We start from the raw sequence: 54,834 nt of genomic DNA on the forward strand, positions 1-54,834 counted from the left end.
AACGAGTATTCCCTTAGAGCCGTGGAAGACGACCACGTTGATAGGCCGGGTGTGGAAGCGCAGCAATGTGTGAAGCTTACCGGTACTAATAGCTCGATCGGCTTGATCGTTCTCATTCTCAATGCCCATCGCGATTGCGACAATCTTGATTGCGCAACGATGGCGGCACGAAAGACAACAGCTTCTCGAAACAACATGCTTTTCGCCGACCTGGTGGTTATGGCGGAGCGGCTGCACCCGATCCCATTCCGAACTCGGCCGTGAAACGCTCCAGCGCTGATGGTACTTCGTCTCAAGACGCGGGAGAGTAGGTCGCTGCCAGGTCTGCGAAACGCATGAAAAATCTTCTCCTAACGAACAGTCCGCCACATGGCGGCCAGGGCCGCGAAAGCGGCCTTTTCTGTTTGCAGGACAGTATCGCGCAGGCACAAGCCTGCCTTTGGTGGCGCGGGGTGGAGCAGCCCGGTAGCTCGTCAGGCTCATAACCTGAAGGTCGCAAGTTCAAATCTTGCCCCCGCAACCAAAACCTTTCCAGGAATGAACCTGCTGATGGCCCGCCTCCCGCGGGCTTCCTGCGTTCACCAGCAGACGAAGCCGCCATCGACGAGGAGGTCGAGGCCGGTGACGTAGGACGACGCACGGCTGGCCAAGAAGACGGCCGGGCCGACCATCTCTTCCGATTCCGCCAAGCGGCCCATCGGCGTGCTTTCGGCGAAAACCTTGTTGCGTTCGCCCTGGTTCATCGGTGTCAGCGTATAGCCGGGGCTGATGATATTGACCCGTAAGCCGTGGCCTACCCATTCCATGGCGAGGCTCTTGGATAGGTGAATGACCGCGGCCTTCGACGAATTATAGTGTGCCTGGGTGAGGCCGCGGTTGACGATCGAGCCGGAAATCGAGGCGATGTTGATGATCGAGCCTTTGTTGCGGGCGAACATGACGCGCGCCTGCGCCTGGCACGACAGGAAGACGCCCTTGACGTTGACGTCGTAGATCCGGTCCCATTTCTCGATTGGCATCGTGTCGGCCGGATCGGAACCGCCAATGCCGGCATTGTTGACGGCGACGGAGAGCGGGCCGAGTTCGCCCTCGATGCGGGCTATCGCGGCCGTAAGATTTTCTTCCGAGGTGACCGATCCGGTCAGCACGAGTGCCTTGCGACCGAGTGCGGTGATCCTTGCCGCCGTCTCCTCAAGCCCGCCTTTCGAAGCATGGCCGAAGCAGGCTACATCTGCGCCGGCTTCCGCCAGTCCAATCGCGATTGCCTGGCCGATACCGCTACCGGCACCGGTCACGACTGCCACCTCGCCAGACAGATCGAACAGATCCATGTCTCCTCCCGGCATTCCTGAATAGAGAGTCCAGCCCCCCGAGCGATGTCCACAGCAGAGACTAGTTCGAGCCTCCTTTCAAGCCCGAGGCGTCTGACATGATCGCAGTTGCAGTCCGACGTGCGATCTGCCGGATACCGGAAACGTGGCGGACGAAACTGTAAGCCTCGGCTGGCTTGGGTCGCTGGGCATGAACCGGCCGGTCGAGCCTACGGCGATGTCTTCGCCAAATTATTGTTGAATGAAATAGTCAAGAATGTTAATCCCCATTCGCGATCGATGCGCGCCGTCGGTCGTTTCGCGGGCTTCGTGCCGAAGCCGCGGCGCAGGATGTTCTCCGGCTCGGCCTATGGTCGGCGCATGATGGGATGGCCTCGATGTCCCGCTTGCCGCGCGGAATGCCGGAAGACGAGAGCGGGAGTCGAGTTTGGGATTCGTGAAGAGTTTTTCCTCTGGAAGCCGGAATGGCGTGCGCTTCTGGCACCTTGCGTCGGTCTTTCTGGTTCTTTCTCTCGCCGGCGGTCCGGCCGCGGCGCAGGAATCCGGGCAGGGTGTTTCGCCTGCCGTGACCGAGACCGCTCCGGCACAGGCGGCACCCGCTGCCGGGCCGGCGACCTCTCCTCAATCTCCATCACCCGACGCGCGGGCGCCTGGAGTGCCGGCGCAGGATGCGGCGCCCGGTGCCGCAGGCGGAATTGCGCTCGACCAGCTTGCGCCGCCAACGGATGGCGCCGACCGCTCGACCCTTCCGCACAATCTGTCGCCGTGGGGAATGTTCATGGCCGCCGACTGGGTGGTCAAGGGCGTGATGATCGGGCTTGCCTTCGCCTCGCTGGTCACCTGGACCGTGTGGCTGGCCAAGACGCTGGAAATCACCGGTGCAAGGACCCGGCTGCGCGGCGTGCTGCGCATATTGGGTTCGGCGCGGGGCCTCGATGAAGCAGTCGGCCAGGTCGGCCGGCGCGCCGGGCCGGGCGCGGAACTGGTCAGGGCCGCGGCGGACGAGGTCGGGCTTTCCGCCGAAGCGCTCGACCATGCGTCAGCCGACGGGCTGAAGGAGCGTGTCGCATCGCGGCTCGGCCGTATTCAGGCGCAGGCTGGGCGGCGGCTCGGCAAAGGCACCGGCGTGCTGGCGACGATCGGCTCTACGGCTCCCTTCGTTGGCCTCTTCGGTACCGTCTGGGGCATCATGAACTCCTTCATCGGCATTTCCGAGGCGCAGACGACCAATCTTGCCGTCGTCGCGCCGGGCATCGCGGAAGCCCTGCTGGCGACGGCGATCGGCCTCGTCGCGGCCATTCCAGCGGTGGTCATCTACAACGTCTTCGCCCGCTCGATCGTCGGCTATCGGCAGGCGCTGGCCGACGCGGCGGCCGCCGTCGAGCGGCTGGTCAGCCGCGACCTCGATTTCCGCACAATGTCACGCAAGCGCCAGCCGCTGCATGTGGCGCGGACGGCGGATGTTTCCCGCGAGGCGGCGGAGTAGGCGCCATGGCCGGCGGCGTCCGCGAATCCTTTGACGGCGACGAGCTCGAGGAGAACCACGAGATCAACGTTACGCCGTTCATCGATGTAATGTTGGTGCTGCTGATCATTTTCATGGTGGCCGCACCCCTGGCGACGGTGGACGTCAATGTCGACCTGCCGGCGTCGACCGCGACCGTTTCGCCGCGTCCCGACAAGCCGCTCTACGTCACGCTGAAGGATGACCTTTCTCTTTCCATCGGCAACGACACGGTTGGCCGGGAAGCGGTTGCCGCCGCGCTCGACAGCGCCACGGCGGGCGACAAGCAGCAGCGCGTCTTTCTGCGTGCCGACCGCGCCGTCGACTATGGCGAGCTGATGGACGTGATGAACATCCTGCGTGGGGCAGGCTATCTGAAGATTGCACTGGTCGGCTTGGAGACTTTTCCCGCGGACGCCGGCGCGGCCACATCTGTGCCCGCCGGGCGTGCCGAATGAGCGTGCAGGCCGAGCCCGGCCTTGTCTTGCGCCGCTTCGATCGCCGCGAGATCCTGCTGTGGTCGGCGGCGGCTCTCGTGGCGCTCGTGGCGCATGTCGGAACCGGCTGGCAGGCCTACCGATGGGGCAGCGTGGAGCCGCCGCCCGCCGAGGCGGCTCCCGCCGCGATCATGATCGATCTTGCGCCGGCGACGGTCCAGCCGGAAGCGGTGCCGTCCGATACGCCGGACACGGTCGACAGTTTCGATGCGCAGGCGGCCGACGAACCGGTCGAGGTGGCGGAAACCGTACCGGTCGCCGATTCGCGGGTCGATCAGGTCGAGGAATTCGACGAGGTCGATCCGCTGCAGGAGACGGTGGTCAAGGAAACCGCGCCGGAAACTGCGCGGCCGGTCGATCCGAACCAGAGCGAGCAAGCGGCGGTGGCGGAGGCCGTTGCGGAATCGGTGGAGGAAACATCCGAGGTCGTGCCGGAAATGGTCGAGCCGACGGCTGACCCGACGACCGCCGAGGCCGAGGAAGTCATTCCGGATATCTTGGAGGCTCCCTTGCCCGAGGTTGCGGTTGCGGTGCCGGAGCCGCGCCCGGTGGAAGCAGAGGCCGAGCCGGCTCCGGCCAGGCACGAGCCGGTCGAGGAGCCGAAGCCGGCAACGAAGGCAAAGCCGGCTGAAAAAGCCAAACCTGTCGAAAAGACCAAGGAGGCGACAAAGGCGCCGCCGAAGAAACAGCCCTCGCCGAAGGCGAGCACGGCCGCGAAAAAATCCGCCCAAAATGCACCGACGGCGGCAGCCTCGGCGGGTGCGAGCGGTGGCAGCGGCTCGAAAGTTTCGCCTGCCCAGTGGGGGTCAAAAGTTCGCGCACATATTTCCCGGCGCCAGCGAAACGGAGGCGGACGGGGCAAAGTCAACGTGGCATTTGCTGTTGGCCCCAGCGGCGATATCCTTTCCGTATCCGTGACCGGATCGTCGGGCAATCCGAAGCTGGATGCCGAGGCTGTCAACCTTGTGAGGCGCTCGTCGCCGGTTCCCGCCCCGCCTCCCGATCTGTCGAAGGCCCAAAGAACGGTCCGCCTTCCGATCAACTATCGCTGAGCGTGGCCAAGGCTGCGCTGGATCGGCGTAGAGCCATTAAGGTATCTACGCCACGTCCTTGCCGCGTGTCATGGCCGGGCCACCCGCCGCCAGCACTTCCTCGTCAATGAAGGTGAGCGCGCGCATGGCGCAGCCCAGCGCGATCAGCGGGACTTCGTCGCTGTAGGCGGCAAACGAGATAGCCTTCGAGTGTTGGCCGCCGGCGGTCATGCCGATGGCCGATCGCAGCGCCGGCTCGATCAAGTCGAAGGCGCCCGCGCCTATGCCGACCATCGCCACTGGCGCCGGGTCGATCAGCGCGAACAGGCTGCCGAGGCCGTAGCCCAGCGCTTCGCCGGCCCGGCGATAGGCCTCGCGCTCGGGCCCGTCATGGTCGCGGGCGGCAGCCGCCAGCTTCGCCATGTCGTCGGCGCCGATGTCGGATATCGGCGCCTCGTCCTCGCTGGCGCCGCTGGCGCTGCGCCAGATCGCGTAGTTTCCCGCATAGGCTTCGACGCAGCCGCGCCGTCCGCAGCGGCAGAGCGCGCCGTCGGGCCTGTGCACCATGTGGCCGAACTCGCCGCCGGATGACTGCGTGCCGGTGAAGAGTTCGCCCTTCAGCACCAGCCCCATGCCGATGCCGTGCGACAGAAGGATGGCGATGAAGTCGCTGCGGTAGCGCTCGGGGTCGCGCCAGCGCAGGGCTACGGCGATCATGTTGCAGTCGTTCTCGACGGTCACAGGAACACCCAAAGTGCGCTCCAGGCGTCCGCCGAAATCAATTCCTTCGTGTTTGGTGATCGGCGACCACAGCAAGGTGTGATTGTCGGCGTCGGTGGTGCCTTGGATGGCGAGCACGATCCGGCTGATGGGCCGGCCGGAGACGGCGCGCTTGCCAAGCTGGCGTTTGACCATGGCAATACACTCGCCGACCAGTTCGTCCTCGGACAGATGGAAGGTCGAGAGCTTCTTCTGTTCCTCGGCGATGGTGTGGCCGGCGAAGTCGACCACCGACACGGACAGGAAGTTGAACAGCAGGACGATGGCGACCACCGTCGCTGCTTCCGGATGAAGGCCGATCGCTACCTGCGGGCGGCCCCGCTTCAGCGCATTTGCCTCGCCGCCCTTGGTCTCGGCGAGGATGCCCTCGACGATCAGGTCCGACGAGATCGCCGAGATGGTGGAATGGCTGAGCCCGGTTGTCGCGGCAATCTCGGTACGCGACGCCTGGCCGGCGCGGCGCACCGCCGAAATGACCATGGCGCGATTGCGTTTGCGCAAGTCGTCGTGACGGATGCCGACGGACATTTGTAAGCCTTCCTCCCTGCGCCGGCTCATGTAAGCGGCCGGCTTCAGGAGATAGTGGCAGAAGCCGCCGGGCATGTCACCATTATTTCGGAGCTCGAAAAAATGGTGATCGCGATAGGAATCCGCATTGACAGAAAAGCGCTGCTGGGACATATTTTTTCGGGGCTCGAAAAAAAGGGCCTCGCCAAGTTGAGTGCGCCGTACGGGCGCTAGGGAGGAAATCATGAAGAAATTCGCAGCCGCCATGCTGGCGGGTGTCGCGCTGTCCTTTTCGCTCGCGACCGTCGCCAGCGCCAAGGACAAGGTCATCGGCGTCTCCTGGTCGAATTTCCAGGAAGAGCGCTGGAAGACCGACGAGGCCGCAATGAAGGCCGCCATCGAGGCCGCCGGCGACAAATATATCTCCGCCGACGCGCAGTCGAACCCCGGCAAGCAGCTTACCGACGTCGAAAGCCTGATCAGCCAGGGCGCCAACGCGCTCATCATTCTGGCGCAGGACGCCTCGGCGATCGGCCCGGCTGTGCAGAAGGCGGTTGATGAGGGCATTCCGGTGGTGGGTTACGACCGCCTGATCGAGAACAAGGACGTCTTTTACCTCACCTTCGACAACAAGGAAGTCGGCCGCCTGCAGGCCAAGGGCGTGTTCGCCGTCAAGCCCGAGGGCAACTATGTCTTCATCAAGGGCTCGGGCGCCGATCCGAACGCCGACTTCCTGTTCTCCGGCCAGATGGAAGTGCTGAAGGAAGCGGTCGACGCCGGCAAGATCAAGAATGTCGGCGAGGCCTATACCGACGGCTGGCTGCCGGCCAATGCCCAGAAGAACATGGAGCAGTTCCTGACCGCCAACGACAACAAGGTCGACGCTGTCGTGGCTTCCAATGACGGTACCGCCGGCGGCGCCATCGCAGCTCTCACGGCGCAGGGCCTTGCCGGCTCGGTGCCGGTGTCCGGCCAGGACGGTGACCAGGCGGCGCTCAACCGCATCGCCCTCGGCACGCAGACTGTGTCGGTGTGGAAGGACGCGCGCGAACTCGGCAAGGCCGCCGCCGAGATCGCCTCGCAACTCGCCGACGGCAAGAAGAATGCCGACATTGCCGGCGCGGTTGACTTCACCACGCCGGGTGGCAACACCGTAAAGTCGGTGTTCCTGACCCCGGTTGCCATCACCAAGGACAATCTGAACGTCGTCATCGACGCCGGCTGGATCTCCAAGGATGCCGCCTGCGCCGGCGTCGCGGCCGGGTCGGTCGCTGCCTGCAACTGAGCGGCTTAGGCAAACGAACCCATGGCGCCGCGGTTTGCGAAAACCGCGGCGCTTTTCCAGAGCAATGTCCGATCAGATTGAAGCCCGACCTGCGATGAAGCCCTCGTCGTTGGCCCAAACCATCGCCGGCAGAACGGTTCAATCTGATCGGACATTGCTCTAAGGTAGAAAAACGCCGGCAAGCTGCGACAGATGGCAGACCGGAAGGGAGGAGATCATCATGACCGATGCCACACACGGCGCGGCGCCTGATCGTGCTCGCGCGTCCGAACTCTCGGGGATCGGACGCTTCCTCAAGGCAACCGAGATCGACACGCGTATGCTCGGCATGGTCGGCGCGCTGCTGATCATCTGGATCGGGCTTCAGCTCATCTCGAGCGTGCGGATCGGCGTCAACCCGTTCGAATTCGACAGCCGCACCTTCCTCGCCGCCCGCAACCTCTGGAATCTCTCCGTCCAGACATCGTCAGTGGCGATCATGGCGACAGGAATGGTGCTGGTCATCGTCATGCGCAACATCGACCTGTCGGTGGGATCGGTGGAAGGCGTGGTCGGCATGATCATGGGATTTGTCCAGGTGCATTTCCTCGTCCGCGTCGTCGGGCTGGAGCTCGGCAATCCCTGGATCTGGGTGCTGGCGCTGGCCATCGGGCTGGCGATCGGCCTTTTGATCGGCGCGTTCCAGGGTTTCATCATCGCCTATATGGATGTTCCCGCCTTCATCGTGACGCTGGGTGGCCTGCTGGTCTGGCGCGGCGCGGCGTGGTGGGTGACCAGCGGCCAGACGATCGCGCCGCTCGACGCCACCTTCCAGTTGATGGGCGGCGGCCCGCAGGGCTCGATCGGCGCGCGCTGGAGTTGGGTGCTCGCCATCGTGGCCTGCGGCGCCGTCGTGCTGATGCTCCTGCATGCGCGCCGGCAGCGCAAGCGGTTCCGCTTTCCGCTGAGGCCTGTGTGGGCCGAGGTGCTGAGGGGGGTCGTCACCTGCGGCATCATCCTCGGCGCTGTATGGATCGCCAATTCTTATCCCTGGCCGGCTGGTATCGTGAAACGCTACGCGGAGGAGAACGGCATCACCGTGCCGGAGGGCGGGCTGTTCATCGCCCATGGCATCGCCATTCCGGTGCTGATCGCGATCGCTGTCGGCATCGTCATGACCTTCGTCACCAACCGCACCCGCTTCGGCCGTTACGTTTTCGCCATCGGCGGCAACCCGGAGGCCGCGAACCTCGCCGGCATCAAGACGCGCTGGGTGACCATGAAGGTGTTCATGATCATGGGCGTGCTGGCGGCGATCAGCGCGGCGGTCTCGTCGGCGCGCCTCAACTCGTCGACCAACTCGCTCGGAACGCTCGACGAATTGCTGGTCATCGCCGCCGCCGTGATCGGCGGAACCTCGCTCGCCGGCGGTTCCGGCACGGTCATCGGCGCCATGCTCGGCGCACTGCTGATGCAGTCGCTGCAGTCCGGCATGGTGCTGCTCGGCGTCGACTCGCCGCTGCAGAGCATCGTCGTCGGCGCCGTGCTGGTCGTCGCCGTCTGGCTCGACACCGTCTACCGCAAGCGCGTCTGAGGGAGGAAACGATGGCAGATACCCGCACACCTCTTATCGACATGCGCAACATCTCGATCGCCTTCGGCGGCATCCGCGCCGTCGACGACGCGTCGGTCAACCTCTATCCCGGCGAGGTCGTGGCCCTGCTCGGCCACAATGGCGCGGGCAAATCGACGCTGATCAAGATCCTGTCCGGCGCCTACAAGCGCGACCACGGGCAGATCTTCGTCAATGGCGAGGAGGCGTCGATCTCCAACCCGCGCGACGCCAAGAAATACGGGATCGAGACGATCTACCAGACGCTGGCGCTGGCTGACAATGTCGACGCCGCCGCCAACCTTTTTCTCGGCCGCGAGTTGATGACCGGCTGGGGCACGCTGGACGATGCCGCGATGGAAGCGGAGGCCCGCAAGGTGATGGGGCGGCTCAATCCGCGCTTCCAGCGTTTCAAGGAGCCGGTGGTGAAACTCTCCGGCGGCCAGCGGCAGTCGGTGGCGATTGCCCGTGCCATCCTGTTCAACGCACGCATCCTGATCATGGACGAGCCGACGGCGGCGCTTGGGCCCCAGGAGACGGCGCAGGTCGGCGAACTGGTGAAGCAGTTGAAGGCCGAGGGCATCGGCATTTTCCTGATCAGCCACGACATCCACGACGTCTTCGACCTGGCGGACCGTGTCTGCGTGATGAAGAACGGCCAGGTCGTCGGCTCGGCGCGCACCCAGGACGTCACCCAGGACGAGGTGCTGGGCATGATCATCCTCGGCAAATGCCCTGCCGGCGCCATTCCTGGTCCGGGCGCGCTAAGGGTCGCCACCGCCGCGGCATGACCGGCAGCGTTCGCCTTCAGCGCTGGCGCCATCCAGGTACAATGGTTGCACCGGAGGCTGGGCCAGCCCTTCCCGTGTGTGCATTGCAATCTCGCGGCCCTGACCCCATAAAGTCGGTACCTCCGAGAGGGCAATGCCGGCGTTGAAGAAGCTGCTTCCGTATCTGGCGTTTGCGGCCGTGGCCGTCGCCAGCCTAGTCACTGCCGGCTTTGCGTATCGCACCGGCGAGGAGGCTGCACGCTTCAAGTTCGAGGCCGCCGCCGATGACGCCCTGGGGCGGCTGGAGAGCCGGCTCGATCTCGACCTGTCGCTTCTCGTCTCGACGCAGGCCTTCTTCGAGGCGCGATTCGGCAACGTCACCAAGGCAGAGTTCAGCAGCTATTTTGTATCGCTGCACGCCAACGAGAATTTTCCGGGCCTGCGTGGGGTCGGGTTCCTGAGCTTGGTTAGAAACGGCGCGGAAGCAGCGGTGGAGCAGAGACTGTCCGCCGATTTCGGCTCCGGCCGCAAAATATTTCCGGCGTCCGAGGAGGCATGGCGCGCGCCCGTCACCTTGTTCGAGCCGCTTGACGAGAATTCGCAGGCGGCGATCGGTTTCGACATGTATTCGGAACCTGCACGCCGCACTGCGATCCAGGCGGCGCTGGCAAGCGAGGGAGCGAAGTCGACGAGCCGGGTGGTGCTGGGGCAGAACACCGGCAGCAACCAGCAGGCGCCGGGCATCCTCGTCTATTCGGCCTTGCGGGCCAAGGCCGCCGATCCCGACGGCGCCGAGAACCCGTCCGTCGGTTTGGTCTATGTTGTTTTCCGCACGGCCGAGCTTTTTTACTCCGCATTGGTCAAGCCGCCGATCCTGCCCGTCAATGTCGAGGTGCATGACGGGCCGCCATCGCCCGACACGCTGCTGTTCCGCTCCGAGGCGCCGCCCGATACGCGGTTTTCGGACGATTTCCTGGTGACGCGCAAGCTGATCGTGGCGGGCAGGGAGTGGACGCTGCAGTTCCGCCCGACCAGCGGTTTCCAGCGGCCGTCGTCGCGGGCGCTGCCGATCCTGCTGGGGCTCGCCGGACTGATGCTGGCCGCCGCCATGGCTGCGCTCGCCCGCTACCAGGAACGCACCTACGAAGCGAAATCGCGGCTGCACGACGCGACCGAGCGGAGCCTCGCCGAAAAGGACCTGATGCTCCAGGAGATGAAGCACCGGATCAAGAATTCGATAACCCGGGTACTTGCCATGGCGCGGCAGACGGCGGCGAACTCCGCCGACTTGAAGGAGTTTTCCGCATCGTTTGCCGCGCGGCTGCAATCCATGGCGGCCTCGCAGGATATGCTGACGCGGTCGCGCTGGCAGAAGGTTGAACTCGGCGACCTGCTGCGGATGGAGTTGGAGCAGGTGTTCGGCAAGACGATGCCGGAGGATGCGCTGAACGGACCGAAGGTGCTCCTCAACGAGCAGACGACCCAGGCGCTGGGGCTGACGTTCCACGAACTTGCCACCAACGCGCTCAAATATGGCGCCGTCGCCAGTTCGATGTCGGCGCTGAATGTAACCTGGACAGTGGAACGGGCGGCATCCGAAAGACGGCTCAGGTTGCGCTGGCAGGAGCAGGGGTCGAAGCATCAGGAAACGACGCGCCGTTCCGGCTTCGGTACGAAACTCATCGAGATGAACATCACGCGCGAGCTGAACGGAAATATTACGCGGGCGTTCACCGATACGGGTTTGTCAATCGACATCGATGTTCCGCTCGACCGGGAGTTCGAGCGGAACTCGCTGGGTCTCGGCGGGGCCAAGGGCCGCGCCGGGTCACAAGCCGAGGAGGACGCCCTTTCCTAGCACTTCGCTTCGTAGAGGCCGCCCGCGGCTGTCTTGTAGGTGCAGAAGCCTGGGCGTGAGGCGGGCCCTACCTTGGTGGCACCGGCGGTCTCCACCTTGCTGGCTGCAATAGCAGCCGCAGGGTCGACCGCTGGCGGAGCGGGGGTGGTGCAACTCGCGAGCACGCCGCCCGCAGCCAGGACCAGGGTGATCTTCGTCATCGCCAGTGCGCGCATTCTTCCCTCCATGCGGAAGGCACGAATAGCATGGCTTAGTCCATTGCGCTCGCTGAAATTGACGCAGATGGCACATCAAGTTGCGGCAGATGCCACAATCTTACGGCCGAATACCGGAAGTCTTCGTTGACCGGTCGACGGTGGCGGCTATCTGGGCATTGGTGGCCTCGATCGAGGCGTGAAGCTGGCCGTCGCGGCCGATATCCCAGACGAGTTCCGCGTCCTCTTCTTCCATGGCCGGATCGACATAAACGCACTGCCCGAACAGTTTTTCACGCTGGCCGCGGAATGAAGAAAGCGATGGCGCCAATTCCGACTGGCACTCTTCGTAAGTCTCATAGACCGTGACCGGGGAGGGCATCTCATCGCACTGCTTGAGATCGCCCGAACAGCCGATTATCAACAGGAGAGCCGCTATGTGTTCCATGACGAATTTCCTTTCGTCAGTAACGAAGTGGGCGGCGGCGCGGTTCCCGAATAACGAAGACGTTACAGCCGCCAAAGACATCACCTCGCCGGTGATGGAAGCTCTATAGCTGCTTGGGCGTCGGCTGTTTTTCGCGGGCCGACTATTCGGTTTCGAAATTGCCCTGCGGCACCAGCAGGGAGTATGTCAGCCTCGTATCGCTGAGTTCCAGCGTCGCTGACCCGTTGAGAGCAGCCGGAACGACCCGCTCCAGGGCGACGCTGCCGAAGCGTTTCTGGCCGACTGCCGCACTTGCCACGCTGATCGTCTCCATCCAGGCCAGGGACAGCGCAGGGTCGGAAGGGCTGTCGAGGATGCGGGCGGTGATGGTGACATAGCCATCGGGCCGCGACAGGGCGCCGTAACTCACGGAATTGACGGCTAGTTCATGCAGCGCCAGGCCGATATGCAGGGCGGCGTTTGGATTGAGATAGGGGTTGTCGCCGTCGAGCCTGATGCTTTGCACGGCGTCGGCGGTGTATCGGCCGACCTGGCCGAGGATCAGTTCGTGCAGGGCGGCGCCCCGCCAGTCGGAGGAGGTCACGAGATCCTGCGTCGACGCCAGCGATTGCAGCCGTCCGCGAAACCGTGACAGGAAGTTGTCCACGCTTTCGGAATGGCGGCCGGTTTGGGTGGCGATGCTCTGAATGATCGCCAGCAGGTTCTTCGAGCGATGCGCAACCTCGCGGAGCAAGGCGCGCAGTGTCTGTTCGCGCCGTTTCTGGTCGGTGATGTCGACGGCCGTCGTCATGATGCCTTGCACCGGACCCTCGGGGGATCGGTCCAAATCGATCCACAGGGAAAACCAGGCGGCGCCGCCTTCCGCCGGAATGCTGATCTCCAGCTTTCGCGACACGCCGGTGGAAATCGCGTCCTGCTTCGCTCGCGTAAGAACCGCGGCGACGTTGGCCGGGAGAAATTCTCTGAGATGACGCCCTTCCACCGGACGGGTCGACCAGGCGGAAGGGATATTCTCTGCCCATGCCACGCGAAGATCGAGATCGCAGTAAGTAATGAAGATGCCCGTATTGGCGAGCGCCTTGAGAAGGCTGCTCCCTTGATCGGGCTTTGATGGCATGGAATGCAGTCTCATTGCCCGTTCCGAACTTCAACTCAGTAGCCGGCTGTGAGCCCTCTCATTTCCACAAAGCCACTTCAGCTTTTACAAAAAGTTCCGCCGGACCCCACCGCTTTTGGCGAGCGTGATCCGGCGGCGGCTGGAAACCGTTTGAGGGGTGCGGCTTCCAGCTTTCGGGGTTCCGCCGCGGCCCGGTTACGCGCGCCGCACGAGGCCGGCGATCAGCGATATGACGAGGAACGCCAGGAAGATGAAGAACAGAATCTGCGCGATTCCCGCCGAGGTTCCCGCTATGCCGCCAAAACCAAGTGCACCCGCGATGATTGCGACGACAAGAAATACAAGTGCCCAGTACAGCATGGCTCTATCTCCTGAATTGCTGAATGAAAACGCGAGCCTGGCGGGATGGTTCCCAAGGGTGGTTTCCAAAAAGAAACGGCCGCCTTGTGGCGGCCGTCATGCGGGCCCGGAATGCCTCAGGCCGCCGCCTTGGCCTGACGATCGAAGAAAAGCGCCTGACTGATCAAGGCCTTGACCATTTCTGGGTTGAACGGCTTGGTCACCAAGAAGGCGGGCTCCGGCCGTTCGCCGGTGAGCAGCCGTTCCGGGAAAGCGGTGATGAAGATCACCGGCAGCGAGGTCGAGGTCAGGATCTCGTTGACGGCGTCTATGCCTGACGAACCATCGGCAAGCTGGATATCGGCGAGGATCATCCTCGGATGGGTCTTGCCGAACAGCGCGGTTGCTTCGGCGTGGGTGCGCGCCGTTCCGACGACGCGGTGGCCCAGGCTCTCCACCATCTGCTCGATGTCCATGGCGATCAGCGGCTCGTCCTCGATGATCATGATGTCGGTCGCCACCTGGCGCGAGATCTCGGCGCTCGCTTGGGAAAGCAGCTTGTTGAATTCCTGCGTATCCACGTCGAGAATCTCGGCCGCTTCCTCGTCGCTGAAACCTTCGACCGAAACCAAGAGGAAGGCCTGGCGCGGGCGAGGCGAGAGCGCCGCGAGGTTGGCGGCGGCCTGGCGTTCCCATCCCGTCCGGGCATGATCCTCGGGCACGCGGATGGCGATGGAGGTGAACAGCTTCGCGTAGGTCTTGTAGAGCGCGATGCGGGCGTTGGAGGCTTGCGGGAAAAGATCGACATCGGCGACGATCGCCTCGAGCATGGCGGCCACGAGCGCGTCGCCACTCTGCTGCGAACCGGAAACGGCGCGGGAGAAACGACGCAGATAGGGCAGGTGCGGCGCTATGCTTGCTGACAAACTCATATGGGATTCCCTCTTGGGTGTGCTTGACGAATTGGCATGGTCAATCCGCGCCTACAACGGGTCCGGGCTGAAAAAGTTCCTTCGCCGGGAACCTAGTCGATCATATCGCGTTTGGGACCGGATGTGGGCGGGATTACGCGCGGTCCGGGCCGTGGCTGATCCGAACAAAATGAGAACAGGCAACATTGTGATATCGACAAAAGACAATTTCGCTTCCGCCGGATCGGCGACGCGAGCGAAGAACGCTACCGATCCTCTCGGCGTGAGTTCCGAGATCGGCCGCAAGCTCAAACAATATTATGACGAACTGGTGTCCGACGACGTGCCGGACCGTTTCGCGCAACTGCTCAGTCAGCTCGAGGCGTCCGAAATGGCGCGGAAGGAGGACTGAGCCGATGGCTGTGACGCCTGAGTTCAAGAAGGATCTTCTGGCCACCATACCGAGCCTCAGGGCTTTCGCGGTATCGCTGACGCAGAATTCCGACAAGGCGGACGATCTGGTGCAGGAGACGCTGGTCAAGGCGTGGGACAAGCACGCCAGCTTCCAGATGGGCACCAATCTCAAGGCGTGGCTTTTCACGATCCTGCGCAACGAGTTCTACTCGCAGATGCGCAAGCGCGGACGCGAGGTGCAGGATTCCGAAGGCATCATGACCGAGCGCCTCGCGGTGCATCCCAGCCAGCACGGCAAGCTCGATCTTGCCGATTTCCGCCACGCGCTGGAGCAGTTGCCCGAGGACCAGCGCGAGGCGATCATCCTGATCGGTGCGTCCGGCTTTTCCTATGAGGAGGCGGCTGAAATCTGCAATTGCGCGGTCGGCACGATCAAGAGCCGGGTCAGCCGCGCCAGGACGAGGCTCCAGGATATCTTGAAGATTTCGGGCGAGGCCGACTTCGGCCCGGACGCGATCTCCTCGCAGGTCATGGGTTCGAACGCCGCCTGACGGACCTGCGCGAGGCGCTTGTCCTAGACCTGCGTTTGCAGGCGGGCCTGGGCGAGGGCCGAGAGAATGTCGTCGCCGGAGTAGGGCTTGCCGACGATTTTGATACCGGGAAACGATGCCGAGATCTCCTTGAGATCGGTATAGCCGGAGGCAAAGACGAAAGGTGTGCCGCGTTCCCGAAGCGTCGCCGCGAAGGGCAGTGTCGAGACGCTGCCCAGCAGCAGATCGAGGATGGCCGCATCGAAATCCAAGGAGGATGTTGCCGCCTCTGCGTCGGCTATGCTGCGGGCGATCACGACATCGGCGGCGCCTTCGTCACGGCAGATCTGCTCGACATCCATGGCGATCAGGAATTCGTCTTCGAGCACCAGTATACGCAGTCCATCAAGCAAGCCGGCCAATCGTCATCTCCTGTGAAGGCGGCGATTCATGGCGGTAATTAAGAGGTATGTCATTTAAAAAAGACATCGGCGAGCTTTGGGCATACCACATGAGGCGCAAGGCTTTGCGAGGAGTGTAAATGGGGGCTCAATTGCAGGCGAAGGACCTGAAGGCGGCGGCCGGCACGAACATTCCGTGCGAAAAATGCCCGTTGCGGCCGATGAAGACATTCCGCGATTTCACCAAGGAGGAACTGGCCTTCGTCAGCCGCTTCAAGCGCGGCGAACTGGCCGTCGACAAGGGCGCGACGGTGCTCATGGAAGGCCACCACAGCGCCCATCTCTATACCGTGCTGTCCGGCTGGGCATTCCGCTACAAGCTGCTCTCCGACGGCCGCCGGCAGATCCTGAACTACATGATGCCCGGCGATCTCCTCGGGCTGCAGGGCAGCCTGCTGGGGGAGATGCAGCATTCGGTCGAAGCGCTGTCGCCAATGCTGCTGTGCGTGTTCGAACGGGACCAACTCACGGAACTCTACCGCAATCATCCCGGTCTCGCTTTCGACATCACCTGGATCGCGTCGCGCGAGGAGCAGATACTGGACGAGAATCTTTTAAGCCTCGGCCGGAGAAGCGCGATCGAGCGGGCGGCCTATCTGGTCGCCTTCATCGGCAGCCGGGCCCATACCGTCGGCCTCAACGGGATGCAGCCGCAGCAGATTCCCCTGACGCAGCAGCATCTCGCCGACACGCTCGGCCTTTCGCTGGTTCATACCAACAAGACGATCCGCAAGCTGTCCGACCGCAAGCTGCTGGCGTGGCGCGATGGCGGCTGCGAGATCAGGGACATGGAAGGCTTGAAGAAGCTGGCGCGCTGGGAAGGCTTGAACGACACATCACGCCCGCTGGTCTGAATTCGGCGCCGTCGGTTTCAGCGGAAGTCGCCATCCCACCAGGCGGTGCCCGGGATGATGTTGCGGGCGAGCGCGAAGACGACAAGCAGCGCCGGGACCGCGATGAAACCGCCGAGCGGTCCCCACAGCCAGATCCAGAAGACCAGCGAGAGCAGGACGACGAACGGGTTCAGCGTCATGCGCTTGCCGATCACCATGGGCGTCACGAACTGCGCCTCGATCATGTTGATGGTCAGATAGATGGTGACCGGCAGGAGGCTGCCGCCCAGCGTGTCGAACTCGGCCAAGCCGATGACGAACAGCACGACAACCATGACCGCCGGACCGATGAAGACGATGAAATTGGTAAGAATGGCGAGTGCGCCCCACATCGCCGCGGACGGCACTCCGACGATCCACAGGCCGATGCCGACGGCGATGCCTTCCAGGATGTTGATGATCGAGATCGAGATCAGATATTCGGAGACGAGGCCCTCGACATCGCGGAAGACGTGGGCGACGCGCCAGCGCAGGCGGCGGTTGAAACAGAGCCTGAGGATGGCGATGCGCGTCTGATGGCGCGTCGCCACGAAAAAATACAGGCTGGCGAAGAAGATTAGCACCTGTCCGAGCACGGCGGGAGCCAGCGTCGCCATGCTTTCCACGCCGACGCCCTGATCCACCGAGACCGCTATTCCCTCGCTGCCGGTGATCTCGCGCAACTGGTCGCGTATTCCCCGCAGCGACTCCAGCGGTCCCTTCAGCTCGGCGAGTTGCACCTTGAGGTTCGCCCAGATCTGCGGGAGCCGCTCCACCCAGAACGACAGCGGCGCGGCGACCGCGACGGCGAAAAGGCACAGGCCGATGAGGAAGATGAGCACGACGATGGTCGCCGAAATACCTGGCGGCATGCCTCGCGATTCCAAGCGCGAGGCGATAGGGCCAAGCATCAGGCCGATCACGATGCCGAGCGAGATCGGCATCAGGATGTATTCGGCGGTGGCCAGCGCGAAGACAAGAACCACGACGCCCATCAGAATGACCGCCGCCTGGGAACCGCGCGCCAGAAGAAGCTCGGCATTGGATTTCGGCGGCAGGCGAACGATCGGTGCTTTTTTCGCGGACCGCGCAGTGGCGGCATTCCGGTCTGACATTCGGGCCTGTTCCTCTCGCCATCCAGAACACAATTTCGTAGCTTTCGTTCCGGCCAGCCGGAACCACGTTTCCCTGGGAACGTTTGGCTCCGTTCAAGCAAAGGAGTGACGCAATGGCAGCCGCGACAGGAAAGACCGCGAAGTCCGACATGGAGACGCCCGTTCCCCCAGATCTCGAAGCGGATATCCGCCAGTTGCGGGAGGACATCGCGAAGCTGACCGAGCAGTTGGCCAAGACCGGGCAGCATTCCTACGGAACGGCGCGGCGCGCCGCCGCCGAGGGCGTCGAGCAGTTGAAGGCGCAGGGCGAGGCGGCCATCGAGGGCCTGAAAACCAACGCCCACGACATCGAGGAACAACTGACGACGGCCGTGCGCGAGAAGCCGATCACGGCGCTGGCGATAGCTGCCGGCGTCGGCTATTTCCTCGCGCTCCTGTCGCGCCGCTAGCCGGCGCGCGAGAGAGGGGATGCTCGCTTCACTGATTGCCGGTCTGGCGACCGGGGAGACTTTGGCGGCGCTGCGCCGGGTTAGACGCGCAGCCATCGCTTATCTGTTAGCCGGCCTGCTCGCCTTCTTCGGCGTCGTCTACCTGCTGGTGGCAGGCACGATCTGGGCGGCGCGGCGCTATGGGGCGATCGAGGCGACGCTCGGCCTCGGGGCGGCGTTCCTGCTGCTGGCGATCGTCATCGTCATCGTTCACAAGATCACGTCGAGGGTTCGCGCCAAGGCTGCGGTGCGGCAGCGCAACCGGGATTTCGCCAAGGCGGCCGTCGCGGCCGGTATCGCCGTCGCTCCCGCCTTGCTGAGCGGCCGCGCCGGCAAGGCCGCACTGCTGGCGCCGGCGATTGCGGCCATTGCCTACGCAATCTATCGCGAGAACAGCAAGCCGCCTCCGCCTTCCGAGGAGTGACCCTCGGAACTCAGGCTGCGTTCGATTCCAGCGGCAGGGAGATTTCTGCGACGACGCCTTGGGAGCCGAATTCGTGCCGCACCTCGCTCGACATGATCTTGTCGAGCCCGCGCCGGATCAGGATCATGCCGAAACCCTCCCGGTCGGGCCGGCTGACGGAGGGCCCGCCCACTTCGCGCCAGGCGAGCTTCAGGCGCCGCGACGGATCGCGGCCCTCAATCTTCCACGAAAGGTCGACGGTGCCCTTGGGCACGGACAGCGCGCCGTATTTCACCGCGTTGCTGGCGAGTTCGTGGGTGACCATGCCGAGGCCGAGCGCCTGATCGGGCGAGAGATACGCATCGGCTCCGTCTAGCCGCACGCGCGGGCTGGTCTCGTCGTCGAACGGCGTGATCTCCAGCCGCAGCAGGTCACGCAGGGCGATGCCGCGCCATTCGCGATCGGAAAGCAGACCGTGCGCGACGCCGAGTGCCTGCAGCCGCGAGCTGAACGCTTCCAGGAACTCGCGCGGGTTGCTGGCGTGGCGCACCGTCTGCGAGGCTAGCGCCTGGACCGTCGCCAACGTATTCTTCACCCGGTGATTGAGCTCGCGCAGCAGGAGGCGCTGGCGTTCCTCGCCGGTCTTGCGCTCGGTGATGTCATAGTTCACGCCGAAGACCAGTAGCGGCCTGCCATCCGGACCTCGCTCGATCACCCGGCCGCGTGCTGCCAGCCAGCGCGTTGGCTCGATATGCCGAACCCGATATTCGCCAAAATAATCGTCAGAGGTCTCCAGAGCCCGGCGGAACTTCAAGTCAGCCGCCCGCACGTCGCGCTTGTCGATTGCGCGGAAAAACTTTCTGGCCTTCAAGGGGTTGGTGGCCGGCAGACCGAACAGGCCCAGCAGGCTGGTGTCGCATTCGACGCGGTCCGTCCGCACGTCCCAGATCCAGCTCGACAGCGATGCGGCTTCCAACGCGACCGCCCGCCGCTTCTCCTCGCGGTCTAGCGCCATCTGCGCCATCGCGCCGCTGCGTGTGCCTTCCTTCAGTGCGAAGAGGCTGGAGGCAAGGCCGGCGAGCAGCTTCAACTGCTCGATCGGCTGCGCGTCCGGTTCGGCGCGCGGGACGCGATCCAGCACGCACAAGGTGCCGATACGCTCGCCATCGACGACAAGCGGCGCGCCGGCATAAAAACGTACATTATGCGGTCCGGTAACCAGGGCATTCCCGGCAAAGCGCGGGTCCGCCGTTGCGTCGGTGACGGTCATGACGTCGTTGCCGGAGGCTATGGCATGCGCGCAGAAGGAGAGGCCCACAGGCGTCTCGCGGTCGTCCACACCCGTTCGGGAGGGGAAAAATTGCCGCTCGCTGTCGACGAGGCTGAGCAAGGCGACCGGCGCGCCGAAGGTTGCCGCGGCCAATGTCGTCAGCCTGCCGAAATCCGGGTCGTCCAGCAGGTCGGCATAGGGTAGCCTCTCCAGCACCGCCCGCCGCGCGGGCGAGCTTACAGCCTGCCAGACATTGTCCGGCAAACCTGGATTCTGGTCGTCCCTGTCCTGCACCGTCCCGAAGCTCACAATCCCATCATACCGAAGAAAACCTTACCCAACTGCAACGCCGTCAAGTGGAGGGGAACCTTGCATCCCACCGGACATTGACGAGAGGAAACCTGCCAAGGCCGCAAGGCATCAGGAGATTTGTCATGAAAAAGACCATATCCACCGACAAGGCGCGGCAAGCCAGCTGGGGGCGCCCCGTTCTTGTCGTCCTGATCGTCGGGCTGCTGCTGGTCGTGATGGTGTGGGCCGGCCTGGAGATTTGGGGCGAGCGGATCGATGCGCCGGCCGCCGACAATCCGGGCGGCGTGACCGCGCCGGTCAACGGCACCAGTTCGGGCGGCGGCTGACCGCGTCGGTTCAGGCAGCCTTGGCATTTTTCTCAGCACTCGGAACAAGGACTTTCAGAGCCTTCTTGTGGATGCGGATGCAGGTCGTGTCCTTCAGCGGGAACAGTTCGCCATCGATCACGCAGCGGAAACGCCGGTTCTTCGACAGCAGCTTGACTTCGGCCTCCTCGGCCTCGTGGATTTCCACCTGATCGTTGTCGCGCCACTTTCCACGCGCCATGTTGGCGGCCATGCGGATCAACTCGCCGCGCTCCCGCGCAACCGTGACGTAGATGCCGAGCACGCCGCCGTCGGGCGCGTCGGCGTAGGGCAGGTGACCTTCCCCGAACAGGTTGTTGCTGATGCCGATCCCCGAAGTTTTCGTGACGATCTCCGTGCCGCCGATGGTGAGCTGGACGCGCATAGAGGGCGGGTTCATCACGGTCCTATAGGCCGCCTTCACCGAGGCGCCGATCTTGCCCAGCCGCGAAGCGAATTCCATCTTCTCGCGCAGCACCACCATCTTGGCATGCAGGCCTATCGAGAATTGATGGACAAAAGGCCGGCCATCGGCGCTGGCTAGATCGACGGCCTTTATGTCGCCGGCGGCAAAAGCCTGCAGGGCCGCATCGAGCTGTTGCGGAATGCCCAGCCCGCGCGCGAACAGGTTCATGGTTCCGGCCGGCAGCACCGCAAGCGCCTTGTCTGAATCCATCAGCGCCGCGGCCGCGGCCGAGACGGTGCCGTCTCCTCCGCCTGCAAGGATTACGTCGCCGTTCCTTTTCCTGGCCGCGCGCTTCAACTCTGTGACGATATCCTTGCCGTGGACGATGTTGATTTCGACGCTGTGGCCGGAGCTGGTCAGGATGGAGTCGAGACGCTGGGAAAACGCGTCGAGGTCGGTTGTGCGCAGGGTGCCGCCGTCGCGATTGAGTACGGCGATGAAGCGCATGATCCCTCGATTCCCCTTCGGCGGCGCAATGAAACGCGGCTTTCCGAAACGGCTGCAGGCGGGAAAAGTTCCAATCCTGCAAGGTCTTGGCGGCAAATCATTTTTGGCCGCCTGAAGCGTTTCGGATTCGGGAAAATCGGGAACCGAAAAAGTGTCACGACGTTGTGACCATGTGACGGCACGCCCGGCTTCACCTGCGACAGTTCCGCCGAGCGTGTCAGTGCATGGAATTCACGCACAAGGAGAGATTATCATGGTCCGCAAACTTTTGGCTACCACCGCTTTGGTCACCCTTCTGACGGGCGCCGTCTATGCCCAGGAGGCAACCACGCCGGCTGCTCCGGCAACCGAAGCCCCCGCCGCGCCAGTCGTGAAGGCCGATGGCTTCCTCGCCACCAACCTGATCGGCGAGACGGTCTACAACGGCACCGGTGACGACGCCGAGAACATCGGCAGCGTCAACGACGTCGTCATCGGCTCGAACGGTGCAGTCGAATCCGTCGTCATCGGCGTCGGCGGTTTCCTCGGCCTCGGCGAAAAGAATGTCGCGATGAACTATGGCGACATCAAATGGGCCGAGAAGAACGGCGACCGCTGGATCGTGGTCAATGCCACGAAGGACCAGCTCCAGGCTCAGGCGGAATTCGACCGTCGTCCTTATGACCCGACGCCGGCCGCGGCTACCGATACGACGGCCATGGCTCCGGCCCCGGCAACGACGACCGAACCGACGCCGGCAGATACCGCCGCTGCTCCGACGCCGCCGGCTGACGACACTACCGCCGCCGCGCCGGCAGCCCCTGCCGACGACACAACGGCCCAGGCTCCGGCCGATGCAACGGCCACGCCTCCCGCCGATGAAACCGCGCAGGCTCCGGCCGACACGACGGCCACCGACCAGACCAAGACCGGCGCCATCGACAAGTCAACGCTCACCGAGATGCCGGCCGGCGACATCCGTGCGGAAGAACTGGTGGGCACCACTGTCTACGGCGCCAACGACGCCAATCTCGGCGAGATCGGTGACGTCGTGCTGACGCAGGACGGCAAGGTCGACGCTGTCATCATCGATGTCGGCGGGTTCCTCGGCGTCGGCGAGAAGGAGGTCGCGGTCGGCATGGACAAGCTGGCCTTCATGACCGACAAGGACGGCAATAAGTATCTCTACACGACCTTCACCAAGGAACAGCTCGACGCTGCCGCGGCCTATGACAAGAGCACATGGGCCGAGAAGCGCGACGAACAGCGCATCATGATGCAGTAGTTCCGCTTTCTTTCGACATCGGAGCCCGCGCCGGAAACGGCGCGGGTTTCTTTTTGCCGCAAGCCGGGCGGATACGATCAGTTGCGAGTGACTTCCAGTTCTTGAACGATTTTCTCTTGTCGTCTTCAAAATGTGAACAATCCATTCTGTGTTCAGCGCCTTTCCGTCAATCCGGTTTTGCCCAACATAGGGGTCATCCAAGCGGCATCGACCGCAGTTTGAAAAGAAAGGTCAAGACGATGATCGACCAGATCAAGGGCTTGCACCACGTCACCTCCATGGCGCGGGATGCACGCGAGAACAACCAGTTCTTCACCCACAAGCTCGGTCTGCGCCGGGTCAAGAAGACCGTCAATTTCGACGCGCCGGATGTCTATCACCTCTATTACGGCGACGAAAACGGCACGCCCGGTTCGGTGATGACCTATTTTCCGTTCCCCAACATCGGCAAGGGTCGGCCCGGTGCGGGCGAGGTCGGAACGACCGTGTTCGCGGTTCCGGAAGGCACGCTCGGCTATTGGCAGAAGCGGCTCGTCGACCAGGGCGTGACCGGCCTTTCCCGCGAGACCAGCTTTGGCCAGGACCGGCTGCATTTCGACGGGCCGGACAGCGACAGCTTTGCGCTGGTCGAGGTTGCTGGCGACAGCCGTGCGCCATGGACCGACGGCGGTGTGCCGGCTGACGAGGCGATCCGCGGGTTCCATTCGGCTTCGCTTAGGGTGCGCGACGGCGGCGCCACCGAGGACCTGCTGAAATACATCGGCTACGAGGTGGTCGACACTTCCGGCAATGTCCGGCGCATGGCGATCAAGGATGGCAACGGCGCCGACACGATCGACATCGAGATGGTTCCGGGAGCCAACTTCGCCGATCTCGGCGCGGGTTCGGTCCATCACATTGCCTTCGCGGTCGAGAACCGGGCGAAACAGCTCGAAGTCCGAAAAGCGCTCATCGACACCGGTTACCACGTCACGCCGGTCATCGACCGCGATTATTTCTGGGCGATCTACTTCCGCACGCCGGGCGGCGTGCTGTTCGAGGTCGCCACCAACGAGCCGGGTTTCGACCGCGACGAGGACACGGCGCATCTCGGCGAGGCGCTGAAGCTGCCGACCCAGCATGCGCATCTGAGGTCGTATCTCGAAAAGCACCTGCAGCCGCTCGACGCGTAAGGAGGGTTCGATGACGACCAACGCGTACACCCACAACCGCCTGCCCGGGAAACCGGGCGGGCCCCTGCTTTTCACCTTCCACGGCACCGGCGGCGACGAGACCCAACTCGTCTCGCTCGGTCGCGACCTGCTGCCTTCCGCGACGATCGTCTCGCCGCGCGGCGACGTGTCGGAATTCGGCGCGGCGCGTTTCTTCCGCCGCACCGACGAAGGCGTCTACGACATGGACGACCTGGCGCGCGCCACGGTGAAGATGACCGGCTTCGTGGCTGCCCATGTCGAGGCCGAAAAGCCTTCGGCCGTGGTGGGCATCGGCTATTCGAATGGCGCGAACATCCTGGCCTCGGTGCTGTTCGCGCGGCCAAAACTGTTCGATGCGACGGTGCTGATGCATCCACTCATCCCGTTCGAACCCGAGGTCGACGGCAGCCTCTCCGGCCGCCGCATCCTGATCACCGCCGGCCGCCGCGACCCGATCTGCCCGCCCGACCTGACGAACCGCCTCGCATCCTATTTGCGCGCCGGGGGCGGGGATGTAACACTGGAGTGGCATGAAGGCGGGCACGAAATGCGCCCAGGCGAGATCGAGGCGGCGAAGCGATTTCTCGCCGGCATAAGGACAGGGGAGGCGACCGATGCCTGACACCAAGCCGGAGATCGAACTCGACGATCTCGGATCGAAGGGCCGGTACGTCTTCAGGGACGCCGGTGCCATGGCCGAGATGACCTTTTCCAAGGCCGGGGAGCACATGATCATCATCGACCATACCGAAGTGCCCGACGCCTTTCGCGGGCAGGGCGTCGGCTTGCGGCTGGTGACGCGGGCGGTGGAAGATGCGCGGGCCGCCGGCAAGAAGATCATCCCGCTCTGCCCCTTCGCCAACGCGCAGTTCCGGCGTCATCCGGAATGGGCGGATGTGCTGAAGTCGTAGGCGGCCGGGTTCTCAAGGGAGGGGCAAGAGGTGCCAAAGTCGGGATCGGGTGTGACGATTGATACGGTCGAAATGCACACCGGCGGCGAGCCGGTGCGCATCGTCACCGGCGGCTATCCACCCATACCCGGCGCGACGATCTTGGAGAAACGCCGCTTCATCCGCGAAAATCTCGACCATTTGCGAAAACTGCTGATCTTCGAGCCGCGCGGCCATTACGACATGTATGGCGTCATCCCGGTCGAGCCCGACCTGCCGGGCGCCGACATGGCCGTGCTGTTCATCCACAATGAGGGCTATTCGACCATGTGCGGCCATGCGGTGGTCGCGCTCGGCCGCTATGCGGTCGACCACCGCATCGTCGCGCCGCAAACGCCGTTCACCGAAGTCGCGATCCAATGCCCCTGCGGGCTGGTGCGGGCGCTGGTCGAGGTGGCGGACAGGGGAGGGGAATTCGTGACGGGCGCGGTCTCGTTCGAAAGCGTGCCGTCCTTTGCCTTCGCGCTCGACCGGGTGGTTGACGTGCCGGGGCTTGGGCAAGTGAAGCTCGACATCGGTTACGGCGGCGCCTTCTACGCGATCCTGCCCGCCGGCTCGGTCGGGCTCGACGTGCGCACCTCGCCTGTCGCCGCGCTCGTCGAAGCGGCCGACCGCATCACCAAGGCGACGGCCGCCGCGATACCGCTCGATCACCCCGACGATCCCGATCTCGCTTTCCTCTACGGGACGATCCTGACCGACGGCCGCGACGGTTTTTCCGAAGAACCCACCCGCAACATCTGCGTCTTCGCCGAGCGCGAGGTCGATCGCAGCCCGACCGGCAGCGGTGTTTCCGCGAGGATCGCCGTGCAGGTCGCCAAGGGCCAGATTGGCGTCGACCAGTCCCGGTCGTTCGAAAGCGTCACCGGTGCCGTGTTTTCCGGCAAGGCGGTTCGCGGCGAAAGATGCGGACGCTTCGATGCGGTGCGCGTCGAGGTCGGCGGGCGCGCTCACTATACGGGTCGCTCGCATTTCACGATCGAGGACGGCGACGAACTTGGCCGGGGTTTTCTGCTGCGGTGAGCGGTTGGGGCCTCGCTGTCGGGGGAGGAGACTGTAGTGACCCGCCGTGACTGTCGCTCCTGCCCCTCATCGCCCTGCCTGCTATAGCCGGTCATCTATCTGCCCCCTCCACCACGCGCAGCGTGGTGGAGGGGGTGCGAGAGGCTCCATAAATGCGGCTGCTTGCTCTCCCCGGTGGAACAGAATTCCCCTTCCGCCAAGTCTGCCGCAAAATCCGGCGATGGCGATAGCCGGTCCATAGGCTAGACTGATGACAAGCAGACGAGGCCGACACCCGCCGCGCCCGCATCTCGAAACAGGAACGATCCATCATGTCCGCCGAAGCCAAACACCCCGTCCGCCCGACCGGCGCCACCGCCGTGTTGCGTCCGCGGCAAAGTCCCGTCGTGACTTCCGCCACGGGCGGCGAGTTCACGTTGTCGTCGCATGTCAGTGCGCCGGGATTCAGCCCGGTCGACATGCTCTACGGCGCGCTGGCCGGATGCCTGGTGATCAGTGCCCGGGCCGCCGCGGCAAAGCTCGGCGTGCTGGACAAGCTCGGCGACGTCAGCGCCCGCGTCACCGGGCGCAAGGCGGTGGAAGGGCCGTCGCGCGTCGAGGCTTTTCATGTCGAGATGGAGATCGGTGGCGACATCGATGTGGCTGTGAAGAAAGAAATCGCCGAGGCCGCCGAGGGCGAGATCTGCACCGTCAGCAATACGTTGCGCGGACATCCGTCGATCGAGGCGCTGCTTGTCGACAACACCGTCCCGGTTTGAGTTGCGAGATGAGGAGAAACCCATGACCGCCGAAAGCAACCTGCGCATCCTGCTCGCGGCGCGGCCCGATGGCAGGCCGAAACCCACGGACTTTCGTTTCGAGCGAGCCGCAGTACCGGAGCCGGCCGAGGGGCAGGTGCTGCTGAAAATCCTCTACCTCTCGTTGGACCCCTACATGCGCGGGCGCATGAACGCGGCAAAGTCCTACGCCAAGCCGGTCGAGATCGGCCAGGTCATGGAAGGCGGGACGGTTGCGCGCGTCGAGAAATCGCAACACCCAGACTTCGCCGAGGGCGACATCGTGCTTTCCCATTCCGGCTGGCAGAGCTTCGCGCTGTCGGACGGCGCCGGCCTGCGCAAGCTTGATTCGCAAGCAGCGCCCGTCTCGACGGCGCTGGGCGTGCTTGGCATGCCCGGCTTCACCGCCTATGCCGGCCTTTTGACCATCGGCCGCCCGAAACCCGGCGAGACGGTGGTGGTCGCGGCGGCCAGCGGCGCGGTCGGGTCGGCGGTCGGCCAGATCGCCCGCATCAAGGGCGCACGCGCTGTGGGCATCGCCGGCGGGCCGGATAAATGCCGCTTCGTGCGCGACGAACTCGGTTTCGACGCCGTGGTCGATCATCGCGCGCCGGACTTTCCCGCTCAGCTCAGGCATGCCTGCCCCGACGGCATCGATGTCTATTTCGAGAATGTCGGCGGTACCGTCTGGGACGCGGTGTTCCCACTGCTCAACGATTTTGCCCGGGTACCGGTTTGCGGCCTGATCGCCCAGTACAACAAGATCGAGCACGCCGGCGCCGACCGGTTGCCCGTCGTCATGCGCGAAGTGCTCAGCCGCAGCCTGACGATCCGCGGCTTCATCCAGCGTGAATTCGCCGACCAGCGGCCAGCCTTTTACCAGGAAATGGCCGGTTGGATCGCGTCCGGTCGGGTTCGCTACCGCGAGGACATCGTCGACGGACTGGAGAACGCGCCGGAAGCCTTCATCGGCCTGCTGGAGGGCAAGAATTTCGGCAAGCTCGTCATCCGCGTCGCGGCTTAGGGACACCGGCCGTGGGGCAGGGGCTTTTCGTGAGAACCGCCCGCGCACGGAAAAAATATCTCCGCTTTCGCGGCTCCAAGCGCTTTCATTCCTTCCGCGCGGAGGCAATGTCTATATCTTTTGTAGACATTCAACTTGCATACGGCGAGCCGGCGAGGTCCATCAATGACAAATCCAACCGTTGTCGGTTTCTCCGGAAATTTCACCCGGCCGTCCAAGACGCGCGGGTTTGTCGACCACATCGTACGGGACATCGCGCGACGGCATGGGCTCGCCGCGACTACCTACGACATCGTCGACCTAGGCCCGAGTTTTGGTAACGCGAAATGGGCGCGCGAGCTTGACGCGGATGCACAGCGTGTCCTCGACAGCATCGTCGACGCCGACGTGCTCGTCGTCGGCTCGCCCACCTACAAGGGCAGCTATACCGGCCTGTTCAAGCATTTCTTCGACCTCGTCGATCCGAGGGCGCTGAAGGGCAAGCCGGTCGTGCTGACCGCGACCGGCGGCGGGGAGCGGCACGCGCTGATCGTCGAACACCAGCTCAGGCCGCTGTTCGGCTTCTTCGAGGCGTTCGCGCTGCCGACTGCGGTCTATGCTTCCGACAAGGATTTTGCCGACGGCGTGCTGATTTCCGACGCGATCCATTCGCGAGCGGCACAGGCGGTCGACGATGTCGGTGCCGCCTTGGCGGGGCGTACGCGGACGCGCATCGCCGCTGCCGAATAACGGCGTCGTCGCGGCGGCGCTACTGAGCGGGCGAAAAAGCCTTGACCAGAAAATCCTTCGGCAGCGCGGGGACAAAATTGCCGTCGCGGCCGGTCATGTCCTGATTGGCGACCATGCTGTTCAAGATCGCCTCCTCCGTCGCCTGCACCACCGCGTCGAAGAACCGGTCGATGTCGGTGTCCGGAATGTAGTCTGCCTGCGCCAACTGGCCGGAAAGCCCCGTGGCGGCTTGCGGATTGGCGGTCGAGAAGGCGAGAAAGATGTCGCCGGAACTGTTGTAGCCCAGCCCGCCGGTCATCGCGACGCCGAGCGGCACGCGCCGCGCCAGCCGCTTCAACTGGTGCGGCAGGAGAGGGGCGTCGGTGGCGACGATGGCGATGATCGAGCCCTTTTCGGCGCGGGGCGTGCCCTCGACGACTTTTGGCTCCACGAGTTCGACGCCGGCCCGCCTGCCCCGGATGGTAAGATTGTGGCGACGGCCGAAGTTCGACTGCACGAACACGCCGAGCGTGAATTTTTTATCCTGCCAGCCGACCAGCCGCGAGGCGGTGCCGGAGCCGGCCTTGAAGCCGAAGGTGATCATGCCGGTGCCGCCGCCGACGCTGCCTTCCTCGACCGTTCCGGAAGCCGCGGTGTCGAGTGCTTCGGCCACATGCTCGAACGTCACATGGTGGCCGTTGATATCGTTGAGGAAACCGTCATAGGTCTCCGCCGCCACCGGCAGCCCCCATGCCGTCTCGATCGCCTCGGGCAGCGCGCGCGACAGCCAGCGCAGCGTGCCGTCGCGCGTCACGCCGCAGGAATGTGTGTTGGTGATGGTGATCGGAAAATTGAAGGCGCCGACTTCCTCGATCAGGTGCGATCCCGTCAGTTCGCCATTGCCGTTGGCGCTGAAGATGCCGGCGAAGACAGGCGTGGCGAGATCCGGCACAGGGCGCGGCAGGATGGCGGTGACGCCGGTGCGCACCGGCCCTGCGCCGATTTTCAGCGGTCCGTCGCCGGAGACCAGCGTGACGTAGCCCACCGAGACGCCGGGCACGTCGGTGATGGCGTTCCAGGGGCCGGGCTCGCCATCGAAGGGAATTGAGAATGCTCGGGCGCGAGGTTTTCCGGCAGGCGTCTTGAGATGGTTTTCGGCTGTCATTTCCGTTCCCCGCAGATTCGCGCGATGTCGTGGGGGATTTCTAGGCGGGAGTCCGGCCTTGCGCCATGCCTTCGAAACAAGACAATCGCCAAATACCCTTCCACCGCGCGTAGCGTGGTGGAAGGGGCGCGCGAGCGGCGACGGTCCGGTCTTAAGCCGCGACTTCCTGGATCGCCGACAATTGCCAGTCCGTGCCGCGCCGGCGGGTGAAGGTCCAGAGCTCCGTCGTTTCGCTCGGTTCGTCCGGATCGCCCTCGACGACTGCGCCGCTCGACCGGTCGCGCATCACGTCGATCGACTCGTAGCGGAGCGCCGCCGTCGCATAGTCACGGTCGCCCTCGCGCCAGGCTTCGGCGACGTCGGCCTGCACGAGATGGACATCGCTCACGTCGTTGCGCACCCCGTTCTTGGCGTTGTCGGCCAATTCCTCCGAGAGGTAGGAAACCATTTCCGGCGTGACCAGCCGGCGCAGCGCCGCATGGTCCTCGCGCCCGAACGCCTCCTGCACTTCGGTCAGCCGCTGCTGGAAGGTGTCGAGGTCATCCTGCGTCAGTTCGATCTCTTCCTCATCCACGGCTGCGGAACCCCCGCCCGCGCCACCGCCGATGCGCGGGATCTGGAACGAGCCGGCGCCTTCGGTCTGGCGGGCGGCATTGTTGTCACGCCCGAAGCCGTTCGCCTCATTGCCGCGGCCGAAGCCGCCGGCCGGCCCGCCGGCCATTGCCGGCTTGTGTCCCGCGGATTGCGAGCGGAAGAAACGCAGCGCCAGGAAGATCAGCCCGCCGATCAGCAACGCCTGGACAAGAAGGCCGAACATGCCGGCCAGCCCGCCAAAACCCTGGCCGAGCAGCAGGCCGATCAGGCCGCCGATCAACAGACCGCGCATCAGCGAGCCGCCGAGCCCGTTCATGAAGCCGCCCGGCCGCTGCGTGCCGGCCTGCGGCTGGCGCGCAGCTTGGTTGGTTCCGGTGTTGGGCGTCATCGAGCGCTCGACCGGCGCGGTCGGTTGCGGCGCGGTGCGGGTCGGCGGCGCCGACTGGAAGGTGCGCGTGCCGCGGCTGCCGAAACTGCCGCCCCGCCGCGCCTCGGCATAGTCGACGCTGAACAGCGAGAACGCCATGAACAGCGCGGCAATCAGGGCAAATCCCCGGCCGGCCTTCGAAGTCAACATTTCACTTCCTCCAAAATCATTCTTTTTGCCAGGCGCCGCGATATGCGCCGCCGTGATGACATTGTGCCGACGGCTATGTCCGAAGCCCTTCGATGGCGTTCGGGGCTGCCGCTTGAAGATCGCACGGATCAGTCGAACAGTTCCTCGAAAAACGATTTTTTCCGCTTGCGGTAGTGCCCCTGCGAGCGCCCGTCGTCATAATCGCGCTCGCGATGGTCGCGATCGTCGCGCCCGCGATAGGCTTGAGGCGCGGCCTGCTGGGGCACCGGCTGCGGCGGGGCGACCGCCGCAGCCTCCCTGCCGCTGCGCTCGATGATCTTGTCGAGTTCGCCACGGTCGAGCCACACGCCCCGGCATTGCGGGCAATAGTCGATCTCGATGCCTTGCCGTTCGCTCATTACGAGGGCGACACGGCAGGAGGGACAGACCAGACCTAGAATTTGCGACGTCATGCGGTTCTCCGTTGCTTCGGCACCCGCTTCGGTCGTCGCAAGGCGGGCCCAAAAATACGGTCCGACATCGCTGCCGCTAAACACGTCAGCCAGAGGGGCCCGGTCCGCGCATGTGATCTGGCGATGGTCCGGCCAAGTTTCAAGCCCCTTGCTGGCGGAATCACTACAATCGCTAACGCCGGCTCACGCGCCGCCATGCGCCTTTTATACGTTCTTTATGGGACGGCATGCGGCCCGGCCTCGAATTCCTATGGCGGGCGGCATTAATAAAACAGCCATCCGGCGTGCGTTTCCGGACCGTCCGCGTGTCGCCGATCGGCGATGCAAACGACCGCGCGAAAATCCGTTCACGCCTTCGACGAAGGTCAATCCCATGAGACAGGTCTTGAGCATCCCATCTTCCGCTGTCCGCCGCGGCCGGCGGGAACGTCTGGTTAAGGCGCTTGCGCTGGAGGCTGCGGTTCTTTGCGTCCTGCTCGCCGCAGCGGCGGCCCTTGCCGCGCTGCCGGTGCTGGCCGGCGTCTGGCGGCACCTGCAATAACCGGCGGCCCGACCGTGCATATCCAGCTCGACCAGGTTTCCGCGTCACGATCGGCAGGTTCGGCCTGAAACTCGGCGTGGCGCTGTTCATCGGCACGCTGGGCAAGTCCGGATACATAGTGACGACCTCCGCTTGGCTGGCGCTCTATGCGGTCTGCGCGGCCATCTTCGCCATGATCGCCGGCGAGCGGTTCCCGACCAAATCCTTCAACCATTGGGACGAGGCGCTGTGGTTCATCGCGCTTTCCGCGGGCCTGCGCATCGTTCACAAGGCGCTGTCCTGAAGCCGCCATGGCCGACTCCTTCGATACGGATCTGGCGGGCCTTGCCTGCCGCCTTGAGGGCGTTCGCGTGCTGCGCGAGCATCATCTGTGGGCGGCGGCCTCCGCCTTGCCGCTCGCCGTCGGGCGCGGATCATCCGGCCGGGCCAGCCGCCGCTTCGCCGAACTGATGGCCGCGGATGCCCTGCTCGAAGCCGTCCTTCTGCTCATCGACCTAGCCGAACCGAAGCGGTCGGTCCGCGGCATGAAATGCCGTCACGGCCTCTGGATCTGCGTCGTCGACCGCCAGCCGGGCAAAGCAGGCGACCGGTTCACGGCGGAGCATACCGATCTGGCGGCCGCCCTTCTCATGGCTTTTGTCCGGTCTTTTGCGCCCGCTGGACGGCGTCCGGCCGCCGTCCAGCACAATCATCAATTGGAGCCTCGAACATCATGAACCCCGAAGAATTGGCAAGCCGCCTGCATGGCGCGATGACCGCGCTGGTCACGCCCTTCACCAATGGCGGCGTCGATCATCCGGCGCTGCGGGCGCTGGTCGAATGGCAGGTCGAGCAGGGCATCGCTGCCCTGGTTCCCTGCGGCACGACCGGCGAAGCCCCGACGCTGTCCTGGGACGAACGGATCGCCATCATCAAGGACTGCGTCGGGCTCGTTGCCGGCCGCATCCCCGTCATTGTCGGCACCGGCACCAACAACACCCATTCGACCGCCGCCTTCACGGCGGCGGCAAAATGTTTTGGCGCGGATGCGGCGCTGATCGTCACGCCCTACTACAACCGGCCGACCCAGGAAGGCATTTTCCGGCATTTCCAGGCGGTGGCGCGGCAGGTCGATATCCCGATCATCGTCTACAACGTCCCGTCGCGCACGGGCGTCGACCTGACGCCGGCGACGCTGGAGCGGCTGGCCTCTATCCCTTCGATCATCGGCATCAAGGACGCGACCGGCGATCTGGCCCGTCCGATGGCGCTTTCCAATCTGGTCGGCGACCGATTCATCCAACTGTCCGGCCATGATGCCACGGCATTCGGCTTCAACACGATGGGCGGGCGCGGCACCATTTCGGTAGTCTCGAATGTCCTGCCGCGGCTGTGCGTCGACATGCACGACGCCTGCGCGCGCGGCGATATCCATGCGGCGCGGGCGATCCATCAACGGCTGCGGCCGCTGGTCGCCGCGCTGGAGCTCGAATCCAATCCGGTTCCCGTGAAATATGCGCTGCACCTTGCCGGCCGCGCCGGGCCGGATGTCCGCCTGCCGCTGGCGCCGGTCCTGCCTGAGACCGCCGATGCGATCGGCGCGGCGCTCCAGGCGTTTCCGGGAGCGTGGTCCGTGGAGACGAAGATCCCGGCGCGTTTCGGCGGCGCCAGCGTCGGCAGGTAAGACCATATATAGGTTTTATATAGTCTTAAGACGAACCTATACGACAATAACATGTCACTGTTTTCAACGCACAATCGAAAACATACGCCGGCCCATATACCTCCTTGGTGTGCATCGTTTCTGTTGAGTGGAATGCGAATTCGGCCTGGGCCTGCGAAAGCACTGGGCAAGGCGGCATCGGTTCCATCGCGACGGCGCTCGAAGCACGCAGTTTAAGGTAAGGAGCTACGACAATGTATTCCCGGCTAGGGCGTCTACCACCTCGCGCACCAGGCGCGGCATGCGCGGCGTGCGGCAACCATGCATCAGGCGGACCTGCGCGACAGGGACGTTGACCTCGCCGTCTATCCCAACGAGTTGGCAATGTTCCTCCGTCTCGGGATCGTCACCGCTGCCGCCATGGCTCTGGCCGCCCTCGTCATCTGGAGCGCCGCCTGAACGCGTCGGGAATATTGGAAAGGAAAACGATCATGATTAGTGCAGTTCAGAAATCCGAACCTCCTTCGCGAAACAGCCGCTTCCTCGTCGGCCGCGACGCGCAGGGCTGCTGGGTGGTCCGTGACCGCAAAGGCCTGGTCGGCGGCCTGTTCACCGACAGGGCCGCGGCCGTGCATTTCGCGATGGTCGAGAGCGACCGTGTTCCGGGCGCCGTCTCCTGCGCGCCGGATGACGCGATCGTCAGCCTCGGCCCGGTTTTCGACCACCCCTCGCGTCTGCGGCGTGCTTCGCGGCATTGATTCCCGCGTGCTTGCCCGGACATCGCGGCGGGTCCCCTTCTCCCCATCGATAGCTGGATATACCCTTCGTCTGAAGGCGATTGGCCGCAACGCCGGCGACATTTCCTTCCCGTCCTCTACGGGAAGGAAATGTCCCGGAGGGCCGGAGTGGGGTGCCTCATTGGTCAATTCCCGCTCCCGGTGTAAGACACTGTCTTTGCAGCCAGACCCCGGACACATCGGTGCAAGAGCCGTGACTAGAACCGACCTCGCCGACATCTATCGAGGTTACATCGCATGCCTGAACAGGCAGGACTGGCCGAACCTAGGAAAGTTCGTCGACGATGAAGCGATCCACAATGGCCGGCGGCTGGGCGTGTCAGGTTATCGCGCCATGCTGGAGAAGGATTTCGACGACATTCCCGACCTCCATTTCAATGTCCGGATGCTGATCTCCGATCCACCTTATGTGGCCAGCCGGATAGAGTTCGATTGCTCGCCCAAAGGCCAGTTCCTGGGCCTGCCCGTTAATGGGAAGAGGGTGTCCTTTGCCGAGAATGTGATCTACGAGTTTCGCGACGCAAAGATCGTCGAGGTATGGTCGATAGTGGACAAGGCGGCCATTGAGGCTCAGCTTTAGACCCTGTTTTCAGAGTTGTACGACGTCGCAATTTGCAGGTGAACGCGAGGGTTGAAGCGCAAGTTTGAGCGCTGGATTGGCGGACGACGGAGAGCCAAGTGGCGCTGCTGGCAGTGAAATATAACTACTTGTTTCCTGTAGCGGATGACGACGGCAATTCGTCGAGCGAGGAACTCGGCGATATCTCGGATTTGCTTCGAGCGGCGGAACCATATCTGTTTGGGAGCGGATTGATCCCGCCACTTAATATCGTCAACAACCTGCTCGCCACAGGGAGTTCCGACCATGGCATGGGCGGCGGTGCGGAGTGGGAGCCATTTGCCTTGTCTGACGAGGAGTTCGACGCGTTTGTGCGTTATCTGAACTCTCCAGCGGGACGCAGAAAATTCCACAACGAGAAACCTGTGGTGGTCGCACAGACCCCGGTCGAGGTCCAAACGGCGGAAGATTTTCAAGACTGGAAAATAGACGAAGCCCTGAAAGACCCCGCTCATCACCTAAACAGCCCCGAGCGCAATTGTAGTCTGAACGGCCGTTTGGTGACATTTCGGGAGTACTGGGAAGACAGCAAACGTGCAAAGAAAGAGCGCCGAGGCGAAGGGCTGTGAGCTATCGCCGACAATTTCAACCCCCTCCGCCCTTGCGGCGGCGGGCGATTGGTGATCAACACTCGTCGCAAGCCGCGACGGCCATGAAAGTCGGCAAACGGGATGAAACGGGCGAGTAGATACGGGGCGCAGGCGACAGGTTTCCTGTCGGCGGTGCTTCTGTATCTGGCGGCGGCCCTTGCCGGCGCTTATGGCCCGCTGACCACCGAGGCGTCGTCCGCGTCCAGGTCCGCCGCCGGCGGCATGGATGCCCGCGATCCGCAATCCGCGCAGGCCAACCACAAGCGCCCCTCCGTCTCCTTCGAGACGCGGGAACTCAACGCGGCCGCGACGCCGGACGGTGGCAATGCCAAGGCGACCCTGCCGCCGAACGGCCCGCTTCTCCCCGAATATTTCGCCGACGCGCGGACATTCTCGGCCGCGTTCCACGCGGAACGCTCGCCCGTCCCGCACGGATATAGCGCCCGCGCGCCTCCGACCCTGTCCTGATCCAACCTGAACGGCGCGTCGCCTGCTGGCGTCGCTCTCCCGAAACAGCTTTCGTCCGCGCGCAAACAAAGCGCCGGCGACTGCTCATCATGGTATCAGAACAATGCGAACATCCCGTTGGTTGGTGGTGACCTACGCCATCATCATTTTTGCCGGCATTCTTGTCGCGCTTCCCAATCTCTTCACACAACAGCAACTGGCGGCCCTGCCAAACTGGCTTCCCCACAAGCAGGTGACGCTCGGCCTCGACCTGCAGGGCGGATCGCACCTCGTGCTCGAGGTCGACGCCGACGCCGTCCGCAAGGACCGGCTGCGGGCCCTGCTCGACCAGGCGCGCGACGCGCTGCGCAAGGATCGCGTCCAGTCGCAGTCGGTGCGTCTGGTCGGCGATTCCGTCGTCGCCGTCGTGCCCGATGAAACGCAGCGCGCCAAGGCGCTGGACATCCTCAAGGGCCTGTCCCAGCCGGTTGGCGGGCTTGCCTTCGGCGCCGGTCGCGCCGATATCGACGTCGTCGCCACGGACAACCAGATAAAGCTGACGCCGACCGAGGCCGGCCTGAACGCCCGGCTCGACTCGGCCATCCAGCAGAGCCTGGAGATCGTGCGCCAGCGCGTCGACCAGGTCGGCGTCGCCGAACCGACGATCCAGCGTGTCGGCTCCGACCGCATGCTCGTCCAGCTTCCCGGCCTGCAGGATCCGACGCGGCTGCGCGAACTGCTCGGCAGCACGGCCAAGATGACCTTCCACATGGTCGCCAATGTCCAGCAAGGCGACCGCCTGCCGCCGGGCGTGTCGATGCTTCCCGATGCCAAGTCCGGCCAGACCTATGCCATCGAGGACCGGGTGGCGCTTGACGGCGAAAGGCTGACCGACGCGCGCGCCGGCTTCGACCAGCGTACGCAGGAGCCGATCGTCTCCTTCCGCTTCGACAGTCTTGGCGCCCGGCAGTTCGCCGAAATCACCAGCGCCAATGTTGGTCGCCCCTTCGCCATCGTGCTTGACGGCAAGGTGCTGTCCGCGCCGGTCATCCGCGAGCCGATCACCGGAGGCTCGGGCCAGATCAGCGGCAATTTTAAAGTCGAGGACACGGTGGTGCTGTCGGCGCTCCTGCGCGCCGGCGCGCTGCCGGCGCCGCTCACCGTCATCGAGGAACGCACCGTCGGCCCGGATCTCGGCGGCGACGTCATCAAGATGGGCATCTATACCGGCATCGCCGGCTTCGTCGCCGTCGTGCTGTTCATGGTCGCGCTCTACGGCGCCTGGGGCATGATCGCGAACTTCGCCCTGCTGCTGCACTTGATCCTGACCTTCAGCGCGCTGACGCTGATCGGTGGCACGCTGACCTTGCCCGGCATCGCCGGCATCATCCTCGGCATCGGCTTCGGCGTCGACGCCAACATCCTGATCAACGAGCGGATACGCGAGGAGACGCGGCGAGGGCTGGGGGCCTTCGCGGCGCTCGACAATGGCTTCAAGCGTGCCTATTCGACCATCGTCGACGCCAACGTCACCTCGCTGATCGCCACCAGCCTGCTGTTCATGTTCGGCTCCGGCCCGGTGCGCGGCTTTGCGCTGACCATGATGATCGGCACGGTGCTGTCGATGTTCACGGCAGTGGCGGTGGTGCGCGTGCTGATGACCGAGGTGGTGCGGCGGCGCAAGATGAAGACCATCCGCGTCGAGCCGCTGGTCCATTTCTTCCCGGAAAAGACCTCGTTCCACTTTATGAACGCGCGCTTCCTCGGCATTGCACTGTCGGCGCTGCTGTCGCTGGCCTCGATCGGCCTGTTCTTCAAGCCGGGCCTCAACTACGGCATCGACTTCAAGGGCGGTATCCAGGTGGAGATCGCGACCTCGCAGCCGACCGATCTGGCGACCCTCAGAAGCACGCTCTCCGGCCTGAACCTCGGCGAGATCGCGTTGCAGAATATCGGCGACAGCGAGCATGTGCTGATCCGCGTCCAGCGCCAGGATGGCGGCGAGCAGGCGCAGACGGCGGCGGTCACCGCCGTCAAGGACGCCGTCCAGAAACTCGACCCATCGGTCAAGTTCGAGCGCACCGAGGTCGTCGGACCGAAGGTCAGCGGCGAACTCGCGCAGTCGGGCGTGCTGGCCGTGGTCTTCGCGGCGGCGGCGATGCTGGTCTATATCTGGTGGCGGTTCGAGTGGAATTTTGCCATCGGCGCCATCGCCACGCTCATCCTCGACACCACCAAGACGATCGGCTTCTTTGCGCTGCTCGGGCTCGACTTCAACCTGACGGCGATCGCCGCGCTCTTGACCATCATCGGCTATTCGGTGAACGACAAGGTGGTGGTCTATGACCGGATGCGCGAGAACCTGCGCCTCTACAAGAAGATGCCGTTGCGCGAACTCATCGACATGAGCATCAATCAGGTGTTCGCACGCTGCATCTACACCTCGGTGGCGATCCTGCTGTCGATGCTGCCCATGGCGATCTGGGGCGGCAGCGCGGTCGAGAATTTCGCCATCCCCATGGTGTTCGGCGTCGTGGTCGCGACCACCTCGTCGATCTTCATCGCCGCGCCGATCCTGCTGCTGCTGGGCGACTGGTGGAAGCGCCGGCATGTGCAGGGCAACGAGCCGACTGGAGTAACGCCGGTCAAGGCGTGACGGTCGGTTAGACTTTTTGACATTCCGGAGCCGTTCCTTCTGGGACGGCTCCGGGTGGGTTCGTCGAGTTTTGGCGACGTCTCACTCCGTCTAGCACCCCGACGAATTGTTTCGGCATCCATTTGCATAGCAGATGAGCCAAACCGTCGACCCACACGCATTTTTAAGGTCCGCGTGAAGGCCGTTGCGCGACTTCAGCCCGGCTTTCCCAGCAAAACATTGAAAATAAATGATACTCCGGACTTCGCGCGAGATCGGGCCGCAAAAATCTTTATAGGATTTTTATATCTTTCCGGCCTCGTCCGTCTCGAACCTTAACGGCCTCCGGGCACATATCTCCCTTGTCAAATTCAACAAAGCCGTCACCGCGCCGACCGTGCGGCGATGGTGTTTTGGCGCCGGTGTACGTGCCGTTTTGAAATACAACCCGTCGAAAAGCTGAAACATCGAACGGACGAGCCGGCCTCAAATCGATACGGAGATATCAAAATGGACATCGCCCTGATTGTCATCGGTCTGGCCTTCTTCGGCATATGCTTTGCCTACATTACTGCCTGTGACCGTCTGTAGTCCAAGGATCACGAAAATGCTGTTCGAATATCTCATTGGCGGTGCGGTGACCTTGTTCCTGCTCGCCTACCTCACCTACGCCCTCCTCCACCCCGAACGGTTCTGACCGCCACGCCCGGAAAGCCACTTCCATGACCCTCATCGGATGGATCCAGATCCTGCTTTTCTGCGGGCTCGTCCTTGTTCTCGTAAAGCCGCTCGGCGGCTACATGACCCGCGTTTTCTCGGGCGAGCGCACCTTGCTCTCGCCTGTTCTCGGTCCACTGGAGCGCGGCCTCTATCGCATCGCCGGCACCGGCGAGAATGAGGAGCAGCACTGGACGACCTACGCCGCCGCCATGCTGCTGTTCAATCTGGCCGGTTTCGTGCTGCTCTATTTTCTGCAACGATTCCAGGGTGTTCTGCCGTTCAATCCGGCCGGCATGACCGCCGTTCCGCCGGAACTGGCCTTCAACACCGCCACCAGTTTCGTCACCAACACCAACTGGCAGAACTATGGCGGCGAAAGCACGATGTCCTACCTCGTGCAGATGGCCGGCCTCACCGTCCAGAATTTCGTCTCTGCCGCGACAGGCATGGCCATCGCGGTGGCGCTGATCCGCGGTTTCGCGCGGGCTTCCGGAAAGTCGATCGGCAATTTCTGGGTCGACCTGACCCGCGCCACGCTCTACGTGCTCCTGCCCATCTGCATCGTGCTGACGCTGGTCTTCGTCTGGCTCGGCATGCCGCAGACGCTCGGCCCCTATGTCGACGCCACCACGCTGGAAGGCGCCAAGCAGACCATCGCGCTTGGGCCGGTCGCCTCGCAGATCGCCATCAAGATGCTGGGCACCAATGGCGGCGGCTTCTTCAACGTCAACGCCGCGCATCCCTTTGAAAACCCCGACGCAATCTCGAACATGATCCAGATGGTCGCGATCTTCGCCATTGGTGCGGCCATGACCAATGTGTTCGGCCGCATGGTCGGCAACCAGCGCCAGGGCTGGGCGATCCTCGCCACCATGGGCGTGCTGTTCGTGGCCGGCGTCGTGGTCTGCTACTGGGCGGAAGCCGCCGGCAACCCGCTGGTGCATGCGCTTGGGCTCGAGGGCGGCAACATGGAGGGCAAGGAGGTTCGCTTCGGCATCGCCCTTTCTTCCCTGTTCGCGGTGGTCACAACGGCCGCCTCCTGCGGCGCGGTCAACGCCATGCACGGCTCCTTCACGGCGCTGGGCGGCCTGATCCCGCTGATCAACATGGAACTCGGCGAGGTCATTGTCGGCGGCGTCGGCGCCGGGTTCTACGGCATCGTCATGTTCGTCGTGCTGGCGATCTTTGTCGCCGGCCTGATGGTCGGGCGCACACCGGAATATCTCGGCAAGAAGATCGAGGCCAAGGAGGTCAAGATGGCGGTGCTCGCCATCCTCTGCCTGCCGCTCGCCATGCTGGTCTTCACCGCCATCGCCGTGGTGCTGCCGACCGGCGTGGCCTCCATCGGCAACCCGGGGCCGCACGGTTTTTCCGAGATCCTCTACGCCTACACGTCGGGCGCGGCCAATAACGGCTCGGCCTTCGGCGGCCTCACCGGCAACACGCCCTGGTACAACATCACCATCGGCCTCGCCATGCTGATGGGTCGGTTCCTGGTCATCATCCCGGCGCTGGCCATTGCCGGATCGCTGGTGATGAAAAAGAGCGCACCGGCTTCGGCTGGCACCTTCCCTACGGATGGCAAGCTGTTCGTCGGGCTCTTGGTCGGCGTCATCCTGATCGTCGGCGGCCTCACCTTCTTCCCGGCACTGGCGGTCGGCCCGATCGTCGAGCACCTGGCGATGAGCCTTGGGCAGACCTTCTGAGACAAGCAGATGGTTCGGTTCCCAGCCCTGTTCCGCAGCCGGCGGCGTCCTCCTCCCGATGAGGGAGACGAGACGCCGCCGACCTTCCCGACGGCATCCACCTTCCTGCTGATGGCAATTGCGCTCATCGCATTGTGGCTGCTGGCCGGCGGATTGCCGCACCTCCTCGGCTGGCCCGACACGCACACAAGAATCGAAGCCGGAGCTTCAAAATGACCCAACACAAATCCGCGAGCATCATGGATGCCCGCATCCTCGTTCCCGCCCTCGGCGATGCTTTCCGCAAGCTCGACCCGAGGAGCCTTGCCAGAAACCCGGTCATGTTCGTCGTCGCCGTCGTGTCGGCCCTGACGACGGTCCTGTTCCTGCGCGACCTCGTCACCGGCGGCGCCAGCCTCGGCTTCTCCTTCCAGATCGTGCTGTGGCTGTGGTTCACGGTGCTGTTCGCCAATTTCGCCGAAGCCGTGGCCGAGGGCCGCGGCAAGGCGCAGGCCGACTCGCTGCGCAAGACGCGCACCGAGACCCAGGCCAAGCTGCTGCCCAACGGCGACCGCGCCAATTTCAAGCTGGTGCCCGGCACCAGCCTGAAAGTCGGCGATGTCGTGCTGGTCGAAGCCGGCGACATCATCCCGTCCGACGGCGAGGTGATCGAAGGTGTGGCCTCCGTCAACGAAGCGGCGATCACCGGCGAGTCCGCCCCGGTCATCCGCGAATCCGGCGGCGACCGCTCGGCCGTCACCGGCGGCACGCAGGTGCTGTCCGACTGGATCCGCGTACGCATCACGGCCGCCGCCGGCTCGACCTTCATCGACCGGATGATCGCGCTGGTCGAGGGCGCCGAGCGGCAGAAGACGCCGAACGAGATAGCACTCAACATCCTGCTTGCCGGCATGACCCTGATCTTCGTGCTGGCCACCGCCACGATCCCGAGCTTCGCTTCCTACGCGGGCGGCTACATTCCCGTCATCGTGCTGGTGGCGCTGTTTGTCACGCTGATCCCGACCACCATCGGCGCGTTGCTGTCGGCTATCGGCATTGCCGGCATGGACCGGCTGGTGCGCTTCAACGTGCTCGCCATGTCCGGCCGCGCCGTCGAGGCGGCGGGCGACGTCGACACGCTGCTGCTCGACAAGACCGGCACGATCACGCTCGGCAACCGCCAGGCGACCGAACTGCGGCCGGTGAGGGGCGTGCAGGAGCAGGAACTGGCGGATGCCGCGCAGCTTGCCTCGCTCGCCGACGAGACGCCGGAAGGCCGCTCGATCGTCGTGCTGGCCAAGGAGAAATACGGCATCCGCGCCCGCGACATGCAGAGCCTGCACGCGATTTTTGTACCCTTCACCGCGCAGAGCCGCATGAGCGGCGTCGATTTCGAGGGCTCGACCATCCGCAAGGGCGCCGTCGATGCCGTCCTCAAATATGTCGACGAGACGACGGTCGTTACCGGCAGCGCCAGGGCGAGCGCCGAAACGATCCGCGAGTTGCAGGCCATCGCCGACGAGATCGCCAAGGCCGGCGGCACGCCGCTGGCGGTGATGCGCGACGGCCGGCTGCTGGGCGTCGTCCACCTGAAGGACATCGTCAAGGGCGGCATCAAGGAGCGTTTCGCCGAACTGCGCCGCATGGGCATCCGCACGGTGATGATCACCGGCGACAATCCTATGACGGCAGCGGCAATCGCCGCGGAAGCAGGCGTCGACGATTTCCTCGCCCAGGCGACACCGGAGAACAAGCTGTCGCTGATCCGCGAGGAGCAGGCCAAGGGCAAGCTGGTCGCCATGTGCGGCGACGGCACCAACGACGCCCCCGCGCTGGCCCAGGCCGATGTCGGCGTCGCCATGAACACCGGCACGGTGGCGGCGCGCGAGGCCGGCAACATGGTCGACCTCGACAGCGATCCGACCAAACTGATCGAGATCGTCGAGATCGGCAAGCAACTCCTGATGACACGCGGTGCGCTGACGACCTTCTCGATCGCCAACGACATCGCCAAATATTTCGCCATCATCCCGGCAATGTTCCTGGCCTTCTATCCGCAGCTCGGCGCGCTCAACGTCATGGGCCTCGCCACGCCGCAAAGCGCCATCCTGTCGGCGATCATCTTCAATGCGCTAATCATCGTGGCGCTGATCCCGCTGTCGCTGAAAGGCGTCAAATACCGGGCGATCGGCGCCGGCGCGCTGCTGTCCCGCAACCTCCTCGTCTACGGCCTGGGCGGCATCATCGTGCCCTTCGTCGGCATCAAGGCGATCGACATCGCCATCACCGCCCTCGGCCTTGCTTAAGGAACAACTCCCATGTTGAAGCAATTGAGACCTGCCATCGTCATGATCGTCATGCTTACGGTCATAACGGGCCTCATCTATCCCCTCGGCATGACCGGCATCGCCCAGGCGATCTTCCCGAAACAGGCCAATGGCAGCCTTATCGAGCGCAACGGCCAGGTGATCGGCTCGGAGCTGATCGGCCAGGCCTTCGCCAGCGACAAATATTTCCACGGCCGGCCTTCCGCTGCCGGCGACGGCTATAACGCGGCCGGTTCCAGCGGCTCGAATCTCGGCCCGACCAATCCAAAACTGATCGACCGTATCAAGGCCGACGCCGAGAAGCTCAAGGCCGAGAATCCGGGTGCGCCGGTGCCCATGGATATGGTCACGACATCCGGCAGCGGCCTCGACCCGCATATCTCGCCGGAAGCCGCCTATTTCCAGGTGCCGCGTGTCGCCAAGGCGCGGGGGATTGACGAAGCCAAGGTGAAGGCGCTGGTAGACGGCCATGTCGAAGCACCCGAGCTTGGCTTCATGGGTGAGCCGGTCGTAAACGTGCTGGCGCTCAATCTCGCCCTCGACGGCGCCGCCGCACAGTGAGATGAAGGTGCCGAAGCCGCTCCAGGAGTTGGCTTCGGCGCTTTCGGACTGAGAAGGATCGATGCCTGACGACAGCCGCGACAGCGAGGCAAGACCGTCGCCGGATGCGCTGCTTGAAAACGCCGAGCGCGAGGCGCGGGGCCGGCTGAAGATCTTTCTGGGCGCCGCGCCCGGCGTTGGCAAGACCTACGAAATGCTGATGTCCGGCCGGGCACGCAAGGCCGACGGCGTCGACGTGGTTATCGGCGTCGTCGAGACGCATGGCCGCAAGGAGACCGGGGCGCTCGTCGAAGGTTTTGAGGTCGTTCCCCGCAAGACTATCGACCACAAGGGTCATGCGCTCGACGAGATGGACATAGACGCCATCCTGGCGCGCCGGCCGGCGCTCGTGCTGGTCGATGAACTGGCGCACACCAACGCCACGGGCAGCCGTCATCCCAAACGGTATCTCGACGTTCAGGAACTGCTGTCGCGCGGCATCGACGTCTATACGACGCTGAACATCCAGCACGTTGAGAGTCTGAACGACGTGGTGGCGCAGATCACCCGGGTCAGGGTGCGCGAGACGGTGCCCGACTCGATCATCGACATGGCCGACGACGTCGAGGTGATCGACCTGACGCCGGGCGACCTGATCCGGCGGCTGCACGAGGGCAAGGTCTACCTGCCGACGACCGCCAAGCACGCGATCGAGAACTATTTTTCGCCCGGTAATTTGACGGCGCTGCGCGAACTGGCTCTGCGGCGCACGGCGCAGCGCGTCGACGAGCAGCTTCTCAGCCACATGCAGGCCCACGCCATCCCCGGCCCGTGGGCGGCCGGCGACCGGGTGCTGGTCGTCGTCGACGAACGGCCGCGCGGCGCCTCGCTGGTGCGTTACGCGCGCCGCCAGGCCGACCGGCTGCGTGCGCCCTGGGCGGCGCTGCATGTCGAGACCTCGCGCTCGATCAATCTGCCGGAAGCCGACAAGGACCGGCTGGCGGCGACGTTGCGGCTTGCCGAGCAGCTTGGCGGCGAGGCGATCACCATTCCCGGCCAGGATGTCGCCGGGGAGATCGTCCGCTATGCCTCGGCCAACAATTTTACCCATGTCGTCATCGGCAAGCCGGACAAGCCGCGCTGGCACGAACTCTTCCAGGGATCGGTCACCCACGATCTGATACGCCATGCCGGAAACCTCAGCGTGCATGTGACGACCGGCTCCGAACAGGATACGGGTCTGGCGGCCAGAGGCGTGAGGACGGCGGCGCAGCCGGCGCAGATCGATATCTGGCCTTATGTGGCGAGCACGCTGTTCGTCGCCTGCGGACTTGCGGTCGGCTTCGCCCTCGACCAGTTCCTCGACGTGCGCAACATCGCGCTGGTTTTCCTGATGGCCGTCCTGACATCGGCCGTGACCGTGGGGCTCTGGCCTGCCATCTACACCAGCGTGGCGAGCGCGCTCGCCTTCAATTTCTTCTTTCTTGAGCCCCGTTACACGCTGACCATTAGCGACCCCGAGAGCGTTCTGGCTTTTGTCTTCTTCCTGATCGTCGCGCTGACTGCAAGCAATCTGACAGCCCGCGTCCAACGCCAGGCGGTGGCGGCACGGCAGCGGGCGCGCGCTACCGAAGACCTCTATCAGTTCAGCCGCAAGCTGGCGGGCACCGGCACGCTCGACGACGTGCTGTGGGCGACTGCCTTCCAGATAGCCTCCATGCTGAAGGTCAGGGTGGTGCTGCTGCTGCCCGAGAACGGCACGATCGCGGTGCGCGCGGGCTATCCGCCCGACGACACGCTGGTCGACGCCGACATCGCCGCGGCGCGCTGGGCGTGGGAGCACGACCGTCCCGCCGGGCGCGGCGCCGACACGCTGCCCGGCGCGAAGCGCCTCTACCTTCCCCTGAAGACCGGCCGCACGGCGATAGGCGTCGTCGGCCTCGACAACGACAAGCAGGGCCCGCTGCTGACACCGGAGCAGCAGCGCCTGTTCGATGCACTGGCTGATCAGGCGGCGCTGGCCATCGAGCGGGTCCAACTTGTGGCGGATGTCGATCGGGCAAAGCTGGCGGCGGAGGCCGATCGGCTGCGCTCGGCGCTGCTGACCTCGATTTCGCATGATCTGAAGACGCCGCTGGCGGCCATCATGGGGGCGGCGGGGACGCTCAGGGAATTCGCGCCGTCGCTCGCTGAGAAGGACAGCGCGGAACTGCTGTCGACGGTGCTTGACGAATCGGAGCGGCTGAACCGCTTCATCGCCAACCTGCTCGATATGACGAAGATTGAATCGGGTGCGATCGAGCCGAACCACGCGCTGCATTATGTCGGCGACATCGTCGGCAGCGCCCTGCGCCGCGCCGCCAAGATCCTGGCGCGTCACCGGACCGAGGTGGATCTGCGGCCTGACTTGCCGATGCTGTTGCTCGATCCGGTGCTTTTCGAGCAGGTGCTGTTTAATCTCCTCGACAACGCCGCCAAATACGCTCCGCCGGACACTGTGATCCGCATCCGGGGCTGGACCGATGGCGGATCGGTGATCTTGCAGATCGCCGACGAGGGACCGGGCATTCCGCCGGGTGACCTGGAGCGGGTGTTCGACACGTTCTATCGCGTGCGCAAGACCGACCAATTGCGGGCAGGCACGGGTCTCGGCCTGTCGATCTGCAGGGGTTTCGTCGAGGCGATGGGCGGAACGATCTCCGCCGCCAACAGGAGCGACCGGACGGGAGCCGTGTTCACAATCAGGACGCCCGTGCCGGCCGAGGCGCAAAACCTTGAAGGGCTGAAATGACCAGTTCCACCGTCAAGATTTTGATCGTCGACGACGAACCGCCGATCAGGAAGCTGCTGCGCGTTGGGTTCGGCACCGAGGGCTACACGGTCATCGAAGCCGCCAATGCGCGCGACGCGGTCGATCTCGCGCGCGACGAGCACCCCGACCTGATCCTGCTCGACCTCGGCCTGCCCGACATGCCGGGCCACGCGCTGCTGGAGAAATGGCGGGCGGAGATGCTGGACCTGCCGATCGTCGTGCTGTCCAGCCGCACCGACGAGGCCGGCATCGTCCGGGCGCTGGAACTCGGTGCCGACGACTATGTGACGAAACCGTTCGGCATGAAGGAATTGATCGCGCGCGTGCGGGTGGCGCTGCGCCACAAGCTGCAGCAGCATGGCGAGCGGCCGGTGTTCCAGACGGGCGAGCTTTCCGTCGACCTGGTCAAGCGCATCGTCAAGGTGGCCGGCAACGAGGTGAAGTTGTCGCCGAAGGAATACGACATCCTGCGGGTGCTGGTTCAGCATGCGGGAAAGGTGCTGACGCACCGCTTCCTGCTGGAGCATGTGTGGGGCGGATCGACCGACGTGCAATACCTGCGCGTCTATGTCCGGCAGTTGCGCCAGAAGATCGAGAAGACGCCCGACCAGCCGCAATACATCACCACGGAGACCGGCGTCGGTTATCGGTTGCGCGTCGATTGACGCCACCATCCCGCACACTACCTACCGGTCGCGTGCGGGGGCGCGTATGATTGGAGCCCGCAACCCGGGAGGTGCGACATGGACTTTCAGGCCTTCAAGGATTCGATCTCAGGGGGGCAACCGCCGGCCGGCCTGACCGCCGCGCTCGAAGCTCTGTGGTGGGACGCCAAGGGCGACTGGGACAAGGCTCATGAGCGCGCGCAGGAGCGCGACGATCAGGCCGGCACGCATGTCCACGCCTACCTCCACCGCAAGGAGGGTGACCAGTCGAACGCCGAATACTGGTACCGCCGCGCCAAGGCCGCGCCGTCGGTCCTGTCCCTCGACGAAGAATGGGAAGAGCTGACGCGGGCGCTATTGCCGCGGGGCTGAAGAACGTGAACTGCCGTCGCCGCCAACCCTATTTCACGCCGATGCCGGCGGTGAGGCCGCCGTCGATCTTGTAATCGGCGCCGGTGCAGAAACCGGCTTTTGACGAGCACAGGAAGGCGATGAGTTCCGCGACTTCTTCCGGCTCGCCGATGCGGCCGAGCGGGTGCGCCTCGCCGAAACGCTTGTAGGCGGCCTCGACATCGGCATCCGTGCCGTTTTCGCCGCGCGCCGCCTTTTCGAGGATGGGGGTGCGGATCGACCCCGGGCTCACCGAATTCACCCTTATGCCGGAGCGTGCATAGTCGAGCGCCAGCGAGCGCGTCAGCGTGTGGATCGCGCCCTTGGTGGTCGCGTAGGCGGCTACATTCTCCTGGCAGGCGAAACCCTGCACCGAGGCGACGTTGACGATGGCGCCGCCGCCACGCCTGATCATTTCGGGAATGCCGAAATGCGCTGTCAGGTAGATCGAACCGATATTGACGGACATCGCCTTGTTCCAGGTGTCGAAGTCCGTGCTCGTCGCCGTGCCGTAGGGATGCACGGCGGCCGAGTTGACGATGACGTCGAGGCCGCCGAAGCGGTCCACACCTGCGGCGACCGCGCTCCTGACCTGGTCCGGCACCGAGACATCGACGGTCAGCACCAGCGCCTTCGCGCCGGACCGGTTCAACTCGGCTTGAAGCGCGGCGTTGGCCTTCTCGACGATGCCGCAGGCGACGATCGAGGCCCCGCCCGACGCCAGCCGCCTGGCCGTCGCTAGCGCGATGCCTGTCGTCCCGGTGATCAACGCAACCTTGTCTTCAAACTCAAGCATTCCAGTGTCCTCTGCTTCGTCGTCGCGAGGGTAGCCGTTTCCCGGTCGACCTGGGAAGACGGTCGGACAGCCAACCGCATCATGCCTGTTTGCTTTTGTAAAAACAACTTGTGCAGGTAAAAATACGTGTTAGTGTTCCTGCGTGCATCGGACATGAGCCGATCGCCTTGGGAGGAATGTCGGGAATGTTGAAGCTGCGCGGTCTGGCGTGGGATCATCGGCGCTGCTGGGGTCCGCTCGACGCCAGCGTCGGCCCTTACTGCGCCGCGCATCCCGGCATCGAGATCGAATGGGATCGCCGCAGCCTGTACGAATTCGGCGAAGGGGCGCTCGACCCTGTGCTCGCCGCCTATGATCTCGTCGTCTTCGACCATCCCTTCATCGGCGACATTGCGCGCGGCCGGCTGATGGTGCCGTTCGACGACTATCTCAGCGCTGCCGAGCGTGCTTTCTTCGAACGTGACTCTGTCGGCGGATCGTGGCGATCCTATGCGATGGACGGGCGCCAATGGGCGCTGCCGATCGATGCCGCCTGCCAGGTCGCTTCCTATCGGCCGGACCTGATGGAGCCCTACGGCAAGCTGCCGGCTACCCATGACGAGGTGGTTGCGCTCGGGCGTCGTGTGCGCGCGGAGGGAAAATGGCTCGGCCTGCCGCTGGTCCCCACCGACGCCATGTGCCTGCTGCTGACGCTGGCCGATCCACGGGAAGACGGCGAGGACTTCTTCGCCCCTGACATGGTGACGAGGGCCATCGAGCAGTTGCGCGAGCTCGCCGCCCTCTCGCACCCGGATTCACCGAAATGGAATCCCATCCGCTGCTACGACCACATGATCGCCAATGACGATTTGGTCTATGTGCCGTTCGCCTTCGGCTATGTGAACTATGCGTCGAAAGCCGGTGCACCGCATCTGCTGTTCGCCGACGTGCCGACCCCGGCGTCGACCGGCGCCCTGCTCGGTGGCGCCGGCATCGGCGTCAGCGCCCAGTCGAAGCATCGCCGGGCGGCGGTCGACTACGCGCTTTTCCTGTGTTCGCCGGATTATCAGCGCGGCGACTATGTGAGATCGGGCGGCCAGCCGGGCTCGCTTTCGGCCTGGAAGGACGAGACGGTCAACGCTTCGTCGCGCGATTTCTTCAGATCGACGCTGAAGACCATCAAGTCATCCTATCTTCGGCCGACGCATTCTGGGTTCATGACGTTCTTCCGCCAGGGCGCACCCCGCGTGGCGGCGGCCATCCTCGGCGAAACGCCGGCGCCCGATCTCGCCGATGCGCTGAACCGGCGCTACCGCGAGACCAAGCCGGCCGATGAACCGTCGCGGAGCGTCGCCTGATGAGCACGACGGTCGTCAAGGCGTTCGAGGAAGGCGAGGGAGGCCGCGAGTATCGCGTCCCCGCGGCGCAAAAGGCGCTCGACATACTGGAGCTGATGGCCGACCAGTCCGAGGGACTGACGCAGACAGAGATCGCCAACGGGCTCGGGCGCTCCATCCACGAGATCTACCGCATCCTGCTGCTGCTGGAGAAACGCGGCTACATCCTGCGCACGCGCGCCGACCGTTTCCGGCTGTCGCTGAAACTGTTCGAACTGGCGCACCGGCATCCGCCGGTCAACCGGCTGGTCGAATGTGCGCTTCCCGTGATGCGCGAGCTTGCCGCCAACGCCGACCAGAGTTGCCATCTGGTGGTGCGCGAAGGCCAGAACGTGCTTGTCGTGCTGCAGATCGATTCACCGCTGCCGATGCGCTACTCCGTCGCGCTCGGCTCGCATTTCCCGATGCTGGAAACGAGTTCCGGGGCAGTCCTGCTCGCCCATCTGGAACGCAAGGAACGCGACCTCATCGTCGAGCGCATCGTGGCGGCCGGCGAAGGGCAGGGCACGCGGGCGGAAATCGACGCGAGGCTCGGCGAGGCGGCAAGGCTCGGCTACGAGATGCGTCCCTCGCTGGCGGTTGAGGCCTGCACCAATATCTCGACGCCGGTGCGCGACCACACCGGCGCGGTGATCGCGGCGCTCACGGTGCCGTTCATTCCGCAGAAGGCCGCGCGTTTCGACCGCGAGACCGTCTTCAAGAGGACCTCTGCCGCTGCGGAGAAAATATCGGCCGCGCTTGGCGCCGGCGAAGCATCGACATAGCCACCCGGAACGGCGGGACGATCCGTTCAGCGACTGAAATGCAACGATAAAACCTGGGAGAAGAACATGAACTGGTCCAAATCGATCCTGCTTGCTTCGGCCGCCGCGTTGGGTCTCAGCACCATTGCGGCGCAGGCGCAGAACATGCCGAAGCGCATCGGCTACGTCACCAACTATGCCACGCACGAGTGGTACCAGAACGTTATCAAGGGCATGCAGGCGCGCGCCAAGGAACTCGGCATCGAGTTCGAGGTTCAGGACGCCAATCTCGACGTTGCCAAGGAAGTCGCGGCGGCCGAGGACTTCATGGCGAAAGGCGTCGACGTGCTGATCATCACGCCGGTCAACGAGGAAGGCGTGGTGCCGCTGCTGCGCCAGGCGAAATCCAACAACACCCCGGTCGTGCTTGAAGGCAACCCTGTGAAGGGCATGACCACCATGGTGGCGATCTGCGACTACGATACCGGCTATCACGCGGGTGTCGAGGCCGGCAAATACGCCAAGGAAAAGCTCGGCGGCGTCGCCAAAGTGATGAATGTCGGATTGCCTCTGCTGTCTGCCACGGTCCTTCGCTCGCAGGGCTTCATGGACGGCATCAAGACCGAGATCCCCGATGCGACGATGGTCCACGACCTTGACGGCGGCGGCAATCCGGACCGGGCGCTCGAAGTGTCCTCCGCCGCGCTCGCCAAGAACGCCGACATCAACATCATCTACGGCATCAACGATTCCTCCTCGCTGGGCGGCCTGCAAGCCTGGAAAGCGGCAGGCAAGTCGCAGGACGGTCTTTTGACCGTCGGCACCGGCGGCGAGGGCCTCGCCTTCATCAATGCGATCGAGAAGGAACCTTCCTATCGCATCGAGGCGGCAATGTTCCCGGAAAAGAACGGCTACACCGCGATCGACGCGGCGGTAAAACTCTTCAACAACGAGGCGGTGCCGGAACATATCGTCAGCCCGACCGCGCCGATGATCGGCGAGGACTGGAAGAAGTTCTACGATTACGACGGCACCACGCGGACCATCAAATGGGACGCGGTGAACGCGCTGCAGCCGCCGGAAAAGTGCATGAAGACCTCCGCCGACCTGAAATAGGCAAGCGGCGATGCCAAATCCTTCCCGCTTCGGCGGGAAGGATGCATGGTGCGGCAGGAAGGACTGCAACGCGCGGGAACCGTCCAGCGCCGTTTCAAGCCCGTCCATGATTGTCGGGTCGGACGGCGGACCGGGCGGAACCGGGAGCAGATCAAATGAGCGACACCACCCATCCTCCCACGTCCCGACGCCTTGCCGGCGGACAGCTTCTCGGCAGCGAGCAGCTTGTCCTCGGCGTCACGCTGGCGCTGCTGTGCATCGCCATTTCGATCGCGGCCCCGCAATTCTATTCGGAGGCCAACATCATCGCCATCCTTCGCCAGTGCGCCCTGGTGCTGATCGTGGCCTCCGGCATGACCATGCTGATCATCACCGCCGAGGTCGACCTGTCGGTCGGCGCCTCGCTGGCCTTCACCGGCTGCATCGGCATGGCGGTCCTGAATGCAACCCATAGCCTGTCTCTGGGGATGCTGGCGGCGCTGGCCTTCGCCGGCGCGGTCGGCCTTGTCAACGGCCTGGTGGTCACCAGGCTCAAGGTCAATTCCCTGATCGCCACTATCGGCATGATGATGATGTTGCAGGGCGGCGTCTATCTGTTCACCCGCGAGGCGGTGCAGAACCACCACCAGCTTGCCGGCTTCACCGATCTCGGCGCGGGTTATGCCGGCCCCAGTCCGCTGCCGGTCATCTTCGCGGCCGTCATCTTCGCGGTTGCCTGGGTGACGCTGCGCTTCACCACGCTCGGCCGCTATCTCTACGCCGTCGGCGCCAACGAGAAGGCCGTGCGGCTTTCCGGTGTCCGCGCCGAGCGCCTGAAGCTCTTCGCCTTCATCGTCACCGGCCTTTGCGTCGGCATTGCCGGCATGATCCTGTCGTCGCTGATGAACGCCGGCCAGCCGACCGCCGGCCGCAGCTTCGAGCTGACCGTGATCGCCGCCGTCATCCTCGGCGGCACCAGCCTGCTCGGCGGGCGTGGCTCGCTTTTCGGCACGCTGCTCGGCGTGCTGGTGCTGAAGGTCATCGACAACGGCATCATCATCCTCGGCTGGAACCAGGATCTGCAGATGGTGGTGCCCGGCATCGTCATCATCCTGGCGACCTATCTCGACATCGTCCGGACCAGAGCCAATGCCCGCTGACATCCTGCACGCAAGGGAAAACGACGGCGCGATCGACCAGACGGTCTCGGCGCTGGAGATGCGCGGCATCGACAAGCGTTTCCCCGGCGTGGTCGCGCTCGACAATGTCGACCTGACGCTCGAGCCCGGAAAAGTCCACGCGCTGATGGGCGAGAACGGCGCCGGAAAATCGACGCTGATCAAGATCATGGCGGGCGTCTACGGCAAGGATGCCGGCACCATCCGCATGCGTGGCCGGGACGTCGAGATCAAGTCGCCGTACGACAGCCTCAAGCAGGGCATCAAGGTCGTGTTCCAGGAGATCGCGCTGATCTCCGAGTTCACCGTCGCCGAGAACATTTTTCTCGAAGGCTATCCGACCGGCAGGGCCGGCTCGATCGACTGGAAGAAGATCCGTTCAGACTCCGCCGCGCTGTTCAAGCGCATCGGCTTCAATGTCGACCCGGCCGCGCGCACCGGCTCGCTGCCGGTCAGCCAGCAGCAGATGGTGGAGATCGCCCGCGCGCTGGCGCATGAGGCGCGCGTGGTGGTGATGGACGAGCCGACCTCGTCGCTGACGCCCAACGAGGTGTCGCTGCTGTTCGCCGTCATCCGCCGGCTGACCGGGCTCGGGATCGCGGTCGTCTATGTCAGCCACAAGCTCGACGAGGTTTTCGAGATCGCCGACACGGTGACGGTGCTGCGCGACGGCCGCCACATCTCGACCAAACCGGTCGGCGAGCATACCAGCGACACGCTGATCCAGGACATGATCGGCCGGCGTATCGACAATCTGTTCCCGCGCAAGCGCGGCGCAGCCGGAACCAGGGTGGCGCTTTCGGTCGTGGGACTCAGCACGGCGAAGAAGTTGAAGGACGTGTCGTTCGAGGCGCGCGCCGGCGAGGTGCTCAGCTTCTTCGGGCTGATGGGCGCCGGGCGCACCGAACTGGCGAAGGCGATCGTCGGCTACGATCCGATCACAGCCGGCACGATCACGGTCGACGGCCAGCGGCTCGCCCCGCACGACACCAGGACGGGCGTGCGGCTCGGCATCGGCCTGCTCACCGAGGATCGCAAGACCGAGGGCCTGATGGCGGAACTGCCGGTATACCAGAACGCCAGCCTCGCCTCGCTCGGCGCTTTCGCCAGGTTCGGCTTCGTTGACAAGGCCAGGGAACGCAGGGCGGTGCAGGACTATGTCGACCGCTTCCGCATCCGGACGCCCAGCCTTTTCCAGCAGATCAAGAACCTGTCCGGCGGCAACCAGCAGAAGGTGCTGATCTCGCGCTGGCTGATGCGCGGCCTGAAGGTGATCGTCGTCGACGAGCCGACCCGCGGCATCGACGTCGGCGCAAAGTCGGAAATCTTCGCGCTCATCGATCGGCTTGCCGGCGAGGGCCTCGCGGTGGTCATGATGACCTCGGAAATGCCCGAACTGCTCGGCCTGGCCGACCGCATCGCCGTGATGTGCGAGGGCCGGCTCACCGCCATGATGCCCCGCGACGAGGCCACCCAGGGGAAGATCCTCAATGCGGCGATCGGGTGAGGTGATGATTCCCTTTATCGGCCTGAAGCTGCGGTCGTCGTGTTTAGCGGGCGACCCCCACTCCGCCTCGCTTCGCTCGGCACCTCTCCCCCGATCGACGGGGGAGAGGAAGCGCCGGCCGCGCGACTTGGCGCCCTTCCTCTACCCCACGAAGTGGGGGAGAGGTGGCGAGCCCGAAGGGCGAGACGGAGTGGGGGAACGACCGGACAAGACGTCCACAATTGCCCCGGGATCGATCCGCTGCTCCGAAGGGAGAGAGCGATGAGCGTTGCGCAGATGAGTTCCGCAAACAACGACGGCCCCTCCCTCCTCGCCCGCATCTTCGCGCGTCAGGAACTCGCGCTCCTGCTTTGCCTCATCCTCGTCATCGCCTTCTTCTCGTTCACGGCGGAAAACTTCCTCTCCGTCCGCAACATGACCAACGTGCTCGGCCAGGCCTCGCTGGCGCTGACCGCCGGCATAGGCTGCGCCATCGTCTTCATGTCGGGCGAGGTCGATATCTCGATCGGCTCGCTGCTCGCCGCCATCGCGCTGCCGCTGATCCTCATCATGAACGCCACCGGCTCGCTGGCGCTCGGCATCGGCGGCGCGCTGCTGCTCGGCCTGATCATCGGCTCGGTCAACGGCTACCTGACTGCCTATGCCGGCATCAATTCGCTGATCGTGACGCTTGGCACGATGTTCATCCTGCGCGGCGGCGTTTATCTCTACACCGGCC

General features: G+C 64.3%; 60 protein-coding genes, 1 tRNA gene and 2 rRNA genes (1 of these 63 only partly in view). 48 read left to right on the forward strand and 15 right to left on the reverse strand.

The annotated features are described in order from the left end of the window. The 3 genes from ACH196_RS23795 to ACH196_RS23805 form a co-directional block, all read left to right on the forward strand. Nucleotides 1-110, forward strand: a 23S ribosomal RNA gene (locus tag ACH196_RS23795); the annotation flags it as partial. 99 nt (nucleotides 111-209) lie between these two features. Then, nucleotides 210-324: ribosomal RNA gene (gene rrf, locus ACH196_RS23800) — 5S ribosomal RNA — on the forward strand. Between the two features lie 122 nt (nucleotides 325-446). Then, nucleotides 447-523, forward strand: a tRNA-Met gene (locus ACH196_RS23805). 55 nt (nucleotides 524-578) lie between these two features. Here the strand turns inward: ACH196_RS23805 and ACH196_RS23810 are convergent. Next, entirely contained in the window at nucleotides 579-1,331 is a 753-nt protein-coding gene (locus ACH196_RS23810) for an SDR family oxidoreductase (RefSeq protein WP_396649426.1), read from the reverse strand. Nucleotides 1,332-1,800: 469 nt separating this feature from the next. Between ACH196_RS23810 and exbB the strand changes: the two genes are divergently transcribed. From exbB to ACH196_RS23825, 3 genes are read left to right on the forward strand one after another with little or no spacing between them, the layout of a single operon-like run. Next, nucleotides 1,801-2,817: a tonB-system energizer ExbB gene (gene exbB, locus ACH196_RS23815; protein ID WP_396649427.1), complete on the forward strand. Its 1,017-nt coding sequence runs from the start codon at nucleotides 1,801-1,803 to the stop codon at nucleotides 2,815-2,817. Nucleotides 2,818-2,822: 5 nt separating this feature from the next. Continuing rightward, complete coding sequence (exbD, locus tag ACH196_RS23820; RefSeq protein ID WP_396649428.1) at nucleotides 2,823-3,293, forward strand: TonB system transport protein ExbD; 471 nt, start codon at nucleotides 2,823-2,825, stop codon at nucleotides 3,291-3,293. Further along, the gene (locus ACH196_RS23825; protein ID WP_396649429.1) at nucleotides 3,290-4,384 is read left to right on the forward strand and encodes a TonB family protein; all 1,095 of its coding nucleotides are present in this window, start codon (nucleotides 3,290-3,292) and stop codon (nucleotides 4,382-4,384) included. The genes exbD and ACH196_RS23825 overlap by 4 nt, the downstream gene beginning before the upstream one ends. Before the next feature lie 45 nt (nucleotides 4,385-4,429). Here ACH196_RS23825 and ACH196_RS23830 read toward each other — a convergent pair whose 3' ends face one another. Continuing rightward, a complete protein-coding gene (locus tag ACH196_RS23830; RefSeq protein ID WP_396649430.1) occupies nucleotides 4,430-5,671 on the reverse strand; it encodes an ROK family protein in 1,242 nt (413 codons plus the stop codon). A 54-nt stretch (nucleotides 5,672-5,725) separates the two neighbouring features. Between ACH196_RS23830 and ACH196_RS23835 the strand changes: the two genes are divergently transcribed. From ACH196_RS23835 to ACH196_RS23855, 5 genes are all read left to right on the forward strand, one after another. Further along, nucleotides 5,726-5,884 carry a hypothetical protein gene (locus ACH196_RS23835; protein ID WP_396649431.1) on the forward strand — a complete coding sequence of 53 codons (159 nt, stop codon included), beginning with the start codon at nucleotides 5,726-5,728 and terminating at the stop codon, nucleotides 5,882-5,884. A gap of 10 nt (nucleotides 5,885-5,894) precedes the next feature. Further along, a complete protein-coding gene (xylF, locus tag ACH196_RS23840) occupies nucleotides 5,895-6,935 on the forward strand; it encodes a D-xylose ABC transporter substrate-binding protein (RefSeq protein ID WP_396649432.1) in 1,041 nt (346 codons plus the stop codon). 220 nt (nucleotides 6,936-7,155) lie between these two features. Beyond that, on the forward strand, nucleotides 7,156-8,508 hold the full coding sequence (locus ACH196_RS23845; RefSeq protein WP_396649433.1) for a sugar ABC transporter permease: 1,353 nt from the start codon (nucleotides 7,156-7,158) through the stop codon (nucleotides 8,506-8,508). Between the two features lie 11 nt (nucleotides 8,509-8,519). Beyond that, complete coding sequence (locus ACH196_RS23850; protein ID WP_396649434.1) at nucleotides 8,520-9,317, forward strand: ATP-binding cassette domain-containing protein; 798 nt, start codon at nucleotides 8,520-8,522, stop codon at nucleotides 9,315-9,317. A 133-nt stretch (nucleotides 9,318-9,450) separates the two neighbouring features. After that, nucleotides 9,451-11,154 carry a CHASE domain-containing protein gene (locus tag ACH196_RS23855; protein WP_396649435.1) on the forward strand — a complete coding sequence of 568 codons (1,704 nt, stop codon included), beginning with the start codon at nucleotides 9,451-9,453 and terminating at the stop codon, nucleotides 11,152-11,154. On the opposite strand, the gene ACH196_RS23860 is transcribed toward ACH196_RS23855, so the two are convergent. From ACH196_RS23860 to ACH196_RS23880, 5 genes are all read right to left on the reverse strand, one after another. Beyond that, nucleotides 11,151-11,369, reverse strand: coding sequence for a hypothetical protein (locus ACH196_RS23860; RefSeq protein WP_396649436.1), 219 nt, complete (start codon nucleotides 11,367-11,369; stop codon nucleotides 11,151-11,153). The two genes, ACH196_RS23855 and ACH196_RS23860, sit on opposite strands and share 4 nt — an antisense overlap. Nucleotides 11,370-11,469: 100 nt before the next feature. Further along, nucleotides 11,470-11,871 (reverse strand): hypothetical protein, encoded by a 402-nt coding sequence (locus ACH196_RS23865; RefSeq protein WP_396649437.1) that lies wholly within the window; start codon nucleotides 11,869-11,871, stop codon nucleotides 11,470-11,472. 67 nt (nucleotides 11,872-11,938) lie between these two features. Then, the gene (locus ACH196_RS23870) at nucleotides 11,939-12,928 is read right to left on the reverse strand and encodes a sensor histidine kinase (protein WP_396649438.1); all 990 of its coding nucleotides are present in this window, start codon (nucleotides 12,926-12,928) and stop codon (nucleotides 11,939-11,941) included. A 180-nt stretch (nucleotides 12,929-13,108) separates the two neighbouring features. Further along, a complete protein-coding gene (locus tag ACH196_RS23875) occupies nucleotides 13,109-13,273 on the reverse strand; it encodes a DUF1328 domain-containing protein (RefSeq protein ID WP_349007609.1) in 165 nt (54 codons plus the stop codon). A gap of 116 nt (nucleotides 13,274-13,389) precedes the next feature. After that, nucleotides 13,390-14,184: a response regulator gene (locus ACH196_RS23880; protein ID WP_396649439.1), complete on the reverse strand. Its 795-nt coding sequence runs from the start codon at nucleotides 14,182-14,184 to the stop codon at nucleotides 13,390-13,392. Nucleotides 14,185-14,353: 169 nt separating this feature from the next. Here ACH196_RS23880 and ACH196_RS23885 point away from each other — a divergent pair, with 169 nt between their 5' ends. Continuing rightward, nucleotides 14,354-14,575, forward strand: a complete 222-nt coding sequence (locus tag ACH196_RS23885; RefSeq protein WP_396649501.1) for a NepR family anti-sigma factor — start codon at nucleotides 14,354-14,356, stop codon at nucleotides 14,573-14,575. 4 nt (nucleotides 14,576-14,579) lie between these two features. Then, a complete protein-coding gene (locus ACH196_RS23890) occupies nucleotides 14,580-15,128 on the forward strand; it encodes an RNA polymerase sigma factor (RefSeq protein ID WP_396649440.1) in 549 nt (182 codons plus the stop codon). Nucleotides 15,129-15,151: 23 nt separating this feature from the next. On the opposite strand, the gene ACH196_RS23895 is transcribed toward ACH196_RS23890, so the two are convergent. Continuing rightward, the gene (locus ACH196_RS23895; protein WP_396649441.1) at nucleotides 15,152-15,529 is read right to left on the reverse strand and encodes a response regulator; all 378 of its coding nucleotides are present in this window, start codon (nucleotides 15,527-15,529) and stop codon (nucleotides 15,152-15,154) included. A gap of 119 nt (nucleotides 15,530-15,648) precedes the next feature. On the opposite strand from ACH196_RS23895, the gene ACH196_RS23900 reads away from it, so the two are divergent. Next, complete coding sequence (locus tag ACH196_RS23900; protein ID WP_396649442.1) at nucleotides 15,649-16,422, forward strand: Crp/Fnr family transcriptional regulator; 774 nt, start codon at nucleotides 15,649-15,651, stop codon at nucleotides 16,420-16,422. Nucleotides 16,423-16,439: 17 nt separating this feature from the next. Here the strand turns inward: ACH196_RS23900 and ACH196_RS23905 are convergent, their stop codons facing one another. Further along, complete coding sequence (locus ACH196_RS23905) at nucleotides 16,440-17,555, reverse strand: AI-2E family transporter (RefSeq protein WP_396649443.1); 1,116 nt, start codon at nucleotides 17,553-17,555, stop codon at nucleotides 16,440-16,442. Between the two features lie 113 nt (nucleotides 17,556-17,668). On the opposite strand from ACH196_RS23905, the gene ACH196_RS23910 reads away from it, so the two are divergent. Next, complete coding sequence (locus tag ACH196_RS23910; RefSeq protein WP_396649444.1) at nucleotides 17,669-18,004, forward strand: YqjD family protein; 336 nt, start codon at nucleotides 17,669-17,671, stop codon at nucleotides 18,002-18,004. 19 nt (nucleotides 18,005-18,023) lie between these two features. After that, nucleotides 18,024-18,467: a hypothetical protein gene (locus tag ACH196_RS23915; protein ID WP_396649445.1), complete on the forward strand. Its 444-nt coding sequence runs from the start codon at nucleotides 18,024-18,026 to the stop codon at nucleotides 18,465-18,467. A gap of 10 nt (nucleotides 18,468-18,477) precedes the next feature. On the opposite strand, the gene ACH196_RS23920 is transcribed toward ACH196_RS23915, so the two are convergent. Next, nucleotides 18,478-20,025 (reverse strand): sensor histidine kinase, encoded by a 1,548-nt coding sequence (locus tag ACH196_RS23920; RefSeq protein WP_396649446.1) that lies wholly within the window; start codon nucleotides 20,023-20,025, stop codon nucleotides 18,478-18,480. Between the two features lie 125 nt (nucleotides 20,026-20,150). Between ACH196_RS23920 and ACH196_RS23925 the strand changes: the two genes are divergently transcribed. Next, on the forward strand, nucleotides 20,151-20,354 hold the full coding sequence (locus tag ACH196_RS23925) for a hypothetical protein (protein ID WP_396649447.1): 204 nt from the start codon (nucleotides 20,151-20,153) through the stop codon (nucleotides 20,352-20,354). Nucleotides 20,355-20,364: 10 nt separating this feature from the next. On the opposite strand, the gene ACH196_RS23930 is transcribed toward ACH196_RS23925, so the two are convergent. Continuing rightward, nucleotides 20,365-21,285: a diacylglycerol/lipid kinase family protein gene (locus tag ACH196_RS23930; RefSeq protein ID WP_396649448.1), complete on the reverse strand. Its 921-nt coding sequence runs from the start codon at nucleotides 21,283-21,285 to the stop codon at nucleotides 20,365-20,367. 253 nt (nucleotides 21,286-21,538) lie between these two features. On the opposite strand from ACH196_RS23930, the gene ACH196_RS23935 reads away from it, so the two are divergent. The 8 genes from ACH196_RS23935 (at nucleotide 21,539) to msuE (ending at nucleotide 28,244) form a co-directional block, all read left to right on the forward strand. Continuing rightward, on the forward strand, nucleotides 21,539-22,549 hold the full coding sequence (locus tag ACH196_RS23935) for a PRC-barrel domain-containing protein (protein ID WP_396649449.1): 1,011 nt from the start codon (nucleotides 21,539-21,541) through the stop codon (nucleotides 22,547-22,549). A gap of 239 nt (nucleotides 22,550-22,788) precedes the next feature. Then, entirely contained in the window at nucleotides 22,789-23,721 is a 933-nt protein-coding gene (locus ACH196_RS23940) for a VOC family protein (RefSeq protein ID WP_396649502.1), read from the forward strand. A gap of 10 nt (nucleotides 23,722-23,731) precedes the next feature. After that, entirely contained in the window at nucleotides 23,732-24,364 is a 633-nt protein-coding gene (locus tag ACH196_RS23945; protein ID WP_396649450.1) for an alpha/beta hydrolase, read from the forward strand. Then, complete coding sequence (locus ACH196_RS23950) at nucleotides 24,357-24,653, forward strand: GNAT family N-acetyltransferase (protein ID WP_396649451.1); 297 nt, start codon at nucleotides 24,357-24,359, stop codon at nucleotides 24,651-24,653. The genes ACH196_RS23945 and ACH196_RS23950 overlap by 8 nt, the downstream gene beginning before the upstream one ends. A gap of 51 nt (nucleotides 24,654-24,704) precedes the next feature. Further along, nucleotides 24,705-25,715 carry a proline racemase family protein gene (locus tag ACH196_RS23955; protein ID WP_396649503.1) on the forward strand — a complete coding sequence of 337 codons (1,011 nt, stop codon included), beginning with the start codon at nucleotides 24,705-24,707 and terminating at the stop codon, nucleotides 25,713-25,715. Between the two features lie 311 nt (nucleotides 25,716-26,026). Further along, a complete protein-coding gene (locus ACH196_RS23960) occupies nucleotides 26,027-26,473 on the forward strand; it encodes an OsmC family protein (RefSeq protein ID WP_396649452.1) in 447 nt (148 codons plus the stop codon). Between the two features lie 22 nt (nucleotides 26,474-26,495). Then, entirely contained in the window at nucleotides 26,496-27,515 is a 1,020-nt protein-coding gene (locus ACH196_RS23965) for an NADP-dependent oxidoreductase (RefSeq protein ID WP_396649453.1), read from the forward strand. A 165-nt stretch (nucleotides 27,516-27,680) separates the two neighbouring features. Next, nucleotides 27,681-28,244 carry an FMN reductase gene (gene msuE / locus ACH196_RS23970; RefSeq protein WP_396649454.1) on the forward strand — a complete coding sequence of 188 codons (564 nt, stop codon included), beginning with the start codon at nucleotides 27,681-27,683 and terminating at the stop codon, nucleotides 28,242-28,244. Between the two features lie 19 nt (nucleotides 28,245-28,263). Here the strand turns inward: msuE and ACH196_RS23975 are convergent, their stop codons facing one another. From ACH196_RS23975 to ACH196_RS23985, 3 genes are all read right to left on the reverse strand, one after another. Continuing rightward, on the reverse strand, nucleotides 28,264-29,388 hold the full coding sequence (locus tag ACH196_RS23975) for a P1 family peptidase (RefSeq protein WP_396649455.1): 1,125 nt from the start codon (nucleotides 29,386-29,388) through the stop codon (nucleotides 28,264-28,266). A 151-nt stretch (nucleotides 29,389-29,539) separates the two neighbouring features. Continuing rightward, nucleotides 29,540-30,559: a Tim44 domain-containing protein gene (locus ACH196_RS23980; RefSeq protein WP_396649456.1), complete on the reverse strand. Its 1,020-nt coding sequence runs from the start codon at nucleotides 30,557-30,559 to the stop codon at nucleotides 29,540-29,542. A gap of 128 nt (nucleotides 30,560-30,687) precedes the next feature. Further along, nucleotides 30,688-31,011, reverse strand: coding sequence for a zf-TFIIB domain-containing protein (locus tag ACH196_RS23985; RefSeq protein WP_396649457.1), 324 nt, complete (start codon nucleotides 31,009-31,011; stop codon nucleotides 30,688-30,690). Between the two features lie 373 nt (nucleotides 31,012-31,384). Here ACH196_RS23985 and ACH196_RS23990 point away from each other — a divergent pair, with 373 nt between their 5' ends. The 17 genes from ACH196_RS23990 (at nucleotide 31,385) to ACH196_RS24070 (ending at nucleotide 47,403) form a co-directional block, all read left to right on the forward strand. After that, complete coding sequence (locus ACH196_RS23990) at nucleotides 31,385-31,552, forward strand: hypothetical protein (RefSeq protein WP_396649458.1); 168 nt, start codon at nucleotides 31,385-31,387, stop codon at nucleotides 31,550-31,552. Between the two features lie 76 nt (nucleotides 31,553-31,628). Beyond that, nucleotides 31,629-31,835, forward strand: coding sequence for a hypothetical protein (locus tag ACH196_RS23995; RefSeq protein ID WP_396649459.1), 207 nt, complete (start codon nucleotides 31,629-31,631; stop codon nucleotides 31,833-31,835). Between the two features lie 7 nt (nucleotides 31,836-31,842). After that, nucleotides 31,843-32,268, forward strand: coding sequence for a hypothetical protein (locus ACH196_RS24000; protein WP_396649460.1), 426 nt, complete (start codon nucleotides 31,843-31,845; stop codon nucleotides 32,266-32,268). Further along, nucleotides 32,265-33,215, forward strand: coding sequence for a 4-hydroxy-tetrahydrodipicolinate synthase (dapA, locus tag ACH196_RS24005; RefSeq protein WP_396649461.1), 951 nt, complete (start codon nucleotides 32,265-32,267; stop codon nucleotides 33,213-33,215). Before ACH196_RS24000 ends, dapA begins: the two co-directional genes overlap by 4 nt. 300 nt (nucleotides 33,216-33,515) lie before the next feature. Beyond that, nucleotides 33,516-33,653: a hypothetical protein gene (locus tag ACH196_RS24010; RefSeq protein WP_396649462.1), complete on the forward strand. Its 138-nt coding sequence runs from the start codon at nucleotides 33,516-33,518 to the stop codon at nucleotides 33,651-33,653. Nucleotides 33,654-33,685: 32 nt separating this feature from the next. After that, entirely contained in the window at nucleotides 33,686-33,952 is a 267-nt protein-coding gene (locus tag ACH196_RS24015) for a hypothetical protein (protein ID WP_396649463.1), read from the forward strand. 232 nt (nucleotides 33,953-34,184) lie between these two features. Next, nucleotides 34,185-34,571, forward strand: coding sequence for an ester cyclase (locus ACH196_RS24020; RefSeq protein ID WP_396649464.1), 387 nt, complete (start codon nucleotides 34,185-34,187; stop codon nucleotides 34,569-34,571). A 98-nt stretch (nucleotides 34,572-34,669) separates the two neighbouring features. After that, nucleotides 34,670-35,179 (forward strand): hypothetical protein, encoded by a 510-nt coding sequence (locus ACH196_RS24025; protein WP_396649465.1) that lies wholly within the window; start codon nucleotides 34,670-34,672, stop codon nucleotides 35,177-35,179. A 102-nt stretch (nucleotides 35,180-35,281) separates the two neighbouring features. Beyond that, entirely contained in the window at nucleotides 35,282-35,668 is a 387-nt protein-coding gene (locus tag ACH196_RS24030) for a hypothetical protein (RefSeq protein WP_396649466.1), read from the forward strand. A 103-nt stretch (nucleotides 35,669-35,771) separates the two neighbouring features. After that, the gene (secD, locus tag ACH196_RS24035; RefSeq protein ID WP_396649467.1) at nucleotides 35,772-38,303 is read left to right on the forward strand and encodes a protein translocase subunit SecD; all 2,532 of its coding nucleotides are present in this window, start codon (nucleotides 35,772-35,774) and stop codon (nucleotides 38,301-38,303) included. Between the two features lie 586 nt (nucleotides 38,304-38,889). Continuing rightward, nucleotides 38,890-38,979 carry a K(+)-transporting ATPase subunit F gene (gene kdpF, locus ACH196_RS24040; RefSeq protein WP_396649468.1) on the forward strand — a complete coding sequence of 30 codons (90 nt, stop codon included), beginning with the start codon at nucleotides 38,890-38,892 and terminating at the stop codon, nucleotides 38,977-38,979. A 25-nt stretch (nucleotides 38,980-39,004) separates the two neighbouring features. Continuing rightward, complete coding sequence (gene kdpA, locus ACH196_RS24045; RefSeq protein WP_396649469.1) at nucleotides 39,005-40,708, forward strand: potassium-transporting ATPase subunit KdpA; 1,704 nt, start codon at nucleotides 39,005-39,007, stop codon at nucleotides 40,706-40,708. A gap of 212 nt (nucleotides 40,709-40,920) precedes the next feature. Beyond that, nucleotides 40,921-42,993, forward strand: a complete 2,073-nt coding sequence (gene kdpB / locus ACH196_RS24050) for a potassium-transporting ATPase subunit KdpB (protein WP_396649470.1) — start codon at nucleotides 40,921-40,923, stop codon at nucleotides 42,991-42,993. Nucleotides 42,994-43,005: 12 nt separating this feature from the next. Next, nucleotides 43,006-43,575 carry a potassium-transporting ATPase subunit KdpC gene (gene kdpC, locus ACH196_RS24055; RefSeq protein ID WP_396649471.1) on the forward strand — a complete coding sequence of 190 codons (570 nt, stop codon included), beginning with the start codon at nucleotides 43,006-43,008 and terminating at the stop codon, nucleotides 43,573-43,575. Nucleotides 43,576-43,636: 61 nt separating this feature from the next. Next, nucleotides 43,637-46,345, forward strand: coding sequence for a DUF4118 domain-containing protein (locus tag ACH196_RS24060; protein WP_396649472.1), 2,709 nt, complete (start codon nucleotides 43,637-43,639; stop codon nucleotides 46,343-46,345). Beyond that, nucleotides 46,342-47,031 carry a response regulator transcription factor gene (locus ACH196_RS24065; RefSeq protein ID WP_396649473.1) on the forward strand — a complete coding sequence of 230 codons (690 nt, stop codon included), beginning with the start codon at nucleotides 46,342-46,344 and terminating at the stop codon, nucleotides 47,029-47,031. Before ACH196_RS24060 ends, ACH196_RS24065 begins: the two co-directional genes overlap by 4 nt. A gap of 78 nt (nucleotides 47,032-47,109) precedes the next feature. Beyond that, nucleotides 47,110-47,403, forward strand: coding sequence for a hypothetical protein (locus ACH196_RS24070; RefSeq protein ID WP_396649474.1), 294 nt, complete (start codon nucleotides 47,110-47,112; stop codon nucleotides 47,401-47,403). A 28-nt stretch (nucleotides 47,404-47,431) separates the two neighbouring features. Here ACH196_RS24070 and ACH196_RS24075 read toward each other — a convergent pair whose 3' ends face one another. After that, on the reverse strand, nucleotides 47,432-48,217 hold the full coding sequence (locus tag ACH196_RS24075) for an SDR family NAD(P)-dependent oxidoreductase (protein WP_396649475.1): 786 nt from the start codon (nucleotides 48,215-48,217) through the stop codon (nucleotides 47,432-47,434). 185 nt (nucleotides 48,218-48,402) lie between these two features. Here ACH196_RS24075 and ACH196_RS24080 point away from each other — a divergent pair, with 185 nt between their 5' ends. The 6 genes from ACH196_RS24080 to ACH196_RS24105 form a co-directional block, all read left to right on the forward strand. Continuing rightward, entirely contained in the window at nucleotides 48,403-49,554 is a 1,152-nt protein-coding gene (locus tag ACH196_RS24080; protein ID WP_396649476.1) for an ABC transporter substrate-binding protein, read from the forward strand. Next, on the forward strand, nucleotides 49,554-50,357 hold the full coding sequence (locus ACH196_RS24085) for an IclR family transcriptional regulator (protein ID WP_396649477.1): 804 nt from the start codon (nucleotides 49,554-49,556) through the stop codon (nucleotides 50,355-50,357). The genes ACH196_RS24080 and ACH196_RS24085 overlap by 1 nt, the downstream gene beginning before the upstream one ends. A gap of 66 nt (nucleotides 50,358-50,423) precedes the next feature. Then, nucleotides 50,424-51,452 (forward strand): sugar ABC transporter substrate-binding protein, encoded by a 1,029-nt coding sequence (locus tag ACH196_RS24090; protein WP_396649478.1) that lies wholly within the window; start codon nucleotides 50,424-50,426, stop codon nucleotides 51,450-51,452. A gap of 155 nt (nucleotides 51,453-51,607) precedes the next feature. Continuing rightward, nucleotides 51,608-52,591 (forward strand): ABC transporter permease, encoded by a 984-nt coding sequence (locus ACH196_RS24095; protein ID WP_396649479.1) that lies wholly within the window; start codon nucleotides 51,608-51,610, stop codon nucleotides 52,589-52,591. After that, a complete protein-coding gene (locus tag ACH196_RS24100; protein ID WP_396649480.1) occupies nucleotides 52,581-54,116 on the forward strand; it encodes a sugar ABC transporter ATP-binding protein in 1,536 nt (511 codons plus the stop codon). Before ACH196_RS24095 ends, ACH196_RS24100 begins: the two co-directional genes overlap by 11 nt. A 261-nt stretch (nucleotides 54,117-54,377) precedes the next feature. Further along, nucleotides 54,378-54,834: the beginning of an ABC transporter permease gene (locus ACH196_RS24105; RefSeq protein WP_396649481.1), read on the forward strand. It continues 542 nt past the right edge of the window; 457 of the gene's 999 nt are visible here — the first part of the coding sequence; it begins with the start codon at nucleotides 54,378-54,380; its stop codon lies off the right edge, out of view.

Origin of the sequence: Mesorhizobium sp. IMUNJ 23232 (assembly GCF_044326205.1) — a bacterium.
Lineage (GTDB): Bacteria > Pseudomonadota > Alphaproteobacteria > Rhizobiales > Rhizobiaceae > Kumtagia.

Coding starts and splice junctions, on each gene's coding strand:
- ACH196_RS24010 (WP_396649462.1), top strand. CDS start 33,516: ATGCATCAGGCGGACCTGCGCGACAGGGACGTTGACCTCGCCGTCTAT.
- ACH196_RS24095 (WP_396649479.1), top strand. CDS start 51,608: ATGAGCGACACCACCCATCCTCCCACGTCCCGACGCCTTGCCGGCGGA.
- ACH196_RS23925 (WP_396649447.1), top strand. CDS start 20,151: ATGAAAAAGACCATATCCACCGACAAGGCGCGGCAAGCCAGCTGGGGG.
- ACH196_RS23860 (WP_396649436.1), bottom strand. CDS start 11,369: ATGCGCGCACTGGCGATGACGAAGATCACCCTGGTCCTGGCTGCGGGC.
- ACH196_RS23905 (WP_396649443.1), bottom strand. CDS start 17,555: ATGTCAGACCGGAATGCCGCCACTGCGCGGTCCGCGAAAAAAGCACCG.
- ACH196_RS23890 (WP_396649440.1), top strand. CDS start 14,580: ATGGCTGTGACGCCTGAGTTCAAGAAGGATCTTCTGGCCACCATACCG.
- kdpC (WP_396649471.1), top strand. CDS start 43,006: ATGTTGAAGCAATTGAGACCTGCCATCGTCATGATCGTCATGCTTACG.
- ACH196_RS23830 (WP_396649430.1), bottom strand. CDS start 5,671: ATGTCCGTCGGCATCCGTCACGACGACTTGCGCAAACGCAATCGCGCC.
- ACH196_RS24080 (WP_396649476.1), top strand. CDS start 48,403: ATGTTGAAGCTGCGCGGTCTGGCGTGGGATCATCGGCGCTGCTGGGGT.
- ACH196_RS24085 (WP_396649477.1), top strand. CDS start 49,554: ATGAGCACGACGGTCGTCAAGGCGTTCGAGGAAGGCGAGGGAGGCCGC.
- ACH196_RS23930 (WP_396649448.1), bottom strand. CDS start 21,285: ATGCGCTTCATCGCCGTACTCAATCGCGACGGCGGCACCCTGCGCACA.
- ACH196_RS24065 (WP_396649473.1), top strand. CDS start 46,342: ATGACCAGTTCCACCGTCAAGATTTTGATCGTCGACGACGAACCGCCG.
- xylF (WP_396649432.1), top strand. CDS start 5,895: ATGAAGAAATTCGCAGCCGCCATGCTGGCGGGTGTCGCGCTGTCCTTT.
- dapA (WP_396649461.1), top strand. CDS start 32,265: ATGAACCCCGAAGAATTGGCAAGCCGCCTGCATGGCGCGATGACCGCG.
- ACH196_RS23885 (WP_396649501.1), top strand. CDS start 14,354: ATGAGAACAGGCAACATTGTGATATCGACAAAAGACAATTTCGCTTCC.
- ACH196_RS24060 (WP_396649472.1), top strand. CDS start 43,637: ATGCCTGACGACAGCCGCGACAGCGAGGCAAGACCGTCGCCGGATGCG.
- ACH196_RS23945 (WP_396649450.1), top strand. CDS start 23,732: ATGACGACCAACGCGTACACCCACAACCGCCTGCCCGGGAAACCGGGC.
- ACH196_RS23950 (WP_396649451.1), top strand. CDS start 24,357: ATGCCTGACACCAAGCCGGAGATCGAACTCGACGATCTCGGATCGAAG.
- ACH196_RS23825 (WP_396649429.1), top strand. CDS start 3,290: ATGAGCGTGCAGGCCGAGCCCGGCCTTGTCTTGCGCCGCTTCGATCGC.
- ACH196_RS24015 (WP_396649463.1), top strand. CDS start 33,686: ATGATTAGTGCAGTTCAGAAATCCGAACCTCCTTCGCGAAACAGCCGC.
- ACH196_RS24000 (WP_396649460.1), top strand. CDS start 31,843: ATGGCCGACTCCTTCGATACGGATCTGGCGGGCCTTGCCTGCCGCCTT.
- kdpF (WP_396649468.1), top strand. CDS start 38,890: ATGCTGTTCGAATATCTCATTGGCGGTGCGGTGACCTTGTTCCTGCTC.
- msuE (WP_396649454.1), top strand. CDS start 27,681: ATGACAAATCCAACCGTTGTCGGTTTCTCCGGAAATTTCACCCGGCCG.
- ACH196_RS23845 (WP_396649433.1), top strand. CDS start 7,156: ATGACCGATGCCACACACGGCGCGGCGCCTGATCGTGCTCGCGCGTCC.
- ACH196_RS24070 (WP_396649474.1), top strand. CDS start 47,110: ATGGACTTTCAGGCCTTCAAGGATTCGATCTCAGGGGGGCAACCGCCG.
- ACH196_RS24100 (WP_396649480.1), top strand. CDS start 52,581: ATGCCCGCTGACATCCTGCACGCAAGGGAAAACGACGGCGCGATCGAC.
- ACH196_RS23980 (WP_396649456.1), bottom strand. CDS start 30,559: ATGTTGACTTCGAAGGCCGGCCGGGGATTTGCCCTGATTGCCGCGCTG.
- ACH196_RS23870 (WP_396649438.1), bottom strand. CDS start 12,928: ATGAGACTGCATTCCATGCCATCAAAGCCCGATCAAGGGAGCAGCCTT.
- ACH196_RS23900 (WP_396649442.1), top strand. CDS start 15,649: ATGGGGGCTCAATTGCAGGCGAAGGACCTGAAGGCGGCGGCCGGCACG.
- kdpB (WP_396649470.1), top strand. CDS start 40,921: ATGACCCAACACAAATCCGCGAGCATCATGGATGCCCGCATCCTCGTT.
- ACH196_RS23875 (WP_349007609.1), bottom strand. CDS start 13,273: ATGCTGTACTGGGCACTTGTATTTCTTGTCGTCGCAATCATCGCGGGT.
- ACH196_RS23850 (WP_396649434.1), top strand. CDS start 8,520: ATGGCAGATACCCGCACACCTCTTATCGACATGCGCAACATCTCGATC.
- ACH196_RS23915 (WP_396649445.1), top strand. CDS start 18,024: ATGCTCGCTTCACTGATTGCCGGTCTGGCGACCGGGGAGACTTTGGCG.
- ACH196_RS23940 (WP_396649502.1), top strand. CDS start 22,789: ATGATCGACCAGATCAAGGGCTTGCACCACGTCACCTCCATGGCGCGG.
- exbD (WP_396649428.1), top strand. CDS start 2,823: ATGGCCGGCGGCGTCCGCGAATCCTTTGACGGCGACGAGCTCGAGGAG.
- ACH196_RS24090 (WP_396649478.1), top strand. CDS start 50,424: ATGAACTGGTCCAAATCGATCCTGCTTGCTTCGGCCGCCGCGTTGGGT.
- kdpA (WP_396649469.1), top strand. CDS start 39,005: ATGACCCTCATCGGATGGATCCAGATCCTGCTTTTCTGCGGGCTCGTC.
- secD (WP_396649467.1), top strand. CDS start 35,772: ATGCGAACATCCCGTTGGTTGGTGGTGACCTACGCCATCATCATTTTT.
- ACH196_RS23965 (WP_396649453.1), top strand. CDS start 26,496: ATGACCGCCGAAAGCAACCTGCGCATCCTGCTCGCGGCGCGGCCCGAT.
- ACH196_RS24075 (WP_396649475.1), bottom strand. CDS start 48,217: ATGCTTGAGTTTGAAGACAAGGTTGCGTTGATCACCGGGACGACAGGC.
- ACH196_RS23855 (WP_396649435.1), top strand. CDS start 9,451: ATGCCGGCGTTGAAGAAGCTGCTTCCGTATCTGGCGTTTGCGGCCGTG.
- ACH196_RS23960 (WP_396649452.1), top strand. CDS start 26,027: ATGTCCGCCGAAGCCAAACACCCCGTCCGCCCGACCGGCGCCACCGCC.
- ACH196_RS23910 (WP_396649444.1), top strand. CDS start 17,669: ATGGCAGCCGCGACAGGAAAGACCGCGAAGTCCGACATGGAGACGCCC.
- ACH196_RS23985 (WP_396649457.1), bottom strand. CDS start 31,011: ATGACGTCGCAAATTCTAGGTCTGGTCTGTCCCTCCTGCCGTGTCGCC.
- ACH196_RS23975 (WP_396649455.1), bottom strand. CDS start 29,388: ATGACAGCCGAAAACCATCTCAAGACGCCTGCCGGAAAACCTCGCGCC.
- ACH196_RS23990 (WP_396649458.1), top strand. CDS start 31,385: ATGAGACAGGTCTTGAGCATCCCATCTTCCGCTGTCCGCCGCGGCCGG.
- ACH196_RS24030 (WP_396649466.1), top strand. CDS start 35,282: ATGAAACGGGCGAGTAGATACGGGGCGCAGGCGACAGGTTTCCTGTCG.
- ACH196_RS23935 (WP_396649449.1), top strand. CDS start 21,539: ATGGTCCGCAAACTTTTGGCTACCACCGCTTTGGTCACCCTTCTGACG.
- ACH196_RS23810 (WP_396649426.1), bottom strand. CDS start 1,331: ATGGATCTGTTCGATCTGTCTGGCGAGGTGGCAGTCGTGACCGGTGCC.
- ACH196_RS23880 (WP_396649439.1), bottom strand. CDS start 14,184: ATGAGTTTGTCAGCAAGCATAGCGCCGCACCTGCCCTATCTGCGTCGT.